The organism is Vibrio sp. 970, from assembly GCF_033339075.1.
Map to the genome: position 1 here is coordinate 1 of NZ_JAWOTW010000021.1, position 57,671 is coordinate 57,671.

The window sequence follows — 57,671 nt, forward strand, 5'->3', positions numbered from 1 at the left end:
CTGTAGCTCACGCTATCTAGTGCTACCTCACCTTCAATATCGGAAGAGTTTGCCAACAACTGTTCTGCACTGATGGTAATGACTTCATCTTCATCAATGGTGTAACTGGTTACGCCTGCGATTGGTGGATCGTTCACCTCAAGAACGGTAATTCCCGCTGTTGTTGTATCAACCGCGCCGTCCTCGTCAACCACGACAACATCAAGGTTCACTTCACCATTGAAGTTTTGGTTTGGTGCAAAGCTGAACGTACCATCACCATTGTCGGTAAAGATACCTTCGCTGCCACTGTAGCTCACGCTATCTAGTGCTACCTCACCTTCAATATCGGAAGAGTTTGCCAACAACTGTTCTGCACTGATGGTAATGACTTCATCTTCATCAATGGTGTAACTGGTTACGCCTGCGATTGGTGGATCGTTCACCTCAAGAACGGTAATTCCCGCTGTTGTTGTATCAACCGCGCCGTCCTCGTCAACCACGACAACATCAAGGCTAACATCGCCTGTAAAGTTTTCGTTTGGTGAGAAGGTGTAAGTACCATCGCCATTAATTTCTAGCACACCGTCGTTACCGCTGTAACTCACGCTGCTGATCGCAACATCACCCTCGATATCCGACGAATTAGCCAGTAGTTGCTCATCACTAATGGTGATCGAGTTGTCTTCATGTACTGTGTAGGACGTGCTGCCCGCAACTGGAGGATCGTTCTCTGGCGTCACACTCACATCAATGTTGGCAGAGGTCGTATCCGTACCGTCTGACACATCGAACGTAAAGTTCACATCGCCATTGAAGTTCTCATTCGGTGCGAAGCTGTACGTGCCATCGCCATTGTCGGTTAGGACACCGTCCGTGCCAGTGTAAGTCACACCTTCAACGGTTAGGTTGTCACCTTCTACATCCGTCGCGCCTGTTAACAAGTCAGCATCGGTGAAGGTAAGAAGACCGTCCTCACCCACAGTGAACGCTTGATCTTGTGGCTCTGGTGCGTCATTGACTGGCGTTACCGTTAAGTCGAGACCAGCCGCAACCACTTCTGCCCCGTCAGTCACATCGTAGGTGAACTCGATGTCACCGTAGAAGTTCTCGCTCGGTGTAATGGTGAAGCTGCCATCCTCGTTCATTTCAACCGTCGCATTTTCATCATTGGTGCTCAGGTTGATTGCACTTAGGTCGTCACCATCAATATCAACGGCATGCTCCAGTAACTGCTCTTGAGTTAGCGTAATGCTGTTGTCTTCGGCGGTAACGGCACTGATATCACCCGTTACTTCTGGTGCATCATTGGTTGGCGAGATATGAATCGTCACATCTTGCGTCGCTGTCGCCGTTGTACCTGTATCCACATCGGTAGAAGTTGCGTTCACGGTTAGCGTCACATCGCCATTGAAGTCCGCAGAAGGGATAAACTCTAATCCTTCTAGCTCGCCTGGTTGTAGTGACCAAGTGCCGTCGCCATTATCAACACCCGCTGATAGTGCGCTGCCCTCTGGCACATCTTCAATCAAGATTGAGAGGTTTTCTGAACCATCGGTATCGGTTAACGCTGCATCGATATCAAGCGGCACTGGTGTATCTTCGGTACCAATGATTTGGTAATCCGCGTCCGCTACCGTGATTTCGATGTTGTCGATGCCGAATGACTCGTCAGGAATACTTTGGTTTAGCGTAGAACCAAAGCCTAACTGAAGCTGACCATCTTCCACCGGAACGGTTAAGTTCACTTGGTGTGCTTGGTCGTTCCAACCACTGAAGCCTTCACGTTGAGAGGCTCCGTGGATCACTTCACCCACTTCATTACCATCTGAGTCGTAAAGCGTTGTCGTACCATCTTGAGTACGGAACGCGGAGTTCTCCAAGGTGGTTAGCTGTTCGCCACCTACAAAGATTTGGAACGACTCGCCATCCCAAGAATCGATTTCGTAGAAGCTAAACGAGATATTCACTTCGTTGACATCGCTTGGGATCTCGTAGGTTTTGCTGACCGCTTCATCACCGCCAGTGCCACCAATACGACCCAACATGTCGCCCGTTTCGAAGCCTTGTGAACTTTCGGTGTTTGCGTTCCAACCGTTCGAGCCAGACTCGAAATTATCAGAGGCAATCACCAAGTCTGAAGCAATCGACAGCTCTGGCATATCAACCACAGATTGAACATCAATGTTCGCTTCAGCAGGAACCGTTGCAGTGCCATCGTTGACGTCAAACGTCACGTTCACGTTGCCATCGAAGTTTTCGTTTGGCGCGAAGGTGTACGTGCCGTCACCGTTATCGACTAACGTACCACTGTCAGAAGCAACGTTTTCAACCGTTAGGTTATCACCATCGATATCACCTGCATTTTGCAGCAATTGCTCTTCGGTGAAGGTGAAGCTTGTGTCTTCTTGCGTAACAAACTGTGGCTGACCAACCGTTGGCAAGTCATTCACTGGGTTCACAGTCAGATCGGCAGTGGCTTGAATGGTGGCATCGCCGTCCGTAATGTTGAAGCTCAGATCAATGTCGCCATTGAAGTCCGCATCTGGTGTGATAGTGAAGCTGCCGTCATCGTTCGCAACAACGGTCGCATTGCCGTCAACAGTGAGGTTCGCTGCGGTTAGGTCATCGCCATCTACGTCGCCTGCTTGCGCAAGAAGCTGCTCTTGGCTGAGAGTGATAGAACCATCTTCATCCACGCTGTAAGCCAAATCACCTGATACTGGAGCATCGTTGACTGGCAATACATCAATGTTTGCATTGGTTGCTACCGTTGCACCATCTTCATCGGTCACGACAACATCTAGGCTGACATCACCGTTGAAGTTTTCGTTTGGTGCGAAGCTGAATGTACCGTCGCCGTTGTCAGTAAAGATACCGTCGGAGCCGCTGTAGCTGACACTATCAATCGCGACGTCACCTTCAACATCAGATGCGTTCGCCAATAGCTGCTCAGAGCTAATGGTGATCACTTCGTCTTCGTTGACTGAGTAGCTAGTTGCACCGGCAATTGGTGGATCGTTCACCTCAAGAACGGTAATACCCGCAGTGGTTGAATCCGTTGCACCGTCTTCATCGACAACCACAACGTCAAGGCTCACTTCACCATTGAAGTTCTCGTTTGGCGAGAAGGTGTAAGTGCCGTCACCATTGTCTTGGAACACGCCATCTGCGCCACTGTAGCTCACGCTGTCGATTGCTACTTCGCCTTCTACGTCAGATGAGTTAGCCAATAGTTGTTCGTTACTGATGGTGATCGAATTATCTTCATGCACCGTGTAAGACGTGCTGCCTGCAACCGGAGGATCGTTCTCTGGCGTCACGCTTACATCGATATTCGCCGTCACGGTATCCGTGCCATCAGAAACATCGAAGGTAAAGTTCACGTCGCCATTGAAGTTTTCGTTTGGCGCGAAGCTGTAAGTGCCATCACCATTGTCGGTTAGGACACCGTCTGCACCTGTGTAAGTGACACCTTCAACCGATAGATTATCGCCATCGATATCCGTTGCACCATCAAGCAGATCTTCATCAGTGAACAGCAAGACGCCATCTTCACCAATGGTAAACGCTTGATCTTCTGGCTGTGGTAAGTCGTTAACTGGATTAACCGTTAGGTCAGCCGTTGCAACAATAGTGTCGCTGCCATCGTTGATATCGAACGTGATATCAATGTCACCATTGAAGTTCGCATCAGGCGTAATGGTAAAGCTGCCATCATCGTTTGCCGTAACCGTTGCATCACCGTCAACCACTAGGTTAGATGCGGTTAGCGCGTCGCCTTCTACATCCGATGCTTGAGCAAGAAGCTGCTCTTGGCTAAGCGTAATTGAATTGTCTTCATCGACACTGTAAGCCAAGTTGCCCGATACTGGCGCATCGTTGATTGGCAATACATCGATGTTTGCATTAGTTGACGCAGTTGCACCGTCTTCATCAACAACCACAACATCTAGGCTCACATCGCCATCGAAGTTTGCGTTTGGTGCGAAGCTGAATGTGCCGTCACCGTTATCAGTAAAGATACCGTCAGAGCCGCTGTAGCTTACGCTATCAATCGCAACTTCACCTTCAACGTCAGAAGCGTTCGCCAATAACTGCTCAGAGCTAATGGTGATGACTTCGTCTTCGTTCACTGAGTAGCTGGTCGCGCCTGCAATTGGTGGATCGTTCACCTCAAGTACTGTAATACCTGCGGTAGTCGAATCCGTCGCACCATCTTCATCGACCACGACAACATCTAGGCTCACTTCGCCATTGAAGTTCTCGTTTGGCGAGAAGGTGTACGTACCGTCACCATTGTCTTGGAACACACCATCTGTGCCGCTGTAGCTAACGCTATCAACCGCGACATCTCCTTCGACGTCAGATGAATTCGCCAGTAACTGCTCGTCACTAATGGTGATCGAGTTGTCTTCATGCACTGTGTAAGACGTGCTGCCTGCCACCGGTGGATCGTTCTCTGGAGTGACTGTCACATCGATATTCGCGGTCACGGTATCCGTGCCATCAGAAACATCGAAGGTAAAGTTCACATCCCCATTGAAGTTCTCATTCGGTGCAAAGCTATACGTACCATCGCCATTGTCAGTTAGGACACCATCTGCGCCTGTGTAAGTGACGCCCTCTACCGATAGGTCATCGCCATCAATGTCCGTTGCACCATCAAGCAGGTCTTGGTCAGTGAAGGTCAACACACCATCTTCACCAATGGTGAACGCTTGATCTTCTGGCTGCGGCAAATCATTAATTGGGTTAACGGTTAGGTCCGCTGTTGCAACAATAGTGTCGCTGCCGTCGTTGATATCGAACGTGATATCAATGTCGCCATTAAAGTTCGCATCTGGCGTGATAGTGAAGCTACCATCGTCGTTTGCCGTAACCCTTGCATCACCGTCAACCATTAGATTAGATGCGGTTAGCGCGTCGCCTTCTACATCCGATGCTTGAGCAAGAAGCTGCTCTTGACTCAACGTGATTGAGTTGTCTTCGTCGACGCTGTACGCCAAGTTACCCGAAACTGGTGCATCATTGATTGGTAAGACATCGACTGTGATGTAAGTATCGACCTCTGCGCCGTCTTCATCACGAATGGTCACATCCAACTGCACTTGACCATTGAAGTTTTCATTCGGAGCAAAGCTACAAGTACCATCGCCGTTTACTGAGAAGATACCATCTGGACCGTCGTAGCTGATGCCTACTAGCTCAACATCCCCTTCAACATCCGAAGCATTCAGTAGCACTTGAGATTCACTAAAGGTTAGAACTTGGTCTTCATCGATAGTGTATGCGGTAGGACCTGCGATTGGTGGGTCATTTACCTCAATCACAGTAATGCCAGCAGTGGTAGAATCCGTTGCACCTTCTTCATCAACAACGACAACATCTAGGCTCACCTCGCCGCTGAAATTTTCGTTTGGTGAGAAGGTGTACGTACCATCACCGTTGATTTCCAGCACGCCATCGTTACCGCTGTAGCTCACGCTATCAATCGCCACTTCGCCTTCTATATCAGACGAGTTAGCCAACAGCTGTTCGTTACTAATGGTAATCGAATTGTCTTCATGAACGGTGTAAGCCGTGCTGCCTGCAACCGGTGGATCGTTCTCCGGCGTCACGCTTACGTCGATATTCGCCGTCACGGTATCCGTGCCATCGGAAACATCGAAAGTGAAGTTCACGTCGCCATTAAAGTTCTCGTTTGGTGCGAAGCTATATGTGCCATCACCATTGTCAGTAAGAACACCGTCCGCGCCTGTGTAAGTGACGCCCTCAACAGATAAGTCATCCCCTTCAATATCGGTAGCGCCTGTTAGGAGATCCGCATCAGTAAAGGTCAGCACACCATCTTCACCAATGGTGAACGCTTGATCTTGTGGTTCAGGCGCATCGTTAACTGGTGACACCAATAACTCAAGGTTGGTTGAGACAACATCATCGCCGTCCGACACATCGAACGTAAAGGTGATATCCCCATTAAAGTCCGCATCTGGCGTTAAGGTGTAAGTGCCGTCGCCATTGTCTGTGATGGTGATGTTTTCATCATCCGTTGCCAAGTTCAGCGCTGTCAGTTGGTCTCCATCCAAGTCACGCGCATTAGCAAGCAAATCTTCTTGCGTAATTAGGATTGAACCATCTTCTTCAACCATCGCTGAAACAGGCAATGCTTCAGGCGCATGTTCAATGTGGGCACCTGTTGCATTGACGTAGATGGTTTGAGAAACGGTTTCAGAATCATTATTTGATAGCTCTGTTGCCGTTGCCGTTACATTGATTTCTAACTGTTGGTTAAAGTCTTCTGGCAATTGAATCTGTAGCTCTTGTTCAATTGCTGTGGTTGGAAGCGTTACAGAACCATCTGGACCGACTGTCACTTCACCGCTGTAGATCTGGCTGTTCACTTCACCGACATCAATGGTGAAGTTGAAGTCGGTGTAATCGGCATCGCCGCCACCGTAGAGATCTTCAAAGCCGTAAACCAGTTCACCGTCTTCGTTCACGGTAGTTCGGGTATGTTCAATACCATCTTGGTTGAGCTCTGAGCTTGAACCACCGTGGAAGACTGCATCACCGAATTGACTTTGAATCACGGTTTCAGAACCATCAGCGCCAACAAACACGAGTTGTGGGTCAACTGTATCCATGTTCGCAGGAGAGCCATCTGCTGCACGGAACTCGTACTGACCATCTTGCATGGACGCAAAGTCATTGAAGTTATGACCGTTAGGAATCAAGAATAGGTTGAAGCTTTCCCCTTCCGAGATTTGGAAGCTGAACTGATCTTGTCCCGGAACGAGGTCACCGCCGCCACCAACTTGAGAGGCGTTTTCGTATACCACTTCAACGCCCGTGATGTTGCCATCTTCATCGACTTTGTAGTAACCCGCAGTGTTTTGGTAACCCGCGGTTTCACCTTCAAACGTAACCGTGATTTCAGTATCGTTGAAACTGGTGATACCGTTGTCTTGATCGTTAAGTACCCCTTCGTTGTCGTAGCTGATCACCGAACCTTCTGGAACACCATCCACGGTCACCGTCAGTGTTTCTGACAAGTCTTGGTCAACCAATGCTGCGGCGATGTTCACTTCAACAATACCGCCTGGCTCGACCAAGATTGCTTGATCATCCACGTTTCGACCATCGCCATCAGTGATGACTAGGTCTGGCGCATCTGCCACGGCTTCGATATGGACATTAATGTCTTGCTCAACTTCATCCGTACCGTCAGAAACCGTAAAGCTGAATTGCAAGTCACCACTGAAGTGCTCTTCTGGTACGAAGCTAAATGTACCGTCACCGTTGTCCGTTACAGTACCTTCATCACCCGAGTAATTAATGCTGGTAACAGTGAGGTCATCACCATCAATATCAATCGCACCACTTAGCAGATCTTCTTGCGTGAACAGGATGCTGCCATCCTCTTCAATGTGGTACATGCCAGGCGCAACAATTGGAATGTCATTGACTGGGTTCACCGTCAACGTCATTTCATTGGCAACACTCAATTCACCGTCGCTTACTTCATAAGTAAACTCGATGTCTCCATTGAAGTGCTGTGAAGGCGTAACGGTAAAGGTGCCGTCGCCGTTATCCACGATAGAGGCATTCGGATCATTGGTTTCTAGTGCCGTTGCGTATAGGTCATCACCATCTTGATCGCTGGCATTTTCAAGCAGCATTTCTTGTGTCACGAGGATAGAGCCATCCTCGTCCACGTCTGCCACGATTGGCGCTGCTTCTGGCGCATCGTTGACGAACTCAACTTTCAAGTCGATGTTTGCCGCCACCACATCGGTGCCATCGCTCACATCAAACGTAAGGTCAACATTACCAAAGAAGCCCTGCTCTGGCGTTAACGTGTAAGTGCCATCGCCATTGTCTGTCACTTGAACCGTATCGCTTAAGCTCGTCACGTTCACAACAGATAAGTCATCGCCTTCGATGTCCGTCGCTTGAGCCAACAGCTCTGCTTCAGTAATCGTGATCGCTTCGCCATCTTCTGTGGTGAAGGACAAATCAGGCACATCTGGCAGGTCGTTCACTGGGTTAACGGTGAGGTTTAGATCCGCAGCGACGGTTTCGATCGCGTCAGTTACGTCATAAGTAAATTCGATTTCACCAAAGAAGTTTTCGCTCGGTGTAATCGTGAAGCTACCATCAGCGTTCTCAACGATGGTTGCATTAGGATCGTTGGTCGACAGGTTCACCGCTTCAAGGTTGTCACCATCCACGTCCGTCGCGTTCGCCAACAAGTCTTCTTGAGTGATGGTAATTGAGCCATCTTCATCGACGACCGCATCAACCGGACCGCTGACCTCTGGACCTTCGTTAACGATCTCAACATCGATCTTAGCTGTACTTGGTGCACTTGCTTGACCATCGCTGATGTCGAAGGTCAGGTTCACTTCACCATAGAAGTTCGAAGTTGGCTCGAAGGTAAAGGTGTTGTCGCCGTTGTCTGTCAACGTACCTTGTGACTGGTCAACAAGCAGTAGATTCTCGATATGCAGAATGTCGCCATCCACATCAGTCGCACCTGATAACAGGTCTTTTGCTTCGATGATGATGGTGCCGTTTTCTAGCATTTGAGTATGCAGCGGCGCACCAGGAACTGGCACATCGTTGACTGGAATAACGGTCAGATCTAGATGAGTATCGACTTCATCGGTGCCATCGAAGACTTTGTAATCGATATCGACTTCACCATTGAAGTTTTCATTCGGCATAAAGGTGTAAGTGCCGTCGCCATTATCGACAAGCTCACCGTTATCACCGCTGTAAGAGATATCAGAGATAGACAGCGCATCGCCTTCCACGTCACTTGCATTGGCAAGCAAATCATCCGCGCTAAACGTAATGCCCACATCCTCATCAGTCGACAACACAATCGGACCAGAAACAATTGGTGCATCGTTTACTGCTTCAAAGTTGATGTTGATGATGTTGTCGTCAGTGAGTTCACCATCTGTAACTTGGTAACCAAGCTCAATCTCACCGTAGAAGTTCTCATCTGGTGTGACTGTCCACGTACCATCGCCGTTGTCGGTTAACGTAGCGTGCTCCGCGTTATCCCCCACCAGCTCAAGGTTTTGAATATCAAGAACGTCACTATCGATATCACTCGCTTGTGCGAGAAGCTGCTCTTCTGTGATTACCACAGAGGCAAACTGCGTAGAACCTTCGGTATCGATGGTCACATTTGGCAGGTCAGCGGTCAGTTCGATTTCACTGTCACCTTCTCGGATATTCAGTTCTACCGTTTCCGTGATTTCCGTGCCGTCCACGCCAATAGATGTGAACACCGCTTCATCATGACAAGTTTGCGAAACCGTCATGTTTTGAACCACGTAAGTACCGTTACCTTGAATCGTTCCTAGCTCAAAGTAAGATACAGGCTCGTTCACCGTTAGGGTGTAATCCGTCTCATAGCTACCACGATCTTCTTTGTGGTAAGTCATCGAGTCGATCAAGTCACCATCGGAGTTGAATGCGCGAATTTCGACTTCGGTAAAGTGGCGAGACTCTTCCATAAACCAGCCGCCTAGACCATCTAGGTGGAAGCTGATTTCGTTGATGTCTTGACCTTCAACGGTCACAGTGAGTTTTTCATCACCGCTCAAGCCTTGGCGGTCAGTATCGCCAATACCATGCCCAATGTGTGTTTTACCATTCCACGCACCGAGTGGATCATCATTACTTTGAACAGTAACTTTCAAATCGCCATCGACAAACTCACGTGTGTAAGGGTCAACAGCTGTACCCCAATCATCAAGGCTCGCATTGTCATCAAAGGTACCAATTTGACTTGTATGCGTGCCGTTTGCCAATGCATCATCATTTGGAATGAAGCGCACTTCCGTATCTGCAGGAACCTCCTGCCCGACTTCTAGCTGTACCCATTCGTCATTTAGATTCGCTTCAATGATGCCGTTTTCAGGGGCTTGGTCGAGACGTAACGCAGGCTCTTCACGCAGAGAAACACCCACTGTTTGGTCTTCTTCCGCTTGAATAAAGATCTCGTCGCCCGCTTCTGGCGCATCGTTGACAGGATTAACGGTCAGATCCAACGTGGTCAGAACATCATTTTCGCCATCGCTGATGTTGTAAGTGAAGTCCAACTCACCGTTAAAGTTTTCCGTATGCGTAATGGTGAAAGAACCATCATCGTTGGCTACGATCGTCGCATCCGGGTCATTGGTTTGTAGATTGCTGGCAACAAGGTCATCACCTTCAATGTCTGTCGCATTCGCAAGCAACTGTTCTTGCGTGATGGTGATGGCGTTATCTTCATCCACTTCAGCTTGAATGCCTGATGTTTCAGGTGCGTCGTTCACCGCGATAACATCGATGCCTGCGGTTGTCGTATCTGTTGCACCATCTTGGTCGATGACCGTAACGTCGAGCGAAATGTTACCGTCAAAGTTCTCATTTGGCGTAAAGGTATATGTGCCGTCGCCATTGTCCACGAAGCTACCGTCGTTACCAGAGTAGCTAACATTCGCCAAGGCTACGTCGCCTTCCACATCAGAAGAGTTGGCTAACAACTGCTCGTCACTAATGGTGATTTGACCGTCTTCTTGAACCGTGTAAGACGTAGAACCTGCAACCGGCGGATCGTTCACTGGTGTCACGCTGACATCAATGAATGCTGGTGTTGAACCTGTGCCGTCAGACACATCGAATGTGAACTGAACATCACCGTTGAAGTTCTCATTCGGCGCGAAGCTGTAAGTGCCATCGCCATTGTCGGTAAGAACACCATCTGCACCTGTGTAGAGAACGTTTTCGATAGACAGATCATCGCCATCAATATCTGATGCACCTTCCAATAGGTCTTCATCCGTGAACAGCAGGGTGCCATCTTCTTCTACCGTGAACTGTTGATCTTGCGCTTGTGGCAAGTCATTCACAGGATTAACCGTAATATCCAGACCAACTTGTACCGAGCCGCCATCGTTATCAATGATATCGAAGGTCAGATCTAGGTCGCCGTTGTAGTTTTCATCCGGTGTGATGGTGTAACTGCCATCATCGTTGTATTGAATTGTCGCGTTGTCATCTGTCGATAGATTGATGGCTTCAAGGTTCTCGCTATCAATATCGCCCGCTTTGGCAAGCAACTGCTCTTGGCTTAGCGTAATTGAGCTGTCTTCGTTGATGGTGTAAGCCAAATCACCCGATACTGGTGGATCGTTGATTGGCAATACATCGACATTGATGTGCGTATCAACGGTTGCCCCATTCTCATCTTGAATGGTCACATCCAACTGAACTTGACCATTGAAGTTCTCGTTTGGTGCAAAGCTACAAGTACCATCGCCATTGACGGTAAAGATACCATCCGAGCCTTCATAGCTGATGCCAACAAGCTCTACATCGCCCTCGATATCAGATGCGTTAGCAAGAATTTGTGACTCACTGAATGTCAGTACTGAATCTTCGTCAATCGTGTAAGACGTTGGACCGGCAACTGGAAGGTCATTCACTTCAATGACGGTAATGCCTGCAGTCGTTTCGTCAATCGCACCTTGCTCATCCGCCACAATCACATCAAGGCTGATATCACCGCTGAAGTTCTCATTCGGCATGAAGGTGTAAGTGCCGTCACCGTTGTCTTGGAATACGCCATCGGTGCCTGAATAGGTCACGCTATCGATGGACACTGCGCCTTCCACATCCGAAGAGTTAGCCAGAAGCTGCTCGTCGGAAATGGTAATCGCGTTGTCTTCATCAACCGTGTAAGACGTAGAACCCGCAACCGGAGGATCGTTCACTGGAGTGACGCTCACGTCCACATTTGCTGGTACGGTTTCAGTACCGTCAGAAACACCAAAACTAAAGCTGACGTCTCCGTTGAAGTTTTCATTTGGTGCAAAGGTGTAAGTACCATCACCGTGGTCAGTCAGCACACCATCGCTGCCTGTGTAGCTAATGCCATCAACCGTTAAGTTATCGCCATCGATATCGGTCGCGCCAGCAAGCAAGTCTGCATCGGTAAACTGAAGCGTGCCATCTTCTTCAACACTGAACTGCTGGTCTTGAGGAACAGGAAGATCGTTAACTGGATTAACCGTTAGATCCGCCGTTGCTTGGATAGTGTCTGTGCCGTCCGTAATGTTGAATTGGATATCAATGTCACCATTAAAGTCCGCATCTGGCGTAATCGTGAAGCTGCCATCGTCGTTCGCTGTGACGGTTGCGTTTCCATCTACAGTCAAATCGCTAGCAGTCAGACCATCTCCCTCAATATCAGACGCTTGAGAAAGAAGCTGTTCTTGGCTGAGTGTAATCGCACCGTCTTCATCAACGCTGTAAGCCAAATCACCCGATACTGGCGCATCATTGATTGGCAATACATTCACATTAATGACGGTATCAACTTCTGCTCCATCTTCATCTCGAATGGTCACATCAAGTTGAACTTGTCCGTTAAAGTTCTCGTTTGGCGCGAAACTGCATGTGCCATCATCGTTAACGGTGAAAATGCCATCCGGACCATCGTATCTAATACCAACAAGCTCTACGTCGCCTTCCACATCAGAGGCATTCAGCAGCACTTGCGACTCACTAAAGGTCAGAACAGAATCTTCATCAATGGTGTAAGAAGTTGGTCCTGCGACTGGTGGATCGTTCACTTCTAGTACTGTAATACCAGCAGTGGTGACATCCGTTGCGCCTTCTTCATCAGCGACGACAACATCAAGCGTCACTTCACCATTAAAGTTTTCATTTGGAGAGAAGTTGTACGTACCGTCACCATTGATTTGCAACACACCATCGCTGCCAGAGTAGCTCACGCTATCTATCGAGACATCCCCTTCTAAATCCGAAGAGTTTGCCAACAGCTGCGCGTCAGAAATGGTAATAGAGTTGTCTTCGTGAACTGTGTAAGACGTTGAACCAGCCACAGGAGGATCATTCACCGGCGTGACGCTCACATCTACATTCGCTGAAACCGTATCTGTGCCATCAGATACGTCGAAACTGAAGTTCACATCGCCATTGAAGTTCTCATTTGGCGCAAAGCTATACGTGCCATCGCCATTGTCAGTTAGAACGCCGTCGGTTCCTTCGTAGCTGATTCCCGTTACAGAAAGGTCATCGCCTTCAATGTCGGTCGCGCCAGCAAGAAGATCCGCATCAGTAAATTGCAGTGTGCCGTCCTCTTCCACATTGAATTGTTGGTCTTGAGGAACAGGCAGATCGTTGATTGGATTAACGGTTAGGTCAGCGGTTGCTTGAACGGTGTTCGTGCCATCTGAGATATCGAAGCTGATGTCGATATCACCGTTGAAATCTGCGTCCGGCGTGATGGTGAAGCTACCATCGTCGTTTTGAGTCACCGTCGCGTTGCCATCTACCGAAAGGTTAGACGCCGTCAGTGCATCGCCCTCCACATCAGAAGCTTGCGACAACAACTGCTCTTGGCTCAAACGAATCGAGCCATCTTCATCCACCGAGTAAGCAAGATTGCCAGATACTGGTGCGTCATCGACAGGCGTAACACTGACATCAATGTTGGCAGAAACCGTATCTGTGCCGTCGGACACATCAAAGCTGAAGTTCACATCGCCGTTGAAGTTTTCATTTGGCGCAAAAGTGTAAGTCCCATTGCCGTTGTCGGTCAGGATGCCGTCGCCACCATCGTAACTCACGCCTTCAACGGTTAGGTTATCGCCTTCAATATCGGTAGCGCCAGCAAGCAGGTCAGCATCGGTGAAGATCAGGGTGCCGTCTTCTTCCACCTCAAAGGTTTTATCTTCAGGCACTGGTGCATCATTGATTGGACGAACAGTTAAATCGATAGAGCTTGAAACGGTTTCTTGACCATCACTGATATCAAACGTTAAGTCGAGTTCACCATTGAAATCAGCGTCCGGCGTGATGGTGAAGCTACCATCGTCATTTTGAGTTACCGTCGCGTTGCCATCTACCGAAAGATTAGATGCCGTCAGTGCATCGCCTTCCACATCGGAAGCTTGCGACAACAACTGCTCTTGGCTCAAACGAATCGAGCCATCTTCATCCACCGAGTATGCAAGATTGCCAGATACTGGTGCATCGTCGACTGGCGTAACGCTTACATCAATGTTGGCAGAAACCGTATCCGTGCCGTCGGACACATCAAAGCTAAAGTTCACATCGCCATTGAAGTTTTCATTTGGCGCAAAAGTGTAAGTCCCATTACCGTTGTCGGTCAGGATGCCGTCGCCACCGTCGTAGCTTACGCCCTCAACTGTTAGGTTATCGCCTTCAATATCCGTTGCACCAGCAAGCAGGTCAGCATCGGTGAAGATCAGCGTGCCGTCTTCTTCCACCTCAAAGGTTTTATCTTCCGGCACTGGTGCGTCATTGATTGGACGAACAGTTAAATCAATCGAGCTAGAAATGGTTTCTTGACCATCACTGATATCAAACGTTAAGCCGAGTTCACCATTAAAATCAGTATCAGGTGTGACGGTATAAGTGCCATCACCATTATCCACAACCGATGCATTAGCACCCACTTGCACGTTGAATGCGGCAAGATCATCGCCATCAACATCACTCGCGTACCCGAGAAGTTGTTCTTGAGTGAAGGTAATAGTGCCATCTTCATCCATGATGTATGCCAGATCTTGCCCTACTTCTGGCGCGTCATTTTCACCTTCGACTTTAATTTGGAACGTCTCGCTCGTAGTTTCGGAGTCGAAATCGTCTTCTACTTGCGTCGTGGTTTCTTCGCTGGTGTCTTGTACATCCACCGCGAAGCTCTCTTCAGTGGTTTCTGAATCTAGCTCGTCACCACCTTGAGAACCTTCAGAGTCTGAAGAAGCACTTGGCGCAGATGAAGTTTGTACCGCTTGTCCTTGCGCTTCATTGCCTTCTGCGTCCGAACCACCTTCAGAGCCAGAGGCATCACCACCACCGACCGCTTGGGCACCCGCCCCAGAATCCGAACCACCGCTGCCCAGAGCCTCGTCACCTGATTCTCCGCTAGAAGCTACACTATCAACAACATTGGATTGTGCAGCGTCAGAGTCGCTGCTACTTTCAGTATCCTCTTCTTGAACTGCGCCACCCGAGCTCACTGCTTCTTCTTCCGTACCCGCGCCACTAGGATTTTCTTCCATCGCACGATTGGCTTCATCAACAGCATCTGCACTTTCAGCACCGGTCGCTACAGTCGAAGAGACGGTCGACTGCTGTTTTTCTTCTTTTGTCCCCGTATCCTTCGTTTCTGTTTGCTCTACCGCATCGTTAAGCCTTTCATTGTCTTTTTCTTGATTAGTGTCGCCTGCCATTACAGCCTCCGTTGCTTTTAGCTAACTGATCGTATTTAGAGGCAGTAAAGGACACCATTTTTAGAAACCAACTTTTTTATACAACTTTTTTCATACCTTTCGAGTTCTATAAAAACAAAAAAATTTGAAAACCCAGTATAAAGATCCTTACTTGTTGTCATTAAAGCAATTAGTGCGGTGGGATAATGATAAATATGACAAATCTGTTGCGCTCAGTCGACAACAGCCATAAAGGGCTGCAATTGCTATTAGGCGATTTTTACCAAGATTTCAGTGATGCAGGGATTGATATTGAGATGCTGCATAAACAAAACCGTTTTGAAGCACTCAGATGTTATTCAAAAAGACTAAAGACCATTCTCGTCTTGTTATGTGATGACGACTTACCACCAAAATTGGCAAAGCTTGAACACTTAAACAAACACCATTTCCCTGCTCCTAATGAATTGATCGAGGACGTTAAAACCGAGCTTAACAACGTAAACAGACAAATTAGCCAGCTGTTAAAAATCGAAAATTCAATCGATAGCCGCACAGGTAGTGAATCATAGGGGTGGCTCATGAGTAATAAGCAAATAGAACATCACCTCAAAAAGGCGCTTGTTTCGAACAACGAAGCTTCGAAAGTAACAGCAGACGATACAATCGTGCTAGCAAGTGCAATGACCAGCGTACACAAAACCTTGCTGGTTATCTTTTTGCTTTCCATGGTGGCTATCGCCGTGGCATCTCAGGCTCGTATCGACATTGTGGTGTCGGTGCGCGGTGAGCTATTGCTCGAATCTGACATCGAAAAAGTGCAACACCTTGAAGGCGGTATTCTAGAAGAAATGCTAGTGCGCAAAGGCGAAGTGGTTTATGAAGGTCAACCTATTGCACGCCTTCGCTCTCTGGATAGAAACACTCAACTTGATACGGTAAACACAGAGATCATTCAGCTTGAGCTAGACAAGATTCGTTACGAAAGCCTGCGCGATATGGTGGAACCCGATTTTTCTTCCTACATCGAAAAGTACCCAGAATTAGTGCAAGTCAACATGAATACCTGGCAGCAAGAATTTTCTAAAAACCGTTCCAATGAAGAGTTGATCACTCACGATATCCAACATAAGAATTCGCTTATTGATTCAATGCTCAAGCGCCGTAAAAGCTCCGAGAACCAGCTCTCCTTGATACGCAAGCAGCTCAATATTAAGAACACCTTGTACAAAGAGGAAATGGCGTCTTACGTCGATGTTCTGAATATGCAGGTTCAAGAGTCAAACATGGTGCGTGAGATAGAAAACCTTGATGAGTCGGTCATGAATGAGCGCTTCCAACTCGACAAACTAGAGAAGCAGTACCGAGACTTGGTGGAGAATCGTAATGCCGAGTATCAAGCACAAATCATTCAAGCAAACAAGGACTTAAAGTTGAAACGTATATTACGTCCTCAACACTCAGATAAAGTGGATCGCCTCGTGGTTTACGCCCCTATTGACGGTGTAGTAGATAAAGTGCACTTCAACTTCCGCTCCGCTGTGATACCGCCAGGTGAAAGCATCGCGGACATTGCACCGATCAATAACGCCCTTCACGGAGAGGCGAAGATCCCGCGTAAAGACATGGGTTTTGTAGAAATCGGACAAGCGGTCAAAGTGAAGATGGATACCTACAACTTTGCCAAATACGGATTTTTGGAAGGTCGAATTGCATCGATCAGCCGTTCTTCTTATGAAGAAGAAGACGCTGAATTCTACCTCGCGGAAATCCAAATCAGTCAAAACTATCTAGAGCGCGGAGGCACACAATACAAGCTGTCCCCTTATATGGAGTTTACCGCAGACGTGAAAACAGGTTCACGCCGGGTGATCGAATACGCAGCGAAGCCGGTTATGTCGGCTATCGAAGACGCATTCGATGAGAGGTGATGGATGAGTAGCAAACCTTCTTACAATATTTCCGTTCCTGTTATGCGCCTAAGCATCGCTTTCAGCTTGATGCTGGCTGCCCTCGCCTTTTATTTGTATATCTCTTGGGAAAAAGTGGATTCAGTCAAGAAAGTGCAAAACGCGCCTCTTTTGGTTCAAGCTCAACAGCTCAACCAAACTATCGAGTTTGATATTCAAACGCTTCAACGCTGTTTAAGCGCACGTTATTGCAGTACAACAGAGCTTGATTTTGAGGTTCTGAAAGACGAAATTGACCAATTTAAGTCGCTCGCGTCACTCAACAAAACCGAGTTTAGCTTGGTGGGCGCGACCGAATACACGCAGCTTGAACTGGCAATCAATCGCTTCTCAGACAGCCAAAAAACACGCGACGATGTGTTGGCACTGTACCTCTCGCTCACCAATAACTACCTACAAATGGACGACAACTACAGGACCATATTTAACAACCATGCGAGCGACCTAATGATGGAGAAAAACGAGTTCTTCATTTGGTTGTTTGTGGTCGTTGTCGTACTGGTTGGTATCGCAGTGCTATCGAACTTGGTGGCAATCCTTAAACTGAAAAAATCCAGCTCGAATGAGCGTGACATTGACCAAGAATTCGATGAGCTTTATCAAGAACTCAAACAACTGGATTTACAAAGGTTGGAAGAGTTGCTGAATGAAGTGAGCATCAATCCGAAGCAGCGTCAGATCTACTCACACCTAAAACTGATTTTCAGCAAACTCGAAGAGCAAAAACGCAATAACGATCTCTACAAGCAGCTCTATGCTCTGATTGGTTACGAGATTCGTGGCATCACCAACACCATTAACGGCGGCGTGCAATATCTCGTTCAAGAGACCGATGAGAGCGGAGTGTTGATGGCGCAAGATATAACCTCGGCTGCCAATACCCTGTCTGAATTGGCAGAGAACTACAACCGACTCATTTCACAAGGGACCGAGAGCAAATCGAAAGAGTTTTCACTGCTGAATGTACTGTCTGAATTGATGATTCACATCAGTTCAAAAGTGCAGCGCAATGAAGGTGAGCTAGACTGCTTTATCTCAGATAACTTACCAAACCGTGTTGAAGGACAATCCACCAGCTTATTCTGGGTGTTGTTCCTACAGCTATCAAATGCCATCCAACTCAAAGCCGACAAGAAACTGTTTGTCACCATTGAATCAGGTGCGGCGTCAGACATTGAAAATACCCGCCTGACCATCAATCTAAACTTCTTAACCACGCTGGATGTGCCGCTTGCCAAGCTCAATACCCTACACTGGAGCGACCATAAACAGCACACTGCAACCAAAGACGATTTGGCGAAAAGCGTGTTGAAAGATTATGGCTATTACGAGAGCCATTGGTATCAATCGGGCAATCAGGAACGTTTTCAAATTCAGCTCGATTTGAAAGCCAAAAGCTTCCACACCGAGAAAACTCGCTTCGACAATAAGCGCCTATTACTGTGTGCCAACTCTCAGCTGCGCATTGATGTGATGAACAAAATGTTAGTCAACTTGGGCTTAGAGATTACGCCAATTCGAACGCCGAACGAACTCTTCTCTGCGGCAAAAACCTTTGGCGAATACGATGCCATCATGCTGACCGACACGTTCGAGCCAAACAAGCTGCCCTCACTGAGCAAAACGGTGAAATCGCAACTGCGCAATCACCCGAATACTAAATTGCTGCTTTCAGTCACTAGCACTCAGCAAGCACAAGAGAGCCATACCTTTGTCGACAAGATTCTGAACTCTCCTGCGATTCCGTATGAGTTCATCCCCAATCTTTTAGCAATCATGGAAGCGGAAGCCTCAGAAGATCAGATGGAGAACAGCTCATTCCTGATTGTTGAGGATGACCGTGTTCAACAGATTCTACTCAAACGTATTTTGAGCAAGCAAGAATACGAAGCCGATACCGTTGGCGATGGCGCAGACGCCGTTCAGCACTTCATGAATCAGCGCTCGGATATCATTTTTATGGACTGCATCATGCCAGGCATGGGCGGTATTGAAGCAACCAAACGCATTCGACAATACGAACAAGAGAACGGACAAAACCCCTGCACCATCATAGGTGCGACAGCATTGACCAGCAGTAATGAACACCAAGCTTGTATCGAAGCTGGAATGGATTACGTGATCAGCAAACCTTATAAAAACGACGAAATCATCAAGGTGATCAACAAGTATGTGGCGGTACAGAAACTTAACTAGCTGCGTATTGGCAGCGCTTACATTGAGCAATGCTCCTTCGGCAATGGCGACCACCTTGCTTGAGGCGGTCAAACTCGGCTTGGAAAACAACTTATCTCTGCGCGCTAGTGACAAAGGCGTGGAAGAAAACGAATACAACATCGACATTAGCCGCTCTAAGTTCCTACCCTCTTTAAACGGTGCTGCTGATACCACATGGAATGAAAACGAGACCATATTAACGGGAACACCGGATACGCGTTCTAGCTACAACTCAAACAGCTACAGCGTGTCTTTATCTCAATCAGTGTTTAACCTTGGCGACATCTTCAAATACGGCACCGCGAAACTTGATTTCAACATTGAAGAAATCAAACACGAGAACAAAATCCAGAGCACCATTTCTGAAATCGCGACGCAATATTTCGAGTACCTGAAAAACAACGCGCAAATCAAAGCCACCAAAGTCGAGCTTAAATCGTCTGAAACACGTGAGCGCCAAATGCGTCGCAACGTGGAGCTTGGCAACACTGCGGCGAGCGAGTTGTATGAGGTAATTGCTCAGAAAGAAGGCATTGCCAACCGCTTAAGAACCTTAGAGAAAGATCGACGTGTGATTTTGAACGGTTTAGAGATTCAAGTTCAATATCCAGTCACCCCATCGCAGGACATCTACGAAAGCGTGCCCTTGGCGGAAATCAGCGAATCCGAACAACGCGCGATTCTTGAACAAGCTTTGAAGCTCAATAACGATTTATTGGTTGCGAAGAAAACCGTAGAACGCAGCCGAAGAGGGTTGAAAGAAAGCGGTTCAAACTTTGTGCCGACCGTGTCACTCTCTGCCAGTTACCGTTATGACGATGCGAACAACTATGACCGAACCGACCCCACCGCAACAGGGGACAGTAACTCCACCAGCGTCGGTTTGAACTTGAATGTGCCGATTTTCTCCGGCGGTTCGGATTACTACGGTTATCAAAAATCGTCGACTGCCATCGAGCGAACCGAGCTACTGTACCAAGATTCATTGTTCACGACGCGCAATAGCGTTAACACCTCGGTACTCAACATTAATGACTTCTCCCGCGCTATTAGCAGTTACGAGAATATCATCCGAGCTAACTACGCCTCCTACAAAGGCATTCAGCGCGCTTACCAGCTTGGTACGCGAACCATTACCGACTTACTGGCAGCAGAAAGTAAACTGTTTAGCGCGCTACGTGATTACGAGAGCGCGCGTTATGACTACATCATTGAATCGATCAATCTTGAGCAAATCAAAGGCATGCTGTCGGTGCAATCCATCGAAAGCATCATGCAGTTGATGAGCGATATCGAAGGCAGAAGCAATCAAGACTTAGTTCCAAAACACCTTCTCTCCAAACCATCGATTAAGAAAGGAGGTCGCAATGCAAACTGAGCATTTTTCCCAGAAGATTAACTTTGCTGACAAGTGTTATCTGACTTTCTCAACGGTCATCTCAACACTGTTTGGTTTAGTGTTGCCCTTTTCGATTCTGATTATCTTTGACCGTGTTTTACCTAACCAAGCTAAAGACACGCTGTTTCTTCTGTTTGCCATTATCTTGATCACCATCTTCCTCGACTATCACTTAAAGAATCAGGAAGAGAAGATTTCGTCGGTGATCATGAAGCAATTCGAAACCAACTTAACCAACAAAGTGTTTCAATCCATCTGTTTGGCTGAGATATCGAAGTTTCGTCGCCTAGAACCCGGTGAATACTTAGAGCGTATTGCCACCATTCCCGAGATTAAATCCTTCTTTGGCGGAGAATCTGTACGGGCATTGATCAACCTTGCCGTCAGCATACTGACCATTCTGATTATCGGTGTGATCAACATTTGGGCGGGAGTGACCATCTTGCTCGCCTCCATCATTTTGGCGGTGTTCGCACTGAGCCTATCTAAGCAGAAAATCAACAGCTTAGAAAACAAATCCGACATCGAAGGCTTAACTACTTCTAAAATCATCGAGATCATCTCTAGCCCACTCGATATCAAAGCGCGCAATATGGAATATCGCGTTGAGAGCCTCATGACACAAATGGTGGAAGAGCGTGAAGTCGAGAACATCAAATACGAGCAAATTGAATCGAACTTCAGCCTTATCTTGTCGCTCATACAACAGCTCTCCATTGCTTGTGTGGTGGTAGTTTTGGCAACGGCAGTTATCAACATGCAATCTAGCCAAGGCATCATGGCTGCCATCATCATGCTTACCAACCGCTACTTCGCGCCATACCAGCAAGTAATGCGCACGGTGAGTCGATGGGAGTTGAACAAGCTTCATATTCAACGTATCGCCGAGCTGCTTGAGCTTGCGGCATCTGTAGAACAACAAAATGATACGACAGAAGTCGAGCGCATCTCGGTGAAGTATTCGGAAAAGCAACGCATCGAGTTTGAACGTGGTCAGGCTTACTTGCTGACGGGGAAAAGCGGCGCAGGCAAAACCCATCTTGCCAATTGCATTACGCGGCAAAACACCGACAACAAACTGGACATTAAGATCAACGAGACACCACTCGATGACGTCAACTACAACGTCTGGCGTAATAGCGTGCTCATGGTCGACAAAACCAGTTCGTTCGTCGAAGGCACCATCATCGACAACTTGACTTGTTTCCGCCCAAGCTTAAATAACACGGCATTTGCGCTTTGCGAAACCATGAACATCAAAGCACAAATCGATGCCCTTCCCGCTGGTTTTTACACCGAGCTTAAAGGACATTTACGCAACCCATTCTCTCGCCAAGTCGCTTATGCCCTGTTGTTGGTGCGTGCCTTACTCGCGAACAAACGTGTGTTGATCTTCGACGACATCGACTGTGTTTATGATGACGACTTTGCTCGATTGGTTTTGACCAGTACTGCCTATCGCGCCAACGACAAAATACTCATCATCGTCAGCAATAAGATGGACAAGCTCAATCATCGCCTCAAACGCGTCAAACTTACCGGAGGTGACCAATGAGTATTTTGGTTGATTTTAATAATGTCCCTCAGCGCTTGTTGGACTTTGAGGCTCGCAGTTATGACGAGCGATACAATCAGTCACCTTTGATTCGTGGTTTAGCTTACACCCTCATTGCGCTTGAATGGGAAGGCACACCTTCTATCCTCAGTGACGCTTTTATCCCTAAACCAAAAGACAGCGACAGTTTTGTTGCCACGATTGAACGCCTTGGTTACCGTTGTGACGTCACCAAATTAAAAACGTTGGAACACATCGAGGGGCACCCTCATCCTTGTTTTATCGAGATCGAAAACCTCACTGCGATTTTCTTGGGCACCAAAGACGGCAAACTGATCCTGTTTGATTACACCAATAACAACACCATTGAATACCCGCTCTGCAAGAAGCCATGTTTGTTGGTCTCGATCAGCGAATACTCGCGCTTGTTCCGAGAGCCGCCACCTGAATCTCAAGACCGCAGTAACTGGATTAAATACGCGTTTTATCGCTACAACAATGAACTCAAGAGCCTGATTATCCTCAGCTTCGTGGTCAGTATTCTCGGCGCACTCCAGCCCTTTTTTATTATGAGTGTGTACAACTTCGCCTTGACGTCTAGCTCGCAAGCCACGCTCTATTGGCTCACGTTGTTTGCCGTGATTGTTGGGTTTTCGGAATACTTTTTCAAGAAAATGCGGGTCAACATCATCGCCACATCAGGGAAGGATTTGGCGGTGCATATTTCTCAAAACGTAATATCCAAACTGTTGTGGCTTCCTTATTCGATGACATCTACCGCTGGTGTCTCTTCTCAGTTAGCACGTTTGAAAGACATCGACACTTTCCGCCGTTTGGTAACCGCAGAGTCAACATTAAGCTACTTCGACATGCCGTTTGTTATCGTATTCATTATTGCCATTGCTCTTATGTCTGGTACCGCGGCGCTAGTCGTTATGGCGGGGTTGATTCTAATGTTGGTGTTCTGTGTTTATTCTCGTTACATCTACTCGCAAGCCACGTCCAAGAGCTCTCGCGCCAACGCCATGGTTTCTTACCAATGGAATGAGATTCTTCGTGGTATAAAAACCATCCAAGGCTTGCCATTGTTGCGTGTTATCCAGTCCCGCTTTAGCGCATCGCATTTACAAAGCACCAACGATGCAGAACATGTTTCAGTGACTAATAGCAGGGTTCAGGCAGCAGGCGGGAGTTTGATTCAGGTTATTGGTACCGCAAGTATCGTCGCGGCCGTTATCGGCGTGATGGACGGCACCTCCGATGCAGGTGCAATGCTTGCTACCGTAATTTTAGTCTGGAAGGCGTTGGGGCCTATTATGGGCATCTACAACTCTATTTCTAAGTTCCAATCCATTAAGGCGTCTTCTGCGCAAATCAACAACCTTATGGCGATGAATGACGATAAGCTAACGTTAGAGAAAAGCCCCCCTATTCGCCTATTTCAAGGTAGTATCGTCGGCTCTGGTGTGAGCCATCGTTATAGTGGTGCGGCAACAGGCTTAACTAATCTTGGTTTTAAAATTCCACCGGGCGCAAAAGTTGTGATTTGTGGACCAACAGGTTGCGGTAAAACGACGCTCATTTCTATTATCGCTGGGCTAGAGGAACGCTATCAAGGCTCAGTTTCGGTGGACGGTTATAACATCAAACAATTCAACAGTTACCGCTATCGAACCTCGATTAACTACGTCCCGTTTAACCTGCATATTTTTGAAGGCTCCTTGGAGACTAACTTCATCTTGCATAATGGGTTAATCCCAACAGAAAAAATGCGTGAAATGGTGAGTTTCTTTGAGCTCGATACATGGTTGCCACAAGGCCTGGACACTCAATTGAGCGTTGATATCTGTAAAAGTTTACCAAATGGTATTCAACAAAGACTGCGGCTCGCATTAGGGCTAGGTAACTGCGAACAATCTTTGATTATCATTGACGAGCCATTTAATGGTGCTGAGCAAGAAAACTCGCACTACTTCAAGCGGTTATTCAGCGACAAACTACTCAATAAGACCGTTATTTTCTCAACGAATGATCCGGGCATGATCTCTACATCCAACATGAGCTTAGTCTTGGAGCCAGATGGCAACCTGAAATATTTCGGGTTAACCGATAAGTACTTAAAAAGTCTAAGTTAAGTTCGGAATGTGGTGTGGTTCATCATTCATACTTGAGCACGGTCATTGACAAAAATGTAAACGATGAGACTATTTACTCTGTAAGCGCGTACACTAAGGAATCCGATGTATACATTTGTTGCAGACAAATTGGATGTGGTTTATTTATCAACGATACCAGAAAACTACCAGTTACAAGACTTCGACGTGCCTGAAGAAGAACTCGAAATTCGTGAAATTGTAGAGGTATGGTATGAGTGTGCGTTTCTTCCTGACTTTAACCTTCAACACATCGACATCGAAAACAAAACCGCATTAGTCGAGACACAAGCGCAAGTCGTAAACAACTACACAAGTACGCTCGCTTTTTTACTCAAAAGTCGTGCTTATCGCGCAGCACTTAACCGATTATTGAGTGTATGGAGATTGGAGGCAGCAGCTAAAGCACAGCTTGAGCTGCTGTTACTTACGGAAGAACAGAGTAGCAAGCCAGTAAATTAATCGGCTAGGATAAGGGGCTAAAAATCTTAAACCCAACCATCGAATCGGAGACGTTTCTGCACGCGTTCAACCGCCTCTATCTGCATCTGACGAACACGCTCGTTAGACACGTTTAACAACAGGCCTATTTCCGACAAGGTTTTCACTCTCTGGTCAAATAATCCGAATCGATGGATTAAGACTTTCTGCAACTTAGTTGGCAAGGTTTTAATAATATTTTCAATAGCTTGAGTAAAGCACTGATTTTCACAGTCTTGTTGTGGATCTGGCGTATACTCACTTTCACACAGTTCAAGAACAAATGGAACGCGATGTAGGTCCGCAGTGGTCGATACATCAATAAAGCCACTAAGCGCAACAAGTTCATCTATACGCTCTGCTTTCACCCCTGAGCAGCGTGAGAGTTCAGAAATAGACAACTCCTTGCTCTCACTTTTTGACGCATCGAGCTTTTTTAAAGCCAGGCTATTTATCTCTTTGCACACATGAGCAGGTAAACGTACCGTGCGGCCATTGTTCATTAATGCCGCTTCTATATTCTCGCGAATCCACCATACCGCATAAGTAGAAAAACGGTAGCCTGGCTCAGGATCGAACTTATCGACCGCTTTTATCAAACCAATATTACCTTCTTCTATTAAATCGAGCAGAGTAAAGTTATTGCCTGGCCGTTTGAGGTAGCCTTTTGCGATTTTCACAACAAGTCGAAGATTAGACTCAATCAACATTTCGCGCGCTTCTTCATCACCAGCTCGATTAAGTTTGGCGTAATGCAACTCCTCTTCACGAGACAACAAATCAATGCCCACAATATCTTTGAGATAGTGAGCATAAGGGTCTTTCCCAACTGACAACGATTCTTTCATTGACAGTTCATCCGTGACAGCTCGGAACCTAGCAAAGCATTCGTTGTTCATTCCCCGTCCTTCTCAAGCCAACTTATTTCTTATCTTCTTTAATTGTTTTTGTACAACACTGTATGCATCATGCTTTATATGCATTACTTTACACTGAGTGTAGACAGGGGTTCTGATCTTTACCAAGAAATCACTTATCACTTTAAAACAATTACTGCTTCTATGATAAAAACGTGAGCAAGCGGGGGTTTATATATATGAAAGTGATAGTATTTGTACGCAAATTGGCCTCAAAGAAAACAACGCAACGTGGTCGTCAACGCTTACCACCTTACTCTGACTAAAACTTTGAGGCTTGAGGATGGTTTGAAGTATCAGTTGAATTAGCGAGATCTAATTCACTTGACGAAGCGCAGGTTGAAGCTGACAGTCTGTTATAACTTGGAAAACTGCACGATTCTTTCCTTCAGACTTACCTTGATACATCAACTCGTCAGCATCTTGCAAGCTCACGATGTGGGTAAACTCAGGATAGTAAGCACAGCCCAAACTGATACTCAAATGAATTGCTTGTCCGCCCAGTATAACAGGCTGATCGTAAACGGCTTTACAAAGCATATTGGCAAAATTGAGCGCTTCTCGCTCTGACAGAGACGACGTAACGAGTGCGAACTCTTCTCCTCCAATTCTCGCCAATGTCATTCGGTCATCAGTCATCGACTTAGCGGCTTCTGCGATGGCAACTATTGCTCGGTCTCCAGCAAGGTGGCCATATCGATCATTGATTGATTTAAAATCATCAATATCAAACACCATCACCGTTAAGTTTCGCTTCAAATGATTCAGTAGCGCCAATTGCTCAATCAGGTGTCTACGGTTGTATAGCTTTGTGAGAGAATCCGTCAACGTCATCTCCAGCAATTGCTGATTGGCAATCGTTAATTGCCTTGTCCGAAGAGCAACCATACGTTTGAGGGCAAAAATATGATAAAGCGTTGCGACCGCCATAATGAAAATAGCAATAGGGAAAAGATAAAGTGGATAAACCGTTTTCACCACACTCCAACGGGTGAGGATCCGCTCACGATCCGTATCGATGACTTTTTCAAACGCTCGTGATACCTCTAAAATGGAAGTTGCACTGTGCATTCCTGCTGCAATCCGAAGATCTTTACTATATAAGCTAATTGTCGGGACAAACATACCCGCTCCCGGCGTGGTTGCCATATAAAAGTTAGCAACTTGCAGGTCTGCAACGAAGTACAGCACCTTTTTATCGACGGCGGCTTGTATCATCGAATCATTGTTAATGTATTCTGCGATAGGTGCATTCGGGTAATTCGTCTGAACAAACTCAGACTCGTAACTTCCTTTAACAACGCCAATTGGCAGCGTCATTTCGCCAGTTAAAACACTCCTGATATCAACCGAAAGTACATCTTTATTTACGTACAATTTGGTTTGGATAGGCATTATGACTGCGCCAAAGTCCATATACTTCGCTCTTTCGGGCGAGTAGACAAGTCCTCCGTGAAAGTCAGCCTTACCCTCTTTTACGGCTTGCAAAGAAGCATCCCAATCCAAAAGGAGAAACTGAACGTCGATTTGGTTGTTCGCCGCGTACTCTTTCCAAAAGTCGATTAAAATACCTTTAGGTTCACCATCTGGGCTAAGGTAAGAGAGCGGCTTCCACGCTTTGGAGTTAGCAACAATTAAAGAATGAGACTCTGATTTGTGCGCATGCGCCATCGGACAAATGGACAGCCACAGTAGTAATAAAGAAGCACACGCTTTTTTACATTTGCAACCATAAGTACCATAACTCGTCGATGACATACCTACTTCTCACCAGTCTTTTTAAACCATAATCTCGGCTGTTTGATTAGACTAAAGATATAGTAGACTTGCATAAGACAGGAAGTGACGCTTATTGATATGAATCTAACTTAGTAAGTTTTAGTACTTAATTGGTACTTTCAACGCCTAGTTCGCTGAAGCAGTTGAAGCAGTACATGATAAATTAGGAAAACTTATCTGGTACTAAAAATTGAATATCATCAGTTTTGCAAATACCTAGTACCAACAAAAAAGCCCTATTCAAAATCCACCTTGGGGAGAACTTTGAATAGGGCTCTTTGCCTCTATGCTTCATTTTACGGCTGAAGCTACCTTTACCTTTTTTCGCTTTAACGACTCGTGTTTGGAACAGCTGACTGGTAACAACCGCTTTTAACGCGTTGTCTTTGATTTCACCTCTGCCGAAGTCGGTCTCATGTTGTGAGCCACTCGGTTGAGGACTGATTTTACGCTTTGCCATAAATCCTCCTTAATGGTCGAACCAGATTGGACAATAATTATATAAATAAGTCAAATTTATAGATTTAGTTGAATTTTATGCTAAAAAACTTCACATCACCGTCATTTATTTGAAATTTAATCAAAAACATGCTGGTTAAATAGTGACTAAATACAAATATTTGTCCATAAAGCACTAATATATGTTGACTCTTCGTGGAATTAACCTAGACTCAAACACGGCTAGAAAGAAAGTTCTTTGTTTTCACATTTCGTTGGATTACTTGTAACCCGTCGTCCTGTGGTACGCAATAGCAATTTATTTTTCCACGCTATAAGCGCCGTTGAGGCGAAAGATTACATTATTTAGATATTTAGGAAATAGACATGTCTAACACAGCTACTGGCACAGTTAAGTGGTTCAACGAAACTAAAGGCTTCGGTTTCATTCAACAAGAAAACGGTCCTGACGTATTTGCTCACTTCTCTGCAATCACTGGTGACGGCTTCCGTACTCTAGTTGAAGGCCAGAAAGTAGAATTTGTTATCTCTCAAGGTCAAAAAGGCCCTCAAGCAGAGCAAATCAAAGTACTTTAATTCTTAAAGAATTTGATACGATAGCCAGCTTTTAAAGCTGGCTATTTTTTTGCCTAAAACTTATTTTGCCAACAAAACGATATAAATCTATGGCTCTTAAACCAACCATTTACAAATTTCGTATCGCCATTTCCGATATGAATAATGACTATTACGATTCTAAAAATCTAACTATCGCCCTTCATCCTTCTGAAAAGCCGCAACGAATGTTGGCTCGCATTCTAGCTTACTGTTTAAATGCTCAAAGCAATCTGGAGTTTACAAAAGGACTCTCTACGATTGAAGAGCCTGATTTATGGCATGTTGGCGATGATCAAAGCATTACTCACTGGATTGAAATTGGCGAACCAGAACCAGACAGAATTAAGAAAGCTTCTCGCCTCGCAAAGCATGTAAAAGTTTACACTTATAACACCAAAGCGGCTGTCTGGTGGGACAAAATGTCAGGAAAGTTCTCAATGCTTCCCGTCAACGTAGAGAGCTTTGACTATGACGCTATCGACTTGATTTGTCAGCATCTTGACCGAGGTACTAGCCTTTCTGTTATGATTACTGGCAGCTCAATTTTTGTTGATATCAATGATCAACATATCGAAGTAACGGTGAAGGAACTAAAAAACCATGACGTCTCTTAGTGAACTGAGTCAAGAGATGGGATTTGAAGAAATCCCCTTTGTTAAAGAACATAAAGCAGCAAAGCGGCGTTGGTTAAAAGAACAGTCACAACTATTTACAAAAGTTTGTGAGAACAAACCCACAACAGCACCTACTCTTCACCTGCTTGGCCTTTTGACCAAATCACATATTGAAGCAAGTGCTAACTACGAGCAACATGCTCACTCTACCCAGCGTATGCAGCAAGTTCTGACTGACTCCTTGGGTAATGAGCTCGCGGATAAGTTTACTAACCAATCTGCTGAAGACCTAATCTTAGTCACCCACCTTTGGTTATACACGCAAGGCTATTTAAATATGGATTTCAGCTTGGCGCACGATCATGCCGAGCAGACTCAAAATACATTGCAGCATGAGCTTGTCATAAAACGCATGGACGTTGATGCATTCAGAACCGAACTCATGCAAAGTTTTTATCAAGGTAAAGAAGCCCGTCCGGCTTCAGCAAGTGGCTTTTGGGGTTGGTTTAAACGTCTATTTTCCGCATAAAATACATGGTTTTATCCATTTCAAACAACTGATAGACTTCACGCTCAGTGCAACAAGCATCATGATTGCATTCTTAAAGGACAGTTACCCAATGAACATCAAGGGATCATTATGAAGTTTATCCGTTGGATTTTAGGCAAGGTTATCTTATTGCTGAACGCGGTGTTCTCACCTCGTGGTATTAAGCGCACCGCAGAAGAACAGCAACGTATTGATGAAAAAGCGAAACAATACGCACTTTACCAATTTGAAGCCTGCCCTTTTTGCGTAAAGGTCCGCCGTGCAATGAAGCGTCAATCGGTGAACATTGAGCTACGTGATGCAAAAAATAATCCTACTCATCGAGCTGAACTAGAGCAAGGTGGTGGGCGAGTTAAAGTCCCTTGCCTTCGTATCGAAAAAGATGGCGAAACACAGTGGTTATACGAGTCATCTGACATCGTCGCTTACGTTGAAAAAGAATTTGCCTAAGTTCCCCCTATGAACATTGGCGGATGTAAAAGAGGCACCTAACGGTGCCTCTTTTCTATTTTTTCTAGCTAAATGTTGCCGTGCGAGCTTTCCTTATTCAGTCTTCTTGCTCAACTCCGAACTTAAACTCCACTAAGCAAATAACGGGTATGCAAGAACAACACAACGAAGATTACCACCCAACGTCTGCGTTATTCATCCACGATCAATGTTAGCTCTACGCGCCGATTGCAAGCTTTACCACTCGCTGTCGCATTGCTGCACTTCGGTACATACTCTCCGAAGCCTCTAGAAAACACTCGTTGACGTGGAATACTCGTCGCCAATAATTGTTTTTCTACTTCACGAGCTCGCTTTTCAGATAGCGTGTCGTTGAAACTTTCAGCTCCCGTACTATCCGCATGACCATCAATCACGACATCAACATCAGTTCTTCCCGCCAGATAGTGACCAATGTTTCGAATCCAGTCTTGAGATTGAGCAGATAACCGTGCAGAGCCCGTTTGAAAATGCACTTGCTCTTTCAAACGTATCATCAGGTGACCACCACTGAGCGTCTCGTGAGGAATGTTATGCCTGCTCAGGAACATTTCCAGAGAGGTCACGTTTTGCGACTTTTTTACTGACGCCCTCGCCGTTTGATATGAACGAGGGGAAGAAGCCACATTGGATGCGCTCGGGTATCCCCATTCTGGGTGTCTCAGCTCAGTGTTTGATTTAGGAGCTGTATCTAAAATGTTCCCACCTGGGACCATATCTTGATCGAGGCTACTGCACCCGGCCAGAATGCCACAAACAATTAAAAACCAATGCTTCATACCATTACCAACGTAGAAAAACTCTTGTTCATTGTGTCGACAAAACACGCCGAATCTTTAGCGCTTTTGTCCACCGATTGGTTTGTCTATGCAGCGTTCATGCCACTGGAGTCAATGCAAAATCATCTCTCAAATAAAAAGCAACACTAAAATACCCTACCCTTACAGCCCATACGTCAGGCAAAGTCTGTTACCAATGGTCTCACTTTATTGTTATTTAATGGTTTTAGTCACTATCGTTAACCGATAAACTAACGCAAATTTCTCATTTAGAGCACTACTATGTTAAAAACCATATCGAAAGGCTTTGCTGTTGTTGTTGCCGTAATGGCTTTGTCGGCATGCGATAGCGGCAAGAGTCAGCCTCAGCAAGGCAAACAATACGAAGTTTTGCCAGTATCCCTTGAAGAATATGATTTAGCTCCCCTGACTGAAGCATTCTCTTTAACTTGTGGCCACTGCCGCTCAATGGAAGAGTTTGTCCCTCAAATTGAATCATTGACCGATCAAAGCGTTGAAAAAATGCATGTAACGTTCAATGAAAGTGCACAAGTGAGCGCCATCATCTTCTATACTGCCGTAATGCAGCTTGAATCAACACCAGATAAAGCGTTTATGGCAGATCTTTTTACTGCTGTGCAAATGGGTGCCGATGCAACGGCTGAGGAACGCCAAATCGCTGTTGAGAAAGCCTTTGAGTCTCGCAACCTTATCAGCCCTTACCATTTAGATGAAGCACAGCAAAAAACGCTGTTTGAGTACATCACTAAGGCAGAAGCGATCACGACTCGCGGCCAAATTAACTCCGTTCCAGCCTTTATCGTAAACGGAAAATATCAAGTGATTACTGGTGGTCATGACAGCGTTGAAGCCATGGCAGAAACCATCAACTTTTTGCTAAAACAACCTAAATAGACAAGGAGATTACGTGTCTAAATTTTTGTTTCCTCTTATTATTTTTATTTTGGCGGGCTTTTTCATTTACCGTACTTGGACAAACCATAAAGTAGCAGATGAAAACTTTGCCAAAGGCCAAGCATTCTTACTAGAAAATGCGAAAAAAGAAGGCGTCATCACAACAGAAAGTGGCCTTCAATACATGGTTCTTGAAAAAGGCGAAGGTGAGGTTCACCCAACGGCAACAAGTAAAGTAAAAGTACACTACCACGGCACCTTGATTGATGGCACGGTATTCGATAGCTCTGTTAATCGTGGTGAGCCTATTTCATTTGGTCTTAACCAAGTCATTAAAGGCTGGCAAGAAGGTCTACAATACATGGTAGAAGGTGAGAAAATCCGCCTTTTCGTACCAAGCACGCTTGGCTATGGTAAGAGTGGCTCTGGCCCAATTCCACCAGCAAGTGTTTTGATCTTTGATGTTGAACTGCTAGAAATTCAATAAATCTAGAAAGCTTTGTCTTAAAGCCAAAGTATCAAAACCAAAAACGCCGCGAACCACGCGGCGTTTTCTGTTTTAAGAGAGGTTAAAAACCAATATAGTGATCCGAAAGCAATGCAATGAACAACGCCAAAAGATGATAGATAGAGAATTTAAACGTCTCCATCGCGGTATTTGGCTCTGGTGCATATTTTAGCTTCCATGCATGGTACATAAAGCCAGCATTGAGTAGTAGGGAGGCAAAAAGATACACCACGCCGACCATGCCAACCAAAACCGGTAGAACACAAACCAAAGTCAATAGCACCGTATACAACAGAATAGAAGTTTTGGTGTACTCAATGCCGTGTGTCACTGGCAGCATGGGAATATCTACCTTGCGGTAATCCTCGACACGATGAATAGCGAGAGCCCAAAAATGTGGTGGCGTCCAGATAAAAATGATCATCACGAGCAGCCAAGCATTCGCATGTAATTGCCCTGTTACAGCAGTCCAACCGAGAAGAGGCGGCATCGCACCGGCAATCCCTGCAATGACGATATTTTGGGGCGTAGCACGTTTGAGGTACATTGTGTATACCATCGCATAGCCGAGCAAACTCATCAAAGTCAACCATGCCGTCAGCGGGTTGACCATCGCATAGAGAAGTACAAACCCTAAGACACCTAAAACTGTAGCGAAGGCTATCACCGATGATGGCTTTGTCTCACCCGATGGCAATGGTCGTTTGTGTGTACGTGCCATTCTCGCATCAATTCGGCGGTCAATTAGATGATTAAACGCTGCCGCAGACCCTGCCATCAGACCAATCCCCGTTAGGCCAACTACCGCCTGCAACCAGGGGAAATCATCAACCGGGGCTAAGCTCATACCTACTACTGCCGTCACCAACATTAACGCCACCACTTTAGGTTTCGTTAACTTCAAATAAACGGAACTTAGTCGCTTTCGCCCATTTAACGACAGCGCGATTTCTTTACTCATAGCGAACTCCTTTCGCGGTGTAATTCCAAGCCGTTTTACCCTGCCACAAGTAAAACTGGCTAACACAAACAAGACTCAACATAACAGCGGCACCAAGGTTGTGCGCCACCGCGACATAGATAGGAAGTTGAAATACTACGTTGCTTACACCCAGCATAATTTGGCACACCAGAGTGAATAACAACCACCCTCCAATTCTCTGTGAATGATGAGAATCTTGCCTCATAAGCCCAATACTATAAGCCAATACCACGGTGGCGGTAACAATAGCGCCTATACGATGAGTGACGTGTATAGTCATTCTTGCCGGATACTCCAAGACACCAAATTCATAATTCTCGAATCCAGTTTGCCAGAAAGAAAACGCTTCTTTCCATGAGAGATGGCTCATCCAGTCTCCCTCACAAATCGGCAGTGTGGTACACATCAGCGCAGCATAATTTGACGAAGTCCATCCTCCAAGGAGCACTTGCACCAAAACAACCAGAAAAACCAACAATGAAAAGCCTCTCAGAGAGCTAGAAGATGGAGAGAAATAGAGATTGTTTTGCGCTTTTAATTGGCAGTAAAAAATCGCCTGTAACGCCAATAAAACAAAACCACCGAGCAAGTGAAGCATCACGATGACGGGCATTAATTTAAGAGTAACTGTCCACATTCCCAAAAGTGCCTGCCCAATCACCAACACGCTTAGCAACATCGGAATGGTTGAATTTACACGCTCAGACCTTACTGATATCGCTGCCATCGCAAAAATGACTAAACCTAACGTTCCCGCAAAATAGCGATGAATCATCTCAAGCCATGCTTTCTCATGCTCTACTGCCCGCTCGGGGAAGTTCAGGTTAGCACGTATGACGTCTTCTTCTTGATGCGGTACAGAAAAGTGCCCATAACAACCAGGCCAGTCCGGGCAACCTAACCCTGCATCTGAAAGGCGAGTATATGCCCCTAACATGATCACCACGAGAGTTAGCAGCAAACTGAATCTAACCAACTGAATTAATTTCATATGCACTTCCTCTAACCGACTCGTGACAGTTTTAAGAGCTTGCGTAAGTCCGCCAACATACCTTTATTCAATAGGACTAAGTCCTCATTTGGTTTCGGCGAGTAAGACATCACCAGTTGCCCAAGAGGATCAACGATCAATATTTGCCCAGGTTTCACTTTAGCGGTAACCAATTCATTCATTTGCATCGCTAAAATCGATACTTCCATGGGTTCTGAATGCTCAGTCTGCCAAACGACTGGCACTACCCGCTCTTGATACTTACCTAAAGCAACATGGCTTTGCTGAAGCAGGTAAAGCTGCTGTTTACACTGTTCAGTGCACTCGTTAGGCAATACATAAGCGAGTTGCCAACCATGGTCTTTGAGAGGTGACTCTTGACCAAGCTGCTCTAACGTCGTATATGGTTCGACTAACTCGCCTCTATTGGTCACTCCGCTTTGATACCACCCTTGTGTGAGAATGACTTTTGCAATGACAGCGGGAAGCGCGAACGTACAAACCAGCGCAATCAACATTAGTCGTCCTTTGGTTACTTTAGATGTCATGCTTCACCTCCATGTGACGCAACTTTTTTTGCCAACGAACAAAAACAATTAAAGTCAGTATTAAGAAAACACCTGCCATCGAAAACCATTGAATCGAATAGCCAAAATGTTTGGCACTATTGAGTGGCAATGGATTCCAAGGAAAGTCATAGGGCCAACGAGTAAAATTGTCTGGCTGCAAGACTGCGGGCATAAGTTCAATATTCAGTAGCTGATTCAATTGCGCGATGTTTAGGTTTTGCACGCGAATAACATCGCCAACTTCCGGCATTAACTCTGAACTCAGTGGATTAGTAGATTTTCGGTACAGGCGTCCTGTGATGAAAGTCGAATTATCGAGTTTGGTGACCGTTGGTAACACTGAGCGTTCTGCTCTTCCCTCGACAAAACCAAGCTCCAATAACGCATAGGCACTAGGCTCATCGATCGTCAATACAATCTGAAATGCTAAATATCCCACACTGCCTTGATGCGTTTGGTTGTCTAACAAAATTACGGGAAACGCCTGAGGAACAACATTAACTTCCACTTTTTTCCCGAGGATACTTTCCTCTCGCCAGTCGTTGTCTTCAAGAACGACGCTTAGTGCTTGGTACGCACTATCCGCACGCGCGAGAATGGCTTGTTCCAATGCTTGTTTTTCTTGCCCTCTCTCAAACTGCCAAAAACCCAGTTTGACCAAAAGAGAAAACACAACCACAGTTAAACCAACTGCAACCCAAAACCGTTTCGATAGCCATAATTGTCTTGATAACAACAATGATGAAACCGGAGGTGCCATGTCCACCGTATTTCTATTCAAACTGACGCTTGTCCTTTTGCTGCTTTTCATTATCTTCAACCTCGCAAAAGCGCTTATCGAAATGGTTCGTGAAGACCCAGATAATCCTGAAAAAAGAGACAAACCCATAAGTCATTACTTAGGCCGTCGAGTCATGTTCTCCGCTTTGGTGGTCGTCCTTTTGCTTATTGCGCTCAGCTCGGGTTGGCTAGCACCAAACCCTCGCCCTTATTAGTCGAACCAAGAGTTCACAGTGCGCCTAAAGTACGTAAACAAACACAAACAGACATAACCAAACCACATCCACGAAATGCCAATACCAGCTGCCCGCTTGAAAGGCAAAATGGTTCTTTGGCGAAAAGTGATCTTTAGCGATTCTGAACAGCAGCACGATCAAGAAGATAGTCCCAAGACAAACGTGTAAACCGTGGAACCCCGTCAACATGAAGAACGTGTTACCGTAAATACCGGACTGCAACGTGAGCCCTATGTCTTGATAAGCATGAACATACTCAACCGCTTGGTAATATAGGAAAAAGCCAGCAAGTACGATGGTTATCTCTAACCAAACAATCAGTGCCGTTCTTTTGTCTTGTTCAAGGCTTATATGCGCCATATGTAGCGTAATAGACGACAATAGCAGCAAGATAGTATTGGTAAGGGGTATGCCCTGCCACGGCATAGCTTGTGTTGTTTCTCCCCCCGGTGTCAGTGTGAGTGGCCACATCGCTTCGAAGGTTGGCCACAGGACTTCGTTAGTCATGAAGTTATTATCTGCCCCACCTAACCAAGGCACAGAAATCATTCTGGCGTAGAACAAGGCACCAAAAAAGGCACCAAAAAACATCACTTCAGAAAAGATAAACCAGCTCATTCCTTGGCGAAAAGAACGAGTAATTTGCGAGCTGTATTTTCCACTCAGTGATTCAGTAATCACATTACTAAACCAACCCGCCAACATGTAAAGCAAGAACAAGAAGCCCACCGCTAGCACAATGCCACCAATGGTTCCCACTGCACCGTCACTTTGTGTCCCCTGGACGGTCATGCCTGCGCCAACAGCAACCAAAAACAGAGCAAATGCACCGATGATCGGCCAGCTACTTTGAGCGGGAACATAATATGTTCCTGGCTTGTTACTCATAATTTCTCTCCTTACTGACCAACCTTGGTCTGTATCTCTCTCCCTGAGTGGCTAAGAGCCTGTAGGAGGGGGAAGTTTATAGAGTGTGTAAGACAGCGTTAACGTGTGTATAGACTCCGGCAAGTCCGGTTCGATATAAAAAATCAACGGCATTTGAGCTTGCTGTTTACCATCCAGAGGCTGCTGGTTAAAACAAAAACACTCAATCTTATTGAAGTAAGCAGCTCCAGTCCCGGGAGAAACAGAAGGAACGGCTTGCCCCACCAACTTCTGCCCGCTTTCATTAAATGCAAGGTATTCGGTTTGTACGACTTCACCTGGGTGAACATCCATCGAAATCACTTTGGGTCTAAACTCCCAAGGCATATCTGGGCTGACATGCGCCATAAACTCCACGCGAATAGTTCGGCTCATGTCCGGTTGCATACCTGTCGGTTGAATGGCGGCCACTTCACTTGTCTTTCCATTGATTCCCAGTGCGTCGCACATCACGTCATAAAGTGGGACTAGTGCATAGCCGAAGCCAAACATTAACAGGGTCGCCAAAAGCAACTTCACTGTGAGCTTCTTGTTTGATGGATTCGGTTTCATGTCACTCACCCCACTCTTTGCTAGTCAATCTTAGGCGGTGTAGTAAACGTATGATGTGGCGCAGGGCTTGGCACTGTCCACTCTAAGCCTTCCGCACGTTCCCACGGTTTTGCAGAAGCCTTCTCCCCGCCACGAATACACTTGATCACCAACCATAAGAAGATCAGTTGTGACAACCCAAATGCAAACCCACCAATTGATACTATTTGATTAACATCAGCAAACTGAATGGCGTAATCCGGTATGCGCCTTGGCATGCCTGCTAAGCCTAGGAAGTGCATTGGGAAAAACAGGACATTGACGGAAATAATTGAGCACCAGAAATGCCATAAACTCAGCTTGTGGTCGTACATATTGCCCGTCCACTTAGGTAGCCAGTAGTATGCCGCTGCCATGATCGAGAATACCGCACCAGATACCAACACATAATGGAAATGGGCAACTACGAAGTAAGTGTCATGATATTGGAAGTCCGCCGGCACAATCGCCAACATTAGTCCCGAGAAGCCACCAATGGTAAAAAGCACAATAAAGGCAATGGCAAACAACATTGGCGTTTCAAATGTCAGAGCTCCACGCCACATGGTGGCAACCCAGTTAAAGACTTTAACCCCCGTTGGTACCGCAATCAGCATGGTGCAATACATAAAGAAGAGCTCAGCAAAAACTGGCATCCCCGTGGTAAACATGTGGTGCGCCCACACAAGGAAAGATAACAATGCAATGCTGCACGTCGCGTAAACCATCGAATGATAACCAAACAGCTTCTTACCACTGAAAGCAGGCAGAATGGCGGAGATGATTCCAAACGACGGTAAAATCATGATGTACACTTCTGGGTGACCAAAGAACCAAAAGATGTGTTGGAACATTACCGGGTCACCACCACCAGCTGCGTCAAAGAAGCTAGTCCCGAAATATTTGTCAGTAAGAACCATGGTCACCGCACCCGCTAATACCGGCATAACCGCGATTAGCAAGAAAGCGGTAATTAACCAAGTCCAAACAAACATTGGTAACTTGAACCAAGTCATTCCCGGAGCTCGCATATTTACGATCGTCACGATAACGTTGATCGCGCCCATAATGGAGCTGATACCCATGATATGAACAGAGAATACAAACAGCGCAGTGCTATCCGGGCCATAAGTCGTGGACAGCGGAGCATAAAACGTCCAACCAAAATCAGGACCGCCGCCAGGTAAAAACAACGAGCTCAACAAAATAAGAAATGCAAAAGGTAAGATCCAAAAGCTCAAGTTGTTCATGCGTGGCAGCGCCATATCTGGAGCGCCGATCATCATCGGGATCATCCAGTTAGCAAGGCCAGTAAATGCTGGCATCACCGCACCAAATACCATCACTAAACCGTGTACCGTGGTCATTTGATTAAAAAACTGCGGATCGACTAGCTGTAGCCCTGGCTGGAACAGTTCGGCACGAATGATCATAGCCATCGCACCACCTGTTAGAAACATTGCAAAACTAAACCAAAGGTAGAGGGTGCCTATGTCTTTATGGCTTGTGGAATACAACCAACGAGTGATGCCCTGGGGTGCATGATGCTCGTGACCATCATCAATCGCAATGGTACTGTTCGCACTGGCTTCTGCTGGCGCAGACTTCACTGCTTTATCTATTGGCTTACTCATATTTCCTCCTTAGCACTGTCTTGTGCCTTAAAGGCATTCACATCGGATGCTTGCACTGTATCGCCAGTATCGTTGCCCCATGCATTTCGTTGATATGTGATAACCGCGCCAATTTCTTTGTCACTTAACTGATTAGAAAAAGCCTGCATTGCAGTGCCCGGGCGACCGTTGACAATAATATCTATGTGATCTGTAACATCTCCGGTTGCAATAGGACTTCCTTTAATCGCGGGAAATGCACCCGGAATCCCCTCACCATTTGCCTGATGACACACAGCGCAACGCGCCGTGTATATCGATTCGCCTTGCGACATCAATTCATCCATAGATAAGTCTTGAGAGAGCGCTTCTTGTGCCGCCGCTTTTTGAAGTGCGAGTTCTTGCTTCTTACTCGCTAGCCATTCATCGAACTTCTCTTCTTCCATCGCATGCACCACCACCGGCATAAATCCGTGTGCACGACCACATAGCTCCGCACATTGGCCGCGATATACGCCTGGCTCATCAATTCTTGTCCATGCTTCATTAATAAAACCTGGAATGGTGTCTTTCTTGACGGCAAAGTCCGGTACCCACCAAGAGTGAATGACATCATCAGAAGTCATCAAAAAACGCACTTTGCGATTCACAGGCAACACCAAAGGGTTGTCTACTTCCAGTAAGTAATGTGCGCCTTTAGCTTCGATTCCATCAATTTGTTTTTGGCTGGTGGCAAGCAAACTAAAAAACTCAACATCTTCGCCAAAATAGCTGTAATGCCATTTCCATTGCGAGCCTGTGATCTTGACCGTGATATCCGATTGGCTTGTGTCTTCCATTGCTACTAGAGTTTTTGTTGCGGGAATCGCCATAGCGACAAGAATGATGATGGGTATGACCGTCCAAATAATTTCCACTTTTGTGCTTTCATGGAAATGTGCGGCAACTGCTCCTTTTGACTTGCGATGACGAAAGATGGAATAGAACATCACACCAAAAACAATCAAAGCAATTACACAGCAGATATAGAAAATCAGCATATGTAATTCATACACTTGCCCACTTATCTCTGTGACCCCTTTTGTCATGTTGTAGTCATTTTCCTTTGACCAACCAAAAGAGGAAAATGTGATTAAAATCACATTCAGTGATAAGGCTAGAGTAGTCGTTAATCTTTTCAAAAGATCTCTCCTCTGCTCAGCCGCTACGCCTACGCGAGCTTCCTTGCGTCCCGATGCAAATATCGAACAACTTTACGAAAAATCACAAAAACTACGATTTCGACACGGTTTGTTATATTTATGTTAAAAGGCTAGTTATAGTTCCAAGGTTCTTCAAGAAATTAAATATGATTAAATTTTGTTCGGATAAGAAAAATTAATTCGGTTTATCGATTGCCCTCTTTGAAATGTAATTGAGAACCATTTACATTGATTTAAAAGAAAACATTGAGATACTTACCAAACGAAGTGTCCAAGAAAGTAGGCTCCCCCTACTAAGGAATGACTGATATGACAGCACTAATTACGCAATGGCTAGAACGAGACCCTGATCCTAAGACTCGTGAAGAGCTACAACACCTCGTCGATACGAACAATGAACAAGAACTTACTGATCGCTTTGGCTCACGCCTTGCCTTTGGTACTGCAGGCTTACGTGGCAAAGTGGGCGCAGGTCCAAACCGAATGAACCGCTTGGTGATTCAAGAGACCGCCACTGGTTTAGGGCACTATTTGCTTGAGCAAGTCAAAGATGCCGCGAGTCGTGGTGTCGTTATTGGCTACGACGGTCGTCCCGATTCAAAACAATTCGCGCATGATACCGCATCCGTACTGACGGCCCTTGGTATCAAGGTTTACCTAACGTATGACGTTGCAGCAACCCCAATTGTTGCGTTTGGTGTCCGTACATTGAATGCGGCGGCCGCTGTTGTTGTTACTGCCAGCCACAATCCACCAGAATACAATGGCTTTAAAGTATATTGGGAAAATGGCGCACAGATTATTCCTCCGCACGACTCTGGAATCGCAGCGAAAATTGATGACGCAACAACGAAGCCATTACCTTTAATGTCTCTCGATGATGCAAAACAGCACGGTTTGTTAGTTTGGTTGGAAGACGACTACTACCAAACTTACCGTAAGACAATGAATGAAAACGCGCTGCTTACTCCTGACAACAATACCGATATATCTATTGCTTACACCGCAATGCATGGCGTTGGCGCGAATATGGCGGAAACGCTACTTGCCGACGCAGGCTTCCAAAAAGTGGCAAGTGTTAAGGAACAGCGCGAACCTGATGGAAGCTTCCCAACCGTCAACTTCCCAAACCCTGAAGAAGCCGGTGCAATGGATATGGTGATGGCATTAGGTAAGTCCGTAGATGCCGATATCGCTTGCGCGAACGATCCAGATGCGGACCGTTTTGCCGTGGCAGTTAAACGCCCAGATGGCGACTATCAAATGCTAACAGGTGATCAGGTGGGCTCACTGTTTGGCGATTACTTGCTGGAACAGCAACCTAACGCTTTGGTTGGCAACACCATCGTATCCTCAAGAATGCTGAGCAGCATCGCTAAGGCGCATGGCGCACAATACTATCAAACATTAACTGGCTTTAAATGGCTTACTAATGTTGCCATGGAACAAGAGACAGAAACCAACCCATTCTTGTTTGCTTATGAGGAAGCGCTCGGTTATACCGTGGGTAACAAGGTGTGGGATAAAGATGGTTTATCTGCAATCGTCGCGTTTTCACAGCTAACAGGCAAGCTTAAAGCGCAAGGCAAAACACTGTGGGATAAACTGGAAGAGCTGTACCGCGAGCACGGTTTCTACTTCAACGCACAACGCAGCATCGCTCTCGACCCGAACTCTCCACCAATCGGCGACAAACTCCGAGCCAATCCACCAACAGAGATTGCTGGTAAAAAAGTTGCAGTAACCGAAGATCTTAAAACATCGGTTCGCATGTTTGACGACGGCTCTGAAGAATCCATTGACTTACCAGCAAGTGACGTATTGATTTATCACCTAGAAGATCAATCTCGCGTGATTGTTCGTCCTTCTGGTACTGAGCCAAAACTAAAATGTTACTACGAAGTCATCAACCTCTTCCCTGCGGATATGAGCTATGAACAAGCACAGCAAGCAGCAGAAGCGAAGATGAACGAACTTATCGACGCGCACCAGCAAAGTTTGTAAGTCAAAGAGAAACATAGATATTTTATACAACAAGAGGCGCAAATTCGCGCCTCTTTTTTTGATTTTAACTAGAACAAGTCAAGCTAACCCGTGCTTTCCCTAGCCTGCAATTTCCTTTTGTAGAAAGTACTTGTGGATGCCCTCTACAGGATAGCCTGAGTACTGCCCCACTTTCTCAAAACCTAATTTGAGATAGAACTCAAGAGCTTGAAAGCTGTAGGTATCCAAATAAACATGGGTAACCCCGTGAGGCTTTACTCTTTGTTCTAGCATCGACATTAATTGGCTACCGAGACCAGAGGTTCGACTTTCAGCGTCTACCCACAAAAACTCAACAAATACCGTATTTTTAAACATTTCGCCAGTCAAGCCACCCATGATCTTGCCATTCTCATCTTTTGCGAAACAGCCTACAGCATGCACTTCCCCTTCAGGTAAATGCAGTCGGTTATAAGATCGAATACCTTCACGAACAAAATCAAGGTCTGTTTGATCTGGATTTAAACAAAATTCAAGCTTCATATACCCTCTCCTTAGGAAACACCAATATCCTAAAACAAAAAGCCAGCAATTGCTGGCTTTCTGATGGAATATGATAACTTTACAAGACGAAACTACTCAGCATCCACAACGCCAGAATAACAAACACTAACCCCATTAGTTTATGTTGATACGTGCGGAATTTTTCGTTCTCGAGCAGCCCTTTGCCCAATGTGCCTGCTAACCCAACAAGTAATAAATTGAATGACAAGCCAAGAACGTTCAACAATAACCCTAGCGCTAGCATCTGCTCACCAGAAGATGCCGTGATATTGCTTGAGACAAACTGCGGCAAAAACATTACAAAAAAGACCAAGGCTTTAGGGTTGAGCAAATTACTCATCAAAGCACGTTGATAATAAGTTGATGCCATTTTGTTTTGACCATCAAGCTCTGGAGCCGAAGATGCCTCAGCTCGTAAGCAGTCCCAACCCATTTTTAACAAGTAAGCGCCACCTAGTAGATGAAGGACTTTAAGGGCTATTGGGCTCATGGCAATCAGGGTAGATACGCCCATCGCAGCAAGCAAAGTAAGAATAACACCAGACGTCGCATTGCCTAAGCTAGCAAAAAGACCGACCTTCTTACCGTAACTCATACTAGAACTCGCTATCAGCAACATATCGGGCCCTGGTAACAGCAACAAAGCCACTACTGCGGTGAGATAAACAGGAAGTACAGATAAATCAATCATGATGGAACCGCTTTTCTACAACAAGGCGGCGAATGTTATACCAACAAAATAACATCATCCAGCCCAAAATAGCCAAGATAAATCAAAAAATAAAAATCATAGTTTGCCCAGCTGAAAAATAGCAATCAATTCGCCTGTTTATCAAAATCGAATAGCAATTTTGTACAAAAATAAGCACGATGGATCCGTTACACTTCTAAAATGATTTTCTTGAGCAGACCGGATAAAGATGAAAGAAAAGAATAAGGAAATCGCTACCTTCAAGATAGCTCAAGAGCTCGGCGGTTTAGAACTTCTCGATGCAAAGTATGAGAAGCAGAATTTTTCACGCCATAGCCACGAAGGTTACACTATTGGTGTCATCGAAAAAGGGGCACAACAATTTTTTAGGACGGGCGGGAATCATATCGCGCCACAGGACAGCATCATCCTTGTTAATGCAGATGAAGTACACAACGGGCATTCAGCCTCGGAAGGCGGCTGGGAATACAAAGCAATGTACCCCGTACCTCAGCAGTTTCAAACTTTAGGACAAGAGCTTGGTTCACCAAATGTAGCTCTGCCCTATTTCCCTCAACCTGTGGTTTACGATCCTGAGCTGGCTAGTCAGTTACGATTGGTATTTGAAACACTAGAAAAATCAGACAACCGTTTATTGAGAGAAACTTTGGTTTACGGCACGTTGATCAAGCTAGCCATTAAACACAGCACTCATCGGGCACCACTGAAAGAATCAACCAGAGCTCAAAGACAAGTGCAGCTAGTCAGAGAATTTTTGGAAGACTTTCCACAAACGGACGTCTCACTAGAAGAACTCGCCAAACTGTCTGGATTAAGCCCTTTTCATCTGCTGAGAGAATTTCAAAAGCAATTTGGCTTTCCGCCTCATGCCTATCAAATTCAGCAACGTTTACGTATGGCGAAGAAGCTACTAAAAATGGGACAAAAAATTTCAGACGTGGCACAAGAATGCGGCTTCCATGATCAAAGCCATCTGCATCGACACTTTAAAAAAGCCATGGGCGTCACTCCCGGCCAATACGTCCGTCACAGCTAAAGCAGCAATATTGTACAAGGCGTTATGCGACTACCGAGCTATCTTGGTAATCTGATTTAGGAATAAATAAGAAGAAACTATGGACCACACTTTGCCGTTACAAAAAGAATCAAAAGCCACGCTATTTTGGCAAGGTACACTTGCGATGATGCCTCTGAGTATCGCAGTGCTCCCTTGGGGCTTACTCGCAGGCTCATTCGCAATTGATACTGGGCTTCACCCTTTGGAAGGACAAGCACTATCCGCCATTTTGTTCGCAGGTTCTGCACAGCTCGTCGCGATGGGAATGATTAAAACCGGAGCAGGTCTAGTGACCATGTTACTGACAACGTTTTTTATCACCTCTCGACATTTCCTCTACAGTGTATCGATGCGCAGTAAAATTGCACCGCTCCCTCTAAAATGGCGATTATCACTCGGCTTCTTACTTACTGACGAGCTGTTTGCGATTGTAGGCCACCATTCCGATAAACAGTTTAATCGCTGGTATGCACTTGGGGCTGGTCTGAGTTTTTACCTGTTTTGGAATGTCGCGACATTGACGGGCATTATTGCGGGAAGTCTAATCCCTGAACTGAACGAAATGGGTTTGGAATTTGCTGTAGCCGCAACTTTTATCGCGATAGTAGTACCCACCATTAAAAATGCAGCGGTGCTCGCGAGTGTTATTGTGGCTTTGGTGAGCTCGGTTGCCCTAACCTATTATCAAATTGAGGGAAGTTTGATGATTTCGAGCATTTTAGCCATGCTTACTGGTTACTTTGTGGAACAAGTAAAGGAGAAACGCTAATGATCATGTTGGCTATTTTACTGATGACGGTACTTGTTTTCACCAGCCGCTACTTGTTTTTAGAACCCAAGCTGCCATTGCGATTAGGGACGCGCACTCAAAAAGTACTCAATTACGCTAGCCCCGCAGTACTGACTGCGATCTGGGCACCTATCGTTTTCATTCCCGATGGGGAGCTCAGCGTCAATGTGCAAAACCCATTTTTACTGGCTGCCGTACTGGCTGCTTTAATCGCGTATTTTACTAAAAATGTTCTTTTAACGACGGTTATCAGTATGGTGGTATTTCTCGTTCTGCGAATTTGGCTTTAATCCGCCAACCACTCAATCTCCAACAAGGTGACATCGCCACACTTTAATCGACCAAGGAAGATGTCACCTTCATGTACCTCACCAACGCCCTTTGGTGTACCAGTCATCACTACATCGCCATCTTGAAGTGTTGTGTAACTGGTTAATTCATCCAGGATAGTTAGCGGCGGATAGAGCATTTGGTTAACGTGACCTTTTTGTACACGAACACAGTTGATTAAGAGCTCAAGGTTAAGATCATTGATATCAATGTTATCCAAAGAGACAAACCGACTAAACACAGCAGAGCCATCAAATGCCTTAGCTCGCTCCCACGGCAACCCCTGATTTTTAAGCGAGGATTGCAAACCACGCTTGGTCAGATCCAATCCCAAACCAACCGCTGAATAACGTCCATCCTTGATCAAAAAGCAGATTTCAGCCTCATAATGAAGGGGCTCTTGATGGAATGAACGCAGAGTTGTTGATACAGAAGTTGCGGGTTTATTAAATACCACCATTTGCTCAGGCATTGCATTATTAAGCTCATGAATATGTTCAACGTAATTTCGTCCAACACAAAGCACTTTACCCACTTCTACTTTCTTTTCTTCAACTTGAATAACACTCATCATTCTTCCCTGCAAAACAAAAATCCCATCATAATCTAACCTATTGACTTAACGACACTAAATAGCAACCTCTAGTGTAAAAAATAAGACATTCACCCCGTTTTGAGTTTTGTATCATCTAATTGAAACAGCAAAGTATTTGTAAAACAAATAGACAAAAAAGCCAGCACGAGGCTGGCTTTAGATCAATGAGCTTGAATAATAGTTCTCGCTAAACCCTATTATAGGTAGTAACGAGCACCTAACGCCCATTTGTCATCAGTTTCACGACCATTGTCGTCATTTAGGTCAAACTGGTAACCCGCGTAACCAACAAATTTAGGCGTGAAGTTATATTCTGCTTGTAGTGCCATTTCTTCACGAGCAGTTTCTGTTTTAGAGCTCTTAAACTCTTTACCTTCCACCATCTCATAGTTAACACTCAAGTTTAGGCTGTTCGCCAGAGCGTATGCGATGATCGCTTCGTACACATCACTTTCTTCTAAACGGTCGCCTTTTGCACTGAAGTTCATGTTTTCGTTTGAACCATAAACCGCAGCAAGGAATAGGCCTTGGCCGTACGCACCGTAAGATGCTGATACAACGTGTGATTCCGCCGTGTGCTTACCTGCATATGCAGGGTGCTGGAAATCACCGCCATTGTATGAATAACCGATTTTAGCGCCCATGATTGAGTAAGAAAGCGCAGCTTGCACACGGTCATCGTATTTAGCACCGCCAGTTATAACTCCAGCATCGTTGCGTGTGTAATCATCGTTTGCACCCTGCCAACCAAGACCAAAGTTGATCACACCCGCTTCACCCAACTCGATGGCATTACGGTAAGAAAGCATTTTATCCGCACGGCCAGTGCCAAGGTTTCCATGATCGTCATAGATGAAGTCGTTGGCAAACGCGATTGGCATATCTGCAATACCTGCGACATCGTAGTAAGGTGACCATTGCGTACCACCTACTGCACGACCATAAACCTCATGAGTTATACCTAAGTAACCTAGACGAGTTTTAAACGACTCTTCACCACCGTCTAAGTAGTTTAGCGCCCATTCACCACGTGCGTCTGCGGTGAAGCCATTACCCAAATCCTGTGTCGCAGAGATATTGATACGAGGAGAGTTAGTACCCACATCCGTGTCACCTTGCTCTGATCCATTTAAATTAACAGAAACGTGGCCGCCCATCGAAAATGTTGTGCCATCGTTATTATATAGTTCCACTGCAACTGCTTGAGTACCGAAGGTTGCTGCCGCGATTGCCGCTGCTAATAATTTTTTATTCATTTCTAAATCCATTACTTATTAGTTGGTTAGTCAGTTTTAGACCCGGCTTTGGTTCACTTTCGTAAAAACGAAATGATGAACAAAGAGAGGAATACAAAGGCTATCCGAGGCATCGTTTCCACCAGATTAGTTTTACCTTTGTGTAACAACTGCCGACACTTTATTTGATTAGTTCCTGACAACCGAGTGAAAAGATCTCAGACAAAACCTAAAAAGCAATCGTTTACTTAGCCTTCAAGAAATCGAGAAATAAAAACCTTACAATAAGAAATGCTTTAGAGAGAGTGAGCTCACAAATAGCTGATGATTCGCTATTTTTAGGCCAAACTTCCCTGCCAAATTGAAATGTTTACTTACATTTAGGGTCAAGAAACAATTCAGGAACTTTTTGAAAAAAACACAGTCTTCAACGGAGAGGAAAAAACCTCAAAAAAGATAAACCTTTCTTTTTATAAGTGGTATGAGAAGGGGCACTTATTCTCGCCAGCAATAAAAGTGCAATCAAATCATAACTTAACAGAAATCTATCTTTCATTTTCAGCCTTTACCTTAGCGTCATCAACACATCGGGCAAGAAAGCCCATCGATTACAACTAGGGTAATAAGAAAATGAAAAAGGCAGCACTAACTACTGCAATTCTTACAGCATTGGTATCAGCACCATCATTCGCAGCAACTGTATACAAAAACGACGGTACTGAATTAAAAGTTGGCGGCCGCGTTGAGTTTCGTGGTGACTTCATCGGTTCAGACGGTGCTGAAGTTGAAGGTTCTATGGAAGATAAAAGCCGTGCTCGTCTTAACCTAAAAGGTAAAACAGACATCGGCAACGGCCTTTCTGCTTTCGGTGTTTACGAAGCCGAACAAAAAACGGGCAAGAGTGAATTCAAAAACCGCTACATGTATGCAGGCGTCGACTCTGATATCGGTGCTTTCTCTGTAGGTCGTCAAGACATGGCTGCAGTCATCATCTCTGACATGACGGATATCACTGAATTCTCTGGTGTTCAGCAAGTTATTGATTCGTCTTCTGATAAGCAAGACAGCGTTTTCGCATACCGTGGTGCGTTTGATGCACTACAACTTCAAGCAACCTACCAAGCAAACTCTAGCGATAACGAAGATAAATACGGCATCTCTGGAATGTACTCACTACCAATGGGCCTCGACTTTGGTCTTGCATACTCTGGTGGCGATGTAGATAAAGATAACTCTGAAGATCAAATTCTAGGTGGTATCGCTTACTCGATGGACAACCTTTACCTAGCAGGTACTTATTCTCAAGGTTCCCTGACTGACTCTGAAGACTTTACGGCTTACGAGCTAGTCGCAAGCTACAAAGTAGCAAGCAAAGTGACACTTGCAGCTCTATACACAGCTCAAGAGAATGATCCAGACAACGGTTCAAAGTACGACACCGTTGAAGGTATCGAGCTTGTTGGTTACTACAAACTAAACAGCAACTTCCGTACTTACCTGTCTTACTACATCAACCAACTTGATGAAGCAAAAGATGCAACAACAGGTCTAGTAACAGAAGGCGAAGATACACTGCGCCTAGGCGTACGTTACGATTTCTAATTCACTCTTGTCCTAAGAGCGAGTCCACTTGGCCAGCACCTTTGCTGGCCATTTTTTATTTAACCCAACACAACTCGATAAGTTTTCACACTATCCAAGCATCGCTCAGCAATGAAAAACGAGCGTAACGACGCCTACTTCTGCCCTCTTTTAATGCGATTGATCACTAAGTTAGTGCATTTCATCTAATCGACAACATAGAAAAACCAAAAAACCATTTAAAATCAAATGTATAAAAGTTGGCACGTGTTCTGCAATATTATTTATGCAAATGCATGGCAGCGTTTGTGCTTCTCGTTCTTTGTACCTGTTATAACAGGCACGTCCTTTGAATTGGTAATGTCGCCTCCCTCTGGGAGGCATTTTTTTATTGGCGCGAAAAACAATAGGACGTATGATCCCGCCACCTCTATCAAACTGGAATTTTTCAATTGAATCATCATCCTGTTCAAGGTGCGTCCTGGATGCTAACAGCTGGCTTGGCATTCGCCATAGTGAACAGCTTCGCCCAAATTGCTAGCATCAACTTTGGTGTCTCCTCTACCACATTTGCGTTATTCCAATATGCAATCGCCTTATTTGTTATTCTGCCCTACCTACGTACACTTGGGATTAGACGTTCTTTAAGAACCCAACACTTTGGCTGGCATGCATTCCGCATTTTTCTCTCTGTTATCGGGATTCAACTTTGGTTATGGGCTCTCGCTTACCCAGTTCCAATTTGGCAAGGTATTGCACTTCTCATGACCTCCCCGTTATTTGCCACAGTTGGTTCTGGCTTGTTACTCAAAGAGAAAGTAGGTACTGCACGCTGGCTCGCTACATTGACGGGGTTTGTTGGTGCCATGATCATTCTTGAGCCTTGGGCAGACTCATTTACATGGGCGACCCTGCTCCCTGTTGGCGCCGCATTTTTCTGGGCAGCGTATTCATTAATGGTTAAAAAAATGTCGGTAAACGATCCGCCTTCAACCATGGTTGTCTATTTATTACTGCTGATAACGCCATTTAATATCTTGTTAGCGATACCGACGTTTACTATGCCAGATACGTGGACGATATGGGGTGTGCTTTTAGCCGCAGGTGCACTTACAGCACTCGCTCAATGGGCTATCGTTAAAGCATATGCAGTAGCAGACGCCTCATTTGTGCAACCATTTGATCACGCCAAACTGCCTTTGAATGTTGTTGCTGGTTGGTTGGTGTTTGGTTGGGTGCCTCCTGGTCGTTTATGGTTAGGTGCTGCGATTATTATTGCATCTATTGCGTTTATTACGCATTGGGAAGCGAAAAAGACAAAGTTAGTTGAAAGAAAAATCTAATTTAAAAGTTCTATATTTTCAGGAAAGGAAATGAGGAACCCATATGAGTCAACCAATCAAAATTACACTGTATCGCTGGGCTGGTAGTTGGGGCCCATTCAAAGTCAATATTCCTTGTGGTGAATGTACATTAACCAAAGATATTTTAAAGGATACTTTTGAAAACGAACTAGCCGATGTGCCCGTTGAACTTGAAGTAAAAGATTGGTTATCGCACTGGTGGGAACCATTAAAAGCGGGGGCTTGGCATGCACCCATTCTTCTTGTCGAAGGGAAAGTTATCAGCCAAGGAGAAGCATTGAATCGGGGTGTGCTTGTACAGTCTGTTATTGCTGAGTGGGTAAAACGCGATGAGCTAAAAGGCAACATTGTTTATGGTAAAGCAACTTGCCCTTACTGTGTCAAAGCCAAACAATTACTTGACGAGGCTGGTGTTCAGTATGAGTACCGTGATGTAGTTAAAGACAGCGCCGCCTTATACCGCATGATTCCTGAAGTAAAAGCCATCATTGGCGAAAAAACACCGGTAACAGTGCCGCAAATCTGGTTAGATGGAAAATATATTGGAGGCGCTGACAATTTAGAAAAGTGGTTATCAGCAAAGGGGCTAGATAAAGTGCCTAATAATGTTGTGGAGATACCAAGCCAATCCGCGTAATTCTAGATTTAAATGTCATCAATCTTTGAGTAGCGTTTTGCCAATGTTGTGCAATATGTTGGCTACTTACTAACAACAAAACAGAGAAAAGCAAAAAGCCCTGATTTTTCAATCAGGGCTTTTTAAATTATTTCGCCAGTTTTTTAATAACACGAGCAAAAACAGAAGCTTTTTTCTTCTTCGCTTTACCGTAAAGCGCTTTGTGCATCGCGTCTTTTGCAATCATCTGGCCAATATAAGCACCACCAAGTTCGTTACCCATGACCTTCTCCTGAATGTATTGACTTAACTATGTTGTAATTTTACACCACAATTAGATAAAAACAAGACTCCAGTCACATTTATTTTGTAATTAACTTTCAGTTTGATTTTCGTGGATTTCTTGAAATGAGCGTCTATCGCTTAGGTTGTTGGTATGTTTTACCCGCTGCGACGTACGTATCTTTCTGTTTGATTTCAAAGAATGTTTCAAAGAACCACGCAGCAAACTTGATCAAGTGATCGCCTTCATTCATGACGTGCTCTACGTATTCTTGCTCTTCTCCGGACTCATCTTCTTGAGTGGTAATATGGTAAATACGTTTCTCACCATCAACTTCTGCAAGGCCAAACTGACCCGTTAGGGATTGCGCCGCTTGTGCAACTTCTTCTTCCTCACACGCCTTCAAGATTTCAAGTGCCTTTGGCATGCTTTCTTGCTGAGTAATTTCTTTTACCAGTGTTTCAAATTCGTTTTGTTGCATTCTTTCACCTAACGATTAGAGATCGGATAGCCATTGGGCAGAAATGTATTCCAAGCTTGAGAGAAGTATCAAGGTTCGCCCTCTTCCTTTCAAACCAAGTCATTCAGTATACACAACAAGCCAGACTTAATTTAGCTGCGCATTTTAGAAAGCCGACCTTCTGGTTGCAAGTATATTCAGATGGAAGTTTCTGCTTGAACCGTCCCTTCTGGCACTTTACGAAATTGGCTTAGTACAAGAACAAAGCAAGAAAGTAACGCAATAAACAAATAAAACACCCCAAGCTGCTGCTGATTCGTAACCCATGAGTCTACTAAGTACCCACCAAACAAACCTGCTAAACACATTTGAATAGAGCCAGATAACGCAGAAACCGCGCCTGCCTGTTGCTTATGTGGCGAGAGTAGCAAACTAATCGATACTGGGAATGACATGCCTTGGGCAAAACTTAAACACGTGAATGCCGTCAGCAATGAAAATACACTGAAGGGGGTAACCAACAACATGAAGCCAGCAACAGCAACAATCGCGAAACTCATCAGCAAGATTTGCTGAGCTTTGTAACGAGCATTGATCAAATTCAGCACTAAGCTACCCGTCAGCAAACCAACTGACGGTATGATCATCAAAGAGCCGTAATCTGCCGCCGTTAATCCTAACTCTTGTTGCATTAAAAATGGATACAAGGAGAGCGTAACCAGAGCCGATAAATAACTAAGCCAGTTGTAGCTCGCACTACCAATCACTTGTGTATTCGTTAACAGACGCAAATAGTTCGCGCTTACTTCGCCTACTTTAAATTTTCTCTTCGGATAAGGCAGCGTTTCTGGCAGCACCAATAAACCAAGTGTAAAAATTGCCATTAAGTAAATCAGTACAAACACGAAGACAGCATGCCAACTCAGGTGAAAAGCAATCCAGCCACCAAACAGCGGAGCAATAATTGGCATCACTGAAGCAGTGACTGAAATATAAGATAGCGCTTTGGTTAATTGCATACCGTCATAACTATCACGCAGTACTGACCGACCAAGTACCGAAGCGCTGCCCGCTCCTAGGCCTTGCAGTAACCGTCCCGCTTCAAGGGCAACAATGTTGTCCGAAAACGCGATGCAAATAACCGTACCAACTAGATATACACTTTGCCCCAGAATAAACACTGGCCGACGACCAATCGCATCAGACAATGGGCCGTAAAAAAGCTGAGAGATACCGAAGCCAACGAGAAATAGCGTGACGAGATTCTGAATCGAATGTTGCGGCAAATTCAAGTCATGACCAATCAATGGCAAAGAAGGAAGATAAATACTAACGCCAACTTGGCCTGTGGCAATGATCATCATCGCTAATAACAATGGTGTTTTACGCAAACGTTCCTCCTACTTTGTGACAGATTGATGGCAAACAGTGTATATTTGATACTCAAAGATGATAATCAGCTAAGTTGGAAAGGAATTAATTCCCAAGGAGATACAATGGACTGGATTCAAAGCGTGAAGAGTTATATTCGTGTGGTCGAAGAAGGTAGCTTTAATGCAGCGGCGCGGAAACTCAATACCACCAGCTCAGCTATCAGTAAGCGAGTTCAATGGCTAGAAGATAAAATTGGCGTTCAACTACTCAAACGTACGACCCGCTCAATTAGCCAAACTGAAGCTGGTGCGCTGTTTTATCAACGAGCAAAAAGTCAGCTTGATTCATGGCAATCGGTATTAGATGAAACTCGCTCAGTCAACCAATCACCAGCGGGGCTATTAAAAATTGGCGCGACACTGGCCGTTGGTTCCAAGTTTCTAGTTCATTATCTCGATGATTTTCTTGAGAAATATCCAGACATCACACTTCAATTAACAACAACGCTACCAGGCCAATTGCCAGAGCTAAGCTTAGACCTGTTTATTAGCCGGGAATTAGAGCAACTGAACTCTCTGAGTTTCAAAGCCACTGCGCTTTTCGAACATAAAGCCCAGTTTTACGCTGCGCCTAGTTACCTAAAAAAATATGGAACACCGCAATGCGTTGAGGATCTGACAGAGCATAATGTCCTGATTTGGGGAGAAAAACCCTCACGAGAAATCAAAACAAATCGAGGTAAGCGTATCAGCTTGTCCGGTAACTTTGCCACGACCAACCCAGAAGCGCTGTTTCATGGTGCCAAAAGAGGCATGGGTATTTTGATGACGAACAACGTCATGATCAAAGATGATCTCAAATCCGGCGCGTTAGTCCCTATCCTGCCCGATATCACAGCGGATAAAGCCACTGTATATGCCTACTATCCAAAGCTGGATTATCAGCATACCCGGACTAAGCTATTCCTCGATTATCTCAAATCACGATTAGAAGAGGAGAAGCGCGCCTAGCTTAGCGTTTTTATCGCTATACCTTTAAAAGGTTCAAGCATAAAAACATGAAAATAATGATTTGTTCGTTCACAAAATTTGAAAAATCTGCCTTAGTAACCGATAGTTTATTTGATGCATATCAAATAATAATTCGTCGTGTCTTACACGATATGTTAATAACAACGCTAGGTGAAATGCTCGATGGGTCAGGTACAAATCAGTTTCCACAAAATTGATGAGATATTGAAGCTAAACGGCACGGCTCAGCTAAACCGAGTCACGTTAGATATTCATCAACACTTGCAGAGCCATTGCACTTGCGTTGTAGAAGTTGCGCATCTTCAGCATTCGGCTCATACCATTTCCTTCGCCAGCAATGGAAAAATTACAGACAACCTAAGCTACCACCTTTCAGGCACCCCCTGTGAAAAAGTGGCGAAAGACATTGGCGAACATATTTTCTATCAAGACCAGGTATACAAGCGTTTTCCTGAAGATCAGATGTTTCAAGAAGATGGCATTCAAGCTTACATTGGCCTGCCATTGAAGACACAAAATGGCGAAGTTCTGGGAATTTTACTGTCTACCTTTACCCGAAGCATCCACGCGAAAGAAGCGCAAGATATCCTCGACTTCCACCGATTTTATGCCAATGTCATTATTCATAGCTTACGTGAAAAGTGGGTCAGTGAACGTTCAGATAAGCTTCTTAATCAGCTTAGCTATGAGGTATCGCATGATAACCTAACTGGACTGCTCAACCGTAGCTGTTTAGCTGATACCTTGGAGACATTAACGCAGCAAGCGACTCGTCCATTCAGTTTGGCGTATCTTGATATCGATAATTTCAAATCGATCAATGATATCAACGGAAACTATATCGGCGACCAAATCATTAAGTTCACAGCTAACGCCATTCAACAGAGCTTGTCGTCGCCAAACAATGCGTTCCGTGTTGCAGGAGATGAATTCGCCTTCATCACGTACGACGAAGATCCTGTCGCCGTGTGTCAGGAAGTACTCGACAAAATTGAAAGCGGCTACAGCGACAAATCTAACCGGATTTCTTTCACCGTTAGTATTGGTATTGCACGTGCCCCAGTACATATGTTGAACAGCGATGAGCTGATTTTGAATGCCAGTCTCGCTCTCAAAGATTGTAAAAAACACCGCGATACACGGATTCAGCATTACGACACACACCTTAGTGCGTTATACCACCGTAGGACGCAGCTTATTGAGGCAATGCGAATCCAGCTAAGTACTGATATACAAGACAGCGATGAGTTGTATGTAGTGGTTCAACCGATCGTCGATATCACGAGCGACCGCTGGAATTACTTTGAAATTTTGACTCGTTGGAATAGCAATATCTATGGAAATATCTCTCCAGCGGAGTTCATTGAAGCTGCCGAACAATCAGGCCTGATTATCGAGTTAGGTGAACGGATTATTGAACTCGCGTGTATCGCAAAGCAAGAACTCGAAGCGAACCTAGGCTATAAAGTCAAACTCTCCATCAATTGCTCAGCGTATGAGCTGGTTGATTCCAACCGTTATATTAATCACTTAACCAACATGGTTGAAAAGTATCAGCACGAAGCAAAAGACTTTGTTATAGAGCTCACCGAGACCGTCTTACTCTCACAAAGTGGCCGTGAACAGATGGTACTTAACTCGTTGCGATACTTGGGTTTTAAAGTCGCACTGGATGATTTTGGTACGGGATACTCAAGCTTGAACTATATACACAATTATCCGATTGATAGCATCAAAATCGATGCTACCTTTGTGCAGAACATGCTCTCAAATACAACCTCTGAACAAGTAGTGTTTTTGATAGCGCAATTGGCAGAGCTGCTCGATGTGGATTTGATTGCCGAAGGAGTAGAAGACGATAGAGCACTACAAAAGTTAATTGAAATGGGCTGCCACTACATCCAAGGTTATTTTTACTCTCGTCCACACAGTGTTGAAGAAATCGTACACCTGATAAATGAACGTGAAGTGCGGAGTGCCTAACGTACTGAACAGACTGCTGTCATAGAATTCAAATCTAGTTAATGCACAAAGTAAAAGAGACCAAGCTATGCTTAGTCTCTTTTTGTTTTTTGAGCGAAGTACTTTATTACAGCACTGCTTTCTCTTTATCGCGTAATAGTCTATCCATTTCATCTCTGTTCGCGACAAAAGTAGCCATCTCTTTCTTAGGAACAGAACTCGCCATTGGGATATTTGCTCGCATAGCGTTAACTGGACGGCCGTATTCAATCAACTCATAGTGAAGGTGTGGCCCAGTCACTCGACCTGTTTTACCAGAAAGACCGATACGCTGGCCTCGAGAAACCTTTTGCCCTTTCTTCACCAAAATCTTACTTAGGTGTAAGTAACGGGTTTTGTATTTGCTGCCGTGCTCAACAACCACGTAGTTACCCGCATAAGGGTGTTTACGAGTCATGATCACTGTACCATCACCAGTAGAAACGACTGGTGTACCGGTTGGTACAGCAAAGTCAGTGCCGTTGTGCGGCGCAACACGCCCCGTTACTGGATGTAAACGATTAGGGTTGAAGCCAGAACTGATACGCCAACGGCTACTTACAGGGTAACGCTGGAATGCGCGCTGTAAGCTTTCACCTTTGGCATTGTAGAATTGACCATCAGTATGAAGGTAAGCGGTGATCTCGCGGCCGCGATTATAAATCTTAATCGCCTCAATTTCGTTCTTACCTGTTGGTACACCATTGATGCTTTGTGAGCGGCGAACAACTTCAAATCGATCACCTGCACGAAGATCACGTCCAAAGTTAAGTTGTTCTTTGAGTAAGCTTACGACTTGACTCACTTCCGCCGACGTTAAACCTAAACGACTCGCAGAAGAAGAAAAACTGCCTTGAATAACGCCAACTAAAGGTTCTTGGCTCCACACGCCAGGAATGGAAATATCAGTAAAGTCATAGCTACCATCACTATTCAGCTTGTAGACCACTTTATCTGCAATAGAAAATTGCAGTTCCATTTTCGCTAACTCGCCTGTCGCATCATCACGCCAGAAACGGAGCGTATTGCCCGGCTTAAGTGTATCAAGTGCCAAGTAGTTCAAATCCGTTTCCATTACTTTCATTAACGAGCTGTAACCGAAACCGAGCTGACTAAAAATAGTGCTTAGGTTGTCACCTGCTTGGATTTGATATTCGAAGTTCGGGGGAGTGACAACTTCGGCAGTTGTCGCATCAAGA

At 45.3% G+C, this 57,671-nt stretch carries 44 protein-coding genes (1 of these 44 running past the window's edge); 23 read left to right on the plus strand and 21 right to left on the minus strand.

Features of this window, described 5'->3' with window-relative positions; genetic code table 11:
- On the minus strand, nt 1–15,266 hold a 15,266-nt coding region (locus R7Q11_RS21900), incomplete at its 3' end, for a tandem-95 repeat protein (RefSeq protein WP_225466718.1).
- Nucleotides 15,267–15,448: 182 nt separating this feature from the next.
- Here R7Q11_RS21900 and R7Q11_RS21905 point away from each other — a divergent pair.
- From R7Q11_RS21905 to R7Q11_RS21935, 7 genes are all read left to right on the plus strand, one after another.
- Entirely contained in the window at nt 15,449–15,817 is a 369-nt protein-coding gene (locus tag R7Q11_RS21905) for a hypothetical protein (RefSeq protein WP_053303761.1), read from the plus strand.
- 9 nt (nt 15,818–15,826) lie between these two features.
- Nucleotides 15,827–17,176 (plus strand): HlyD family type I secretion periplasmic adaptor subunit, encoded by a 1,350-nt coding sequence (locus R7Q11_RS21910; RefSeq protein ID WP_017821587.1) that lies wholly within the window; start codon nt 15,827–15,829, stop codon nt 17,174–17,176.
- A gap of 3 nt (nt 17,177–17,179) precedes the next feature.
- Nucleotides 17,180–19,411 (plus strand): response regulator, encoded by a 2,232-nt coding sequence (locus R7Q11_RS21915; protein WP_225466719.1) that lies wholly within the window; start codon nt 17,180–17,182, stop codon nt 19,409–19,411.
- Entirely contained in the window at nt 19,386–20,810 is a 1,425-nt protein-coding gene (locus R7Q11_RS21920; protein WP_017821589.1) for a TolC family protein, read from the plus strand. Before R7Q11_RS21915 ends, R7Q11_RS21920 begins: the two co-directional genes overlap by 26 nt.
- Entirely contained in the window at nt 20,800–22,386 is a 1,587-nt protein-coding gene (locus R7Q11_RS21925; RefSeq protein WP_053303763.1) for an ATP-binding cassette domain-containing protein, read from the plus strand. The genes R7Q11_RS21920 and R7Q11_RS21925 overlap by 11 nt, the downstream gene beginning before the upstream one ends.
- Complete coding sequence (locus R7Q11_RS21930) at nt 22,383–24,521, plus strand: ATP-binding cassette domain-containing protein (protein WP_053303764.1); 2,139 nt, start codon at nt 22,383–22,385, stop codon at nt 24,519–24,521. The genes R7Q11_RS21925 and R7Q11_RS21930 overlap by 4 nt, the downstream gene beginning before the upstream one ends.
- A gap of 105 nt (nt 24,522–24,626) precedes the next feature.
- Nucleotides 24,627–25,001, plus strand: a complete 375-nt coding sequence (locus tag R7Q11_RS21935) for a hypothetical protein (RefSeq protein ID WP_025768457.1) — start codon at nt 24,627–24,629, stop codon at nt 24,999–25,001.
- 26 nt (nt 25,002–25,027) lie between these two features.
- Here the strand turns inward: R7Q11_RS21935 and R7Q11_RS21940 are convergent, their stop codons facing one another.
- The 3 genes from R7Q11_RS21940 to R7Q11_RS21950 form a co-directional block, all read right to left on the minus strand.
- Nucleotides 25,028–25,918 carry an RNA polymerase sigma factor RpoD/SigA gene (locus tag R7Q11_RS21940; RefSeq protein ID WP_017635872.1) on the minus strand — a complete coding sequence of 297 codons (891 nt, stop codon included), beginning with the start codon at nt 25,916–25,918 and terminating at the stop codon, nt 25,028–25,030.
- 333 nt (nt 25,919–26,251) lie between these two features.
- A complete protein-coding gene (locus tag R7Q11_RS21945) occupies nt 26,252–27,694 on the minus strand; it encodes a diguanylate cyclase domain-containing protein (RefSeq protein ID WP_042521481.1) in 1,443 nt (480 codons plus the stop codon).
- Nucleotides 27,695–27,878: 184 nt separating this feature from the next.
- Nucleotides 27,879–28,175 carry an alternative ribosome-rescue factor A gene (locus tag R7Q11_RS21950; RefSeq protein ID WP_042521482.1) on the minus strand — a complete coding sequence of 99 codons (297 nt, stop codon included), beginning with the start codon at nt 28,173–28,175 and terminating at the stop codon, nt 27,879–27,881.
- Between the two features lie 365 nt (nt 28,176–28,540).
- Between R7Q11_RS21950 and R7Q11_RS21955 the strand changes: the two genes are divergently transcribed.
- The 4 genes from R7Q11_RS21955 (at nt 28,541) to R7Q11_RS21970 (ending at nt 30,385) form a co-directional block, all read left to right on the plus strand.
- Nucleotides 28,541–28,750 carry a cold-shock protein gene (locus tag R7Q11_RS21955; RefSeq protein ID WP_005375625.1) on the plus strand — a complete coding sequence of 70 codons (210 nt, stop codon included), beginning with the start codon at nt 28,541–28,543 and terminating at the stop codon, nt 28,748–28,750.
- Nucleotides 28,751–28,839: 89 nt separating this feature from the next.
- Nucleotides 28,840–29,385, plus strand: a complete 546-nt coding sequence (locus R7Q11_RS21960; protein WP_005375627.1) for a YaeQ family protein — start codon at nt 28,840–28,842, stop codon at nt 29,383–29,385.
- Nucleotides 29,372–29,914 carry a hypothetical protein gene (locus R7Q11_RS21965; RefSeq protein ID WP_053303766.1) on the plus strand — a complete coding sequence of 181 codons (543 nt, stop codon included), beginning with the start codon at nt 29,372–29,374 and terminating at the stop codon, nt 29,912–29,914. Before R7Q11_RS21960 ends, R7Q11_RS21965 begins: the two co-directional genes overlap by 14 nt.
- Before the next feature lie 111 nt (nt 29,915–30,025).
- Entirely contained in the window at nt 30,026–30,385 is a 360-nt protein-coding gene (locus R7Q11_RS21970) for a glutaredoxin family protein (protein ID WP_005375631.1), read from the plus strand.
- A gap of 191 nt (nt 30,386–30,576) precedes the next feature.
- Here R7Q11_RS21970 and R7Q11_RS21975 read toward each other — a convergent pair whose 3' ends face one another.
- Nucleotides 30,577–31,203 (minus strand): OmpA family protein, encoded by a 627-nt coding sequence (locus R7Q11_RS21975; RefSeq protein ID WP_025768460.1) that lies wholly within the window; start codon nt 31,201–31,203, stop codon nt 30,577–30,579.
- Nucleotides 31,204–31,485: 282 nt separating this feature from the next.
- Between R7Q11_RS21975 and R7Q11_RS21980 the strand changes: the two genes are divergently transcribed.
- Nucleotides 31,486–32,118: a thiol:disulfide interchange protein DsbA/DsbL gene (locus tag R7Q11_RS21980; protein ID WP_005375635.1), complete on the plus strand. Its 633-nt coding sequence runs from the start codon at nt 31,486–31,488 to the stop codon at nt 32,116–32,118.
- A 13-nt stretch (nt 32,119–32,131) separates the two neighbouring features.
- Entirely contained in the window at nt 32,132–32,605 is a 474-nt protein-coding gene (locus tag R7Q11_RS21985) for an FKBP-type peptidyl-prolyl cis-trans isomerase (RefSeq protein WP_005375638.1), read from the plus strand.
- An 82-nt stretch (nt 32,606–32,687) separates the two neighbouring features.
- Here the strand turns inward: R7Q11_RS21985 and cyoE are convergent, their stop codons facing one another.
- Genes cyoE through R7Q11_RS22005 form a run of 4 tightly spaced genes read right to left on the minus strand, consistent with a single transcriptional unit; the run spans nt 32,688 to nt 35,928 of the window.
- Nucleotides 32,688–33,587, minus strand: coding sequence for a heme o synthase (gene cyoE / locus R7Q11_RS21990; RefSeq protein ID WP_005385222.1), 900 nt, complete (start codon nt 33,585–33,587; stop codon nt 32,688–32,690).
- Nucleotides 33,580–34,599 carry a COX15/CtaA family protein gene (locus tag R7Q11_RS21995; RefSeq protein WP_017635865.1) on the minus strand — a complete coding sequence of 340 codons (1,020 nt, stop codon included), beginning with the start codon at nt 34,597–34,599 and terminating at the stop codon, nt 33,580–33,582. Before R7Q11_RS21995 ends, cyoE begins: the two co-directional genes overlap by 8 nt.
- Before the next feature lie 11 nt (nt 34,600–34,610).
- Nucleotides 34,611–35,147: a cytochrome oxidase biogenesis cluster protein gene (locus tag R7Q11_RS22000; RefSeq protein WP_206958940.1), complete on the minus strand. Its 537-nt coding sequence runs from the start codon at nt 35,145–35,147 to the stop codon at nt 34,611–34,613.
- The gene (locus tag R7Q11_RS22005) at nt 35,137–35,928 is read right to left on the minus strand and encodes an SURF1 family protein (RefSeq protein WP_225466727.1); all 792 of its coding nucleotides are present in this window, start codon (nt 35,926–35,928) and stop codon (nt 35,137–35,139) included. The genes R7Q11_RS22000 and R7Q11_RS22005 overlap by 11 nt, the downstream gene beginning before the upstream one ends.
- On the opposite strand from R7Q11_RS22005, the gene R7Q11_RS22010 reads away from it, so the two are divergent.
- Nucleotides 35,927–36,163 (plus strand): DUF2909 family protein, encoded by a 237-nt coding sequence (locus tag R7Q11_RS22010; RefSeq protein ID WP_225466720.1) that lies wholly within the window; start codon nt 35,927–35,929, stop codon nt 36,161–36,163. The two genes, R7Q11_RS22005 and R7Q11_RS22010, sit on opposite strands and share 2 nt — an antisense overlap.
- A 24-nt stretch (nt 36,164–36,187) precedes the next feature.
- Here R7Q11_RS22010 and R7Q11_RS22015 read toward each other — a convergent pair whose 3' ends face one another.
- Genes R7Q11_RS22015 through coxB form a run of 4 tightly spaced genes read right to left on the minus strand, consistent with a single transcriptional unit; the run spans nt 36,188 to nt 40,475 of the window.
- Complete coding sequence (locus R7Q11_RS22015; RefSeq protein WP_005385214.1) at nt 36,188–37,072, minus strand: cytochrome c oxidase subunit 3; 885 nt, start codon at nt 37,070–37,072, stop codon at nt 36,188–36,190.
- Nucleotides 37,073–37,123: 51 nt separating this feature from the next.
- On the minus strand, nt 37,124–37,663 hold the full coding sequence (locus R7Q11_RS22020) for a cytochrome c oxidase assembly protein (RefSeq protein ID WP_017821600.1): 540 nt from the start codon (nt 37,661–37,663) through the stop codon (nt 37,124–37,126).
- 20 nt (nt 37,664–37,683) lie between these two features.
- The gene (gene ctaD / locus R7Q11_RS22025) at nt 37,684–39,315 is read right to left on the minus strand and encodes a cytochrome c oxidase subunit I (RefSeq protein ID WP_005375510.1); all 1,632 of its coding nucleotides are present in this window, start codon (nt 39,313–39,315) and stop codon (nt 37,684–37,686) included.
- Nucleotides 39,312–40,475 carry a cytochrome c oxidase subunit II gene (gene coxB, locus R7Q11_RS22030; protein ID WP_225466721.1) on the minus strand — a complete coding sequence of 388 codons (1,164 nt, stop codon included), beginning with the start codon at nt 40,473–40,475 and terminating at the stop codon, nt 39,312–39,314. Before coxB ends, ctaD begins: the two co-directional genes overlap by 4 nt.
- Before the next feature lie 330 nt (nt 40,476–40,805).
- On the opposite strand from coxB, the gene R7Q11_RS22035 reads away from it, so the two are divergent.
- Nucleotides 40,806–42,500 (plus strand): phospho-sugar mutase, encoded by a 1,695-nt coding sequence (locus tag R7Q11_RS22035; protein WP_225466722.1) that lies wholly within the window; start codon nt 40,806–40,808, stop codon nt 42,498–42,500.
- Between the two features lie 99 nt (nt 42,501–42,599).
- Here R7Q11_RS22035 and R7Q11_RS22040 read toward each other — a convergent pair whose 3' ends face one another.
- Entirely contained in the window at nt 42,600–43,022 is a 423-nt protein-coding gene (locus tag R7Q11_RS22040; protein ID WP_053303770.1) for a GNAT family N-acetyltransferase, read from the minus strand.
- A gap of 79 nt (nt 43,023–43,101) precedes the next feature.
- Entirely contained in the window at nt 43,102–43,734 is a 633-nt protein-coding gene (locus R7Q11_RS22045; protein ID WP_225466723.1) for a LysE family translocator, read from the minus strand.
- 229 nt (nt 43,735–43,963) lie between these two features.
- Here R7Q11_RS22045 and R7Q11_RS22050 point away from each other — a divergent pair, with 229 nt between their 5' ends.
- From R7Q11_RS22050 to R7Q11_RS22060, 3 genes are all read left to right on the plus strand, one after another.
- Nucleotides 43,964–44,791 (plus strand): AraC family transcriptional regulator, encoded by an 828-nt coding sequence (locus R7Q11_RS22050; protein WP_225466724.1) that lies wholly within the window; start codon nt 43,964–43,966, stop codon nt 44,789–44,791.
- Between the two features lie 79 nt (nt 44,792–44,870).
- Complete coding sequence (locus R7Q11_RS22055; protein ID WP_005375526.1) at nt 44,871–45,581, plus strand: AzlC family ABC transporter permease; 711 nt, start codon at nt 44,871–44,873, stop codon at nt 45,579–45,581.
- On the plus strand, nt 45,581–45,892 hold the full coding sequence (locus tag R7Q11_RS22060; protein WP_005385193.1) for an AzlD domain-containing protein: 312 nt from the start codon (nt 45,581–45,583) through the stop codon (nt 45,890–45,892). Before R7Q11_RS22055 ends, R7Q11_RS22060 begins: the two co-directional genes overlap by 1 nt.
- Here R7Q11_RS22060 and R7Q11_RS22065 read toward each other — a convergent pair.
- Nucleotides 45,889–46,503: a fumarylacetoacetate hydrolase family protein gene (locus R7Q11_RS22065; protein ID WP_017635857.1), complete on the minus strand. Its 615-nt coding sequence runs from the start codon at nt 46,501–46,503 to the stop codon at nt 45,889–45,891. The two genes, R7Q11_RS22060 and R7Q11_RS22065, sit on opposite strands and share 4 nt — an antisense overlap.
- Before the next feature lie 221 nt (nt 46,504–46,724).
- A complete protein-coding gene (locus R7Q11_RS22070; RefSeq protein WP_047101621.1) occupies nt 46,725–47,783 on the minus strand; it encodes a porin in 1,059 nt (352 codons plus the stop codon).
- A 609-nt stretch (nt 47,784–48,392) separates the two neighbouring features.
- On the opposite strand from R7Q11_RS22070, the gene R7Q11_RS22075 reads away from it, so the two are divergent.
- The 3 genes from R7Q11_RS22075 (at nt 48,393) to R7Q11_RS22085 (ending at nt 51,344) form a co-directional block, all read left to right on the plus strand.
- Nucleotides 48,393–49,364, plus strand: a complete 972-nt coding sequence (locus R7Q11_RS22075; protein WP_005375535.1) for a porin — start codon at nt 48,393–48,395, stop codon at nt 49,362–49,364.
- A gap of 464 nt (nt 49,365–49,828) precedes the next feature.
- Nucleotides 49,829–50,686 carry a DMT family transporter gene (locus R7Q11_RS22080; protein ID WP_005375542.1) on the plus strand — a complete coding sequence of 286 codons (858 nt, stop codon included), beginning with the start codon at nt 49,829–49,831 and terminating at the stop codon, nt 50,684–50,686.
- 43 nt (nt 50,687–50,729) lie between these two features.
- Complete coding sequence (locus tag R7Q11_RS22085; RefSeq protein ID WP_017635855.1) at nt 50,730–51,344, plus strand: glutaredoxin domain-containing protein; 615 nt, start codon at nt 50,730–50,732, stop codon at nt 51,342–51,344.
- 127 nt (nt 51,345–51,471) lie between these two features.
- Here the strand turns inward: R7Q11_RS22085 and R7Q11_RS22090 are convergent, their stop codons facing one another.
- The 3 genes from R7Q11_RS22090 to R7Q11_RS22100 form a co-directional block, all read right to left on the minus strand.
- Nucleotides 51,472–51,606 carry a hypothetical protein gene (locus R7Q11_RS22090; protein ID WP_017635854.1) on the minus strand — a complete coding sequence of 45 codons (135 nt, stop codon included), beginning with the start codon at nt 51,604–51,606 and terminating at the stop codon, nt 51,472–51,474.
- Nucleotides 51,607–51,739: 133 nt separating this feature from the next.
- Nucleotides 51,740–52,087: a hypothetical protein gene (locus R7Q11_RS22095; RefSeq protein ID WP_005375501.1), complete on the minus strand. Its 348-nt coding sequence runs from the start codon at nt 52,085–52,087 to the stop codon at nt 51,740–51,742.
- 176 nt (nt 52,088–52,263) lie between these two features.
- On the minus strand, nt 52,264–53,457 hold the full coding sequence (locus R7Q11_RS22100; RefSeq protein WP_017821607.1) for a multidrug effflux MFS transporter: 1,194 nt from the start codon (nt 53,455–53,457) through the stop codon (nt 52,264–52,266).
- A gap of 105 nt (nt 53,458–53,562) precedes the next feature.
- On the opposite strand from R7Q11_RS22100, the gene R7Q11_RS22105 reads away from it, so the two are divergent.
- Together R7Q11_RS22105 and R7Q11_RS22110 are read left to right on the plus strand one after the other, a co-directional pair.
- Nucleotides 53,563–54,450 (plus strand): LysR family transcriptional regulator, encoded by an 888-nt coding sequence (locus R7Q11_RS22105; RefSeq protein ID WP_017635852.1) that lies wholly within the window; start codon nt 53,563–53,565, stop codon nt 54,448–54,450.
- A gap of 183 nt (nt 54,451–54,633) precedes the next feature.
- Nucleotides 54,634–56,454 (plus strand): putative bifunctional diguanylate cyclase/phosphodiesterase, encoded by a 1,821-nt coding sequence (locus tag R7Q11_RS22110; protein ID WP_005375494.1) that lies wholly within the window; start codon nt 54,634–54,636, stop codon nt 56,452–56,454.
- 106 nt (nt 56,455–56,560) lie between these two features.
- Here R7Q11_RS22110 and R7Q11_RS22115 read toward each other — a convergent pair whose 3' ends face one another.
- Nucleotides 56,561–57,671, minus strand: the 3' portion of a protein-coding gene (locus tag R7Q11_RS22115; RefSeq protein ID WP_025768471.1) for a peptidoglycan DD-metalloendopeptidase family protein. It continues 173 nt past the right edge of the window; only the last 1,111 of its 1,284 coding nucleotides appear in the window; its start codon lies beyond the right edge, outside the window; its stop codon occupies nt 56,561–56,563.

Bases quoted from the DNA above. Each gene is read 5' to 3' on its own strand.
- R7Q11_RS21910 (WP_017821587.1), top strand. From the start codon at position 15,827: ATGAGTAATAAGCAAATAGAACATCACCTCAAAAAGGCGCTTGTTTCG.
- R7Q11_RS21915 (WP_225466719.1), top strand. From the start codon at position 17,180: ATGAGTAGCAAACCTTCTTACAATATTTCCGTTCCTGTTATGCGCCTA.
- R7Q11_RS21920 (WP_017821589.1), top strand. From the start codon at position 19,386: ATGTGGCGGTACAGAAACTTAACTAGCTGCGTATTGGCAGCGCTTACA.
- R7Q11_RS21925 (WP_053303763.1), top strand. From the start codon at position 20,800: ATGCAAACTGAGCATTTTTCCCAGAAGATTAACTTTGCTGACAAGTGT.
- R7Q11_RS21930 (WP_053303764.1), top strand. From the start codon at position 22,383: ATGAGTATTTTGGTTGATTTTAATAATGTCCCTCAGCGCTTGTTGGAC.
- R7Q11_RS21935 (WP_025768457.1), top strand. From the start codon at position 24,627: ATGTATACATTTGTTGCAGACAAATTGGATGTGGTTTATTTATCAACG.
- R7Q11_RS21940 (WP_017635872.1), bottom strand. From the start codon at position 25,918: ATGAACAACGAATGCTTTGCTAGGTTCCGAGCTGTCACGGATGAACTG.
- R7Q11_RS21945 (WP_042521481.1), bottom strand. From the start codon at position 27,694: ATGTCATCGACGAGTTATGGTACTTATGGTTGCAAATGTAAAAAAGCG.
- R7Q11_RS21950 (WP_042521482.1), bottom strand. From the start codon at position 28,175: ATGGCAAAGCGTAAAATCAGTCCTCAACCGAGTGGCTCACAACATGAG.
- R7Q11_RS21955 (WP_005375625.1), top strand. From the start codon at position 28,541: ATGTCTAACACAGCTACTGGCACAGTTAAGTGGTTCAACGAAACTAAA.
- R7Q11_RS21960 (WP_005375627.1), top strand. From the start codon at position 28,840: ATGGCTCTTAAACCAACCATTTACAAATTTCGTATCGCCATTTCCGAT.
- R7Q11_RS21965 (WP_053303766.1), top strand. From the start codon at position 29,372: ATGACGTCTCTTAGTGAACTGAGTCAAGAGATGGGATTTGAAGAAATC.
- R7Q11_RS21970 (WP_005375631.1), top strand. From the start codon at position 30,026: ATGAAGTTTATCCGTTGGATTTTAGGCAAGGTTATCTTATTGCTGAAC.
- R7Q11_RS21975 (WP_025768460.1), bottom strand. From the start codon at position 31,203: ATGAAGCATTGGTTTTTAATTGTTTGTGGCATTCTGGCCGGGTGCAGT.
- R7Q11_RS21980 (WP_005375635.1), top strand. From the start codon at position 31,486: ATGTTAAAAACCATATCGAAAGGCTTTGCTGTTGTTGTTGCCGTAATG.
- cyoE (WP_005385222.1), bottom strand. From the start codon at position 33,587: ATGAGTAAAGAAATCGCGCTGTCGTTAAATGGGCGAAAGCGACTAAGT.
- R7Q11_RS21995 (WP_017635865.1), bottom strand. From the start codon at position 34,599: ATGAAATTAATTCAGTTGGTTAGATTCAGTTTGCTGCTAACTCTCGTG.
- R7Q11_RS22000 (WP_206958940.1), bottom strand. From the start codon at position 35,147: ATGACATCTAAAGTAACCAAAGGACGACTAATGTTGATTGCGCTGGTT.
- R7Q11_RS22010 (WP_225466720.1), top strand. From the start codon at position 35,927: ATGTCCACCGTATTTCTATTCAAACTGACGCTTGTCCTTTTGCTGCTT.
- R7Q11_RS22005 (WP_225466727.1), bottom strand. From the start codon at position 35,928: ATGGCACCTCCGGTTTCATCATTGTTGTTATCAAGACAATTATGGCTA.
- R7Q11_RS22015 (WP_005385214.1), bottom strand. From the start codon at position 37,072: ATGAGTAACAAGCCAGGAACATATTATGTTCCCGCTCAAAGTAGCTGG.
- R7Q11_RS22020 (WP_017821600.1), bottom strand. From the start codon at position 37,663: ATGAAACCGAATCCATCAAACAAGAAGCTCACAGTGAAGTTGCTTTTG.
- ctaD (WP_005375510.1), bottom strand. From the start codon at position 39,315: ATGAGTAAGCCAATAGATAAAGCAGTGAAGTCTGCGCCAGCAGAAGCC.
- R7Q11_RS22035 (WP_225466722.1), top strand. From the start codon at position 40,806: ATGACAGCACTAATTACGCAATGGCTAGAACGAGACCCTGATCCTAAG.
- R7Q11_RS22040 (WP_053303770.1), bottom strand. From the start codon at position 43,022: ATGAAGCTTGAATTTTGTTTAAATCCAGATCAAACAGACCTTGATTTT.
- R7Q11_RS22045 (WP_225466723.1), bottom strand. From the start codon at position 43,734: ATGATTGATTTATCTGTACTTCCTGTTTATCTCACCGCAGTAGTGGCT.
- R7Q11_RS22050 (WP_225466724.1), top strand. From the start codon at position 43,964: ATGAAAGAAAAGAATAAGGAAATCGCTACCTTCAAGATAGCTCAAGAG.
- R7Q11_RS22055 (WP_005375526.1), top strand. From the start codon at position 44,871: ATGGACCACACTTTGCCGTTACAAAAAGAATCAAAAGCCACGCTATTT.
- R7Q11_RS22060 (WP_005385193.1), top strand. From the start codon at position 45,581: ATGATCATGTTGGCTATTTTACTGATGACGGTACTTGTTTTCACCAGC.
- R7Q11_RS22065 (WP_017635857.1), bottom strand. From the start codon at position 46,503: ATGAGTGTTATTCAAGTTGAAGAAAAGAAAGTAGAAGTGGGTAAAGTG.
- R7Q11_RS22070 (WP_047101621.1), bottom strand. From the start codon at position 47,783: ATGAATAAAAAATTATTAGCAGCGGCAATCGCGGCAGCAACCTTCGGT.
- R7Q11_RS22075 (WP_005375535.1), top strand. From the start codon at position 48,393: ATGAAAAAGGCAGCACTAACTACTGCAATTCTTACAGCATTGGTATCA.
- R7Q11_RS22080 (WP_005375542.1), top strand. From the start codon at position 49,829: ATGCTAACAGCTGGCTTGGCATTCGCCATAGTGAACAGCTTCGCCCAA.
- R7Q11_RS22085 (WP_017635855.1), top strand. From the start codon at position 50,730: ATGAGTCAACCAATCAAAATTACACTGTATCGCTGGGCTGGTAGTTGG.
- R7Q11_RS22090 (WP_017635854.1), bottom strand. From the start codon at position 51,606: ATGGGTAACGAACTTGGTGGTGCTTATATTGGCCAGATGATTGCAAAA.
- R7Q11_RS22095 (WP_005375501.1), bottom strand. From the start codon at position 52,087: ATGCAACAAAACGAATTTGAAACACTGGTAAAAGAAATTACTCAGCAA.
- R7Q11_RS22105 (WP_017635852.1), top strand. From the start codon at position 53,563: ATGGACTGGATTCAAAGCGTGAAGAGTTATATTCGTGTGGTCGAAGAA.
- R7Q11_RS22110 (WP_005375494.1), top strand. From the start codon at position 54,634: ATGGGTCAGGTACAAATCAGTTTCCACAAAATTGATGAGATATTGAAG.